Annotated in this window: 47 protein-coding genes, 1 tRNA gene, 3 rRNA genes and 1 pseudogene; 35 read left to right on the top strand and 17 right to left on the bottom strand. The window is 66.6% G+C overall.

Going from position 1 to position 52,929, the window contains the following annotated elements:
* Nucleotides 1–34: 34 nt before the first annotated feature.
* Nucleotides 35–358, bottom strand: a complete 324-nt coding sequence (locus A5701_RS01215) for a DUF732 domain-containing protein (RefSeq protein WP_067303584.1) — start codon at nt 356–358, stop codon at nt 35–37.
* A 131-nt stretch (nt 359–489) separates the two neighbouring features.
* Between A5701_RS01215 and A5701_RS01220 the strand changes: the two genes are divergently transcribed.
* Entirely contained in the window at nt 490–1,014 is a 525-nt protein-coding gene (locus A5701_RS01220) for a hypothetical protein (RefSeq protein ID WP_067747670.1), read from the top strand.
* A gap of 19 nt (nt 1,015–1,033) precedes the next feature.
* Here A5701_RS01220 and A5701_RS01225 read toward each other — a convergent pair whose 3' ends face one another.
* Nucleotides 1,034–1,732, bottom strand: coding sequence for a glycoside hydrolase (locus tag A5701_RS01225; RefSeq protein WP_067747674.1), 699 nt, complete (start codon nt 1,730–1,732; stop codon nt 1,034–1,036).
* Nucleotides 1,733–1,840: 108 nt separating this feature from the next.
* On the opposite strand from A5701_RS01225, the gene A5701_RS01230 reads away from it, so the two are divergent.
* Complete coding sequence (locus A5701_RS01230; protein WP_067747677.1) at nt 1,841–2,341, top strand: nitroreductase family deazaflavin-dependent oxidoreductase; 501 nt, start codon at nt 1,841–1,843, stop codon at nt 2,339–2,341.
* A 44-nt stretch (nt 2,342–2,385) separates the two neighbouring features.
* Here A5701_RS01230 and A5701_RS01235 read toward each other — a convergent pair whose 3' ends face one another.
* Nucleotides 2,386–3,150, bottom strand: coding sequence for a S9 family peptidase (locus A5701_RS01235; protein WP_067747679.1), 765 nt, complete (start codon nt 3,148–3,150; stop codon nt 2,386–2,388).
* Nucleotides 3,151–3,338: 188 nt separating this feature from the next.
* On the bottom strand, nt 3,339–4,118 hold the full coding sequence (locus A5701_RS01240; RefSeq protein ID WP_067747680.1) for an alpha/beta fold hydrolase: 780 nt from the start codon (nt 4,116–4,118) through the stop codon (nt 3,339–3,341).
* Between the two features lie 90 nt (nt 4,119–4,208).
* Between A5701_RS01240 and A5701_RS01245 the strand changes: the two genes are divergently transcribed.
* A complete protein-coding gene (locus tag A5701_RS01245; RefSeq protein ID WP_067747682.1) occupies nt 4,209–5,975 on the top strand; it encodes a GNAT family N-acetyltransferase in 1,767 nt (588 codons plus the stop codon).
* A 30-nt stretch (nt 5,976–6,005) separates the two neighbouring features.
* The gene (locus A5701_RS27870; protein ID WP_156669860.1) at nt 6,006–6,218 is read left to right on the top strand and encodes a hypothetical protein; all 213 of its coding nucleotides are present in this window, start codon (nt 6,006–6,008) and stop codon (nt 6,216–6,218) included.
* 11 nt (nt 6,219–6,229) lie between these two features.
* Here A5701_RS27870 and A5701_RS01250 read toward each other — a convergent pair whose 3' ends face one another.
* Genes A5701_RS01250 through A5701_RS01260 form a run of 3 tightly spaced genes read right to left on the bottom strand, consistent with a single transcriptional unit; the run spans nt 6,230 to nt 8,760 of the window.
* Nucleotides 6,230–7,297 carry a zinc-binding dehydrogenase gene (locus tag A5701_RS01250; RefSeq protein WP_067747684.1) on the bottom strand — a complete coding sequence of 356 codons (1,068 nt, stop codon included), beginning with the start codon at nt 7,295–7,297 and terminating at the stop codon, nt 6,230–6,232.
* Nucleotides 7,294–8,004: a phosphonatase-like hydrolase gene (locus tag A5701_RS01255; RefSeq protein WP_067747686.1), complete on the bottom strand. Its 711-nt coding sequence runs from the start codon at nt 8,002–8,004 to the stop codon at nt 7,294–7,296. The genes A5701_RS01250 and A5701_RS01255 overlap by 4 nt, the downstream gene beginning before the upstream one ends.
* Before the next feature lie 12 nt (nt 8,005–8,016).
* Nucleotides 8,017–8,760 carry a GntR family transcriptional regulator gene (locus tag A5701_RS01260; protein ID WP_082969650.1) on the bottom strand — a complete coding sequence of 248 codons (744 nt, stop codon included), beginning with the start codon at nt 8,758–8,760 and terminating at the stop codon, nt 8,017–8,019.
* 165 nt (nt 8,761–8,925) lie between these two features.
* Here A5701_RS01260 and A5701_RS01265 point away from each other — a divergent pair, with 165 nt between their 5' ends.
* Nucleotides 8,926–10,359 carry an MFS transporter gene (locus tag A5701_RS01265; RefSeq protein ID WP_067747690.1) on the top strand — a complete coding sequence of 478 codons (1,434 nt, stop codon included), beginning with the start codon at nt 8,926–8,928 and terminating at the stop codon, nt 10,357–10,359.
* Between the two features lie 75 nt (nt 10,360–10,434).
* Here the strand turns inward: A5701_RS01265 and A5701_RS01270 are convergent.
* A tRNA-Arg gene (locus tag A5701_RS01270) sits at nt 10,435–10,507 on the bottom strand.
* Between the two features lie 115 nt (nt 10,508–10,622).
* On the opposite strand from A5701_RS01270, the gene argS reads away from it, so the two are divergent.
* From argS to A5701_RS01375, 21 genes are all read left to right on the top strand, one after another.
* On the top strand, nt 10,623–12,275 hold the full coding sequence (gene argS, locus A5701_RS01275) for an arginine--tRNA ligase (RefSeq protein ID WP_067747692.1): 1,653 nt from the start codon (nt 10,623–10,625) through the stop codon (nt 12,273–12,275).
* On the top strand, nt 12,272–13,690 hold the full coding sequence (gene lysA, locus A5701_RS01280) for a diaminopimelate decarboxylase (RefSeq protein WP_067747694.1): 1,419 nt from the start codon (nt 12,272–12,274) through the stop codon (nt 13,688–13,690). The genes argS and lysA overlap by 4 nt, the downstream gene beginning before the upstream one ends.
* A 3-nt stretch (nt 13,691–13,693) precedes the next feature.
* Nucleotides 13,694–15,019 carry a homoserine dehydrogenase gene (locus tag A5701_RS01285; protein ID WP_067747696.1) on the top strand — a complete coding sequence of 442 codons (1,326 nt, stop codon included), beginning with the start codon at nt 13,694–13,696 and terminating at the stop codon, nt 15,017–15,019.
* The gene (gene thrC / locus A5701_RS01290) at nt 15,016–16,098 is read left to right on the top strand and encodes a threonine synthase (protein WP_067747701.1); all 1,083 of its coding nucleotides are present in this window, start codon (nt 15,016–15,018) and stop codon (nt 16,096–16,098) included. Before A5701_RS01285 ends, thrC begins: the two co-directional genes overlap by 4 nt.
* Before the next feature lie 3 nt (nt 16,099–16,101).
* Entirely contained in the window at nt 16,102–17,049 is a 948-nt protein-coding gene (thrB, locus tag A5701_RS01295) for a homoserine kinase (RefSeq protein ID WP_197499005.1), read from the top strand.
* Nucleotides 17,050–17,314: 265 nt separating this feature from the next.
* Nucleotides 17,315–19,156, top strand: coding sequence for a transcription termination factor Rho (gene rho / locus A5701_RS01300; protein WP_067747703.1), 1,842 nt, complete (start codon nt 17,315–17,317; stop codon nt 19,154–19,156).
* A gap of 204 nt (nt 19,157–19,360) precedes the next feature.
* Nucleotides 19,361–19,597: a 50S ribosomal protein L31 gene (gene rpmE / locus A5701_RS01305; protein WP_067747706.1), complete on the top strand. Its 237-nt coding sequence runs from the start codon at nt 19,361–19,363 to the stop codon at nt 19,595–19,597.
* Nucleotides 19,598–19,695: 98 nt separating this feature from the next.
* Entirely contained in the window at nt 19,696–20,769 is a 1,074-nt protein-coding gene (gene prfA, locus A5701_RS01310; RefSeq protein ID WP_067747708.1) for a peptide chain release factor 1, read from the top strand.
* Nucleotides 20,766–21,614, top strand: coding sequence for a peptide chain release factor N(5)-glutamine methyltransferase (gene prmC / locus A5701_RS01315; protein WP_067747710.1), 849 nt, complete (start codon nt 20,766–20,768; stop codon nt 21,612–21,614). The genes prfA and prmC overlap by 4 nt, the downstream gene beginning before the upstream one ends.
* Nucleotides 21,607–22,266 (top strand): L-threonylcarbamoyladenylate synthase, encoded by a 660-nt coding sequence (locus A5701_RS01320; RefSeq protein WP_067747766.1) that lies wholly within the window; start codon nt 21,607–21,609, stop codon nt 22,264–22,266. The genes prmC and A5701_RS01320 overlap by 8 nt, the downstream gene beginning before the upstream one ends.
* Before the next feature lie 28 nt (nt 22,267–22,294).
* On the top strand, nt 22,295–23,524 hold the full coding sequence (locus tag A5701_RS01325) for a glycosyltransferase family 4 protein (RefSeq protein ID WP_067747712.1): 1,230 nt from the start codon (nt 22,295–22,297) through the stop codon (nt 23,522–23,524).
* Nucleotides 23,525–23,742: 218 nt separating this feature from the next.
* Complete coding sequence (locus A5701_RS01330; protein WP_067747714.1) at nt 23,743–24,225, top strand: ATP synthase subunit I; 483 nt, start codon at nt 23,743–23,745, stop codon at nt 24,223–24,225.
* Entirely contained in the window at nt 24,218–24,973 is a 756-nt protein-coding gene (gene atpB / locus A5701_RS01335) for a F0F1 ATP synthase subunit A (protein ID WP_067281249.1), read from the top strand. The genes A5701_RS01330 and atpB overlap by 8 nt, the downstream gene beginning before the upstream one ends.
* A gap of 84 nt (nt 24,974–25,057) precedes the next feature.
* The gene (locus tag A5701_RS01340) at nt 25,058–25,306 is read left to right on the top strand and encodes a F0F1 ATP synthase subunit C (protein WP_024636915.1); all 249 of its coding nucleotides are present in this window, start codon (nt 25,058–25,060) and stop codon (nt 25,304–25,306) included.
* Nucleotides 25,307–25,315: 9 nt separating this feature from the next.
* Entirely contained in the window at nt 25,316–25,849 is a 534-nt protein-coding gene (locus A5701_RS01345) for a F0F1 ATP synthase subunit B (RefSeq protein WP_067747716.1), read from the top strand.
* Nucleotides 25,850–25,855: 6 nt separating this feature from the next.
* Nucleotides 25,856–27,196 carry a F0F1 ATP synthase subunit B/delta gene (locus A5701_RS01350; RefSeq protein ID WP_067747718.1) on the top strand — a complete coding sequence of 447 codons (1,341 nt, stop codon included), beginning with the start codon at nt 25,856–25,858 and terminating at the stop codon, nt 27,194–27,196.
* Between the two features lie 57 nt (nt 27,197–27,253).
* Nucleotides 27,254–28,936 carry a F0F1 ATP synthase subunit alpha gene (gene atpA / locus A5701_RS01355; RefSeq protein WP_067747720.1) on the top strand — a complete coding sequence of 561 codons (1,683 nt, stop codon included), beginning with the start codon at nt 27,254–27,256 and terminating at the stop codon, nt 28,934–28,936.
* A 6-nt stretch (nt 28,937–28,942) separates the two neighbouring features.
* Nucleotides 28,943–29,851, top strand: a complete 909-nt coding sequence (locus A5701_RS01360; protein WP_067747722.1) for a F0F1 ATP synthase subunit gamma — start codon at nt 28,943–28,945, stop codon at nt 29,849–29,851.
* Between the two features lie 23 nt (nt 29,852–29,874).
* On the top strand, nt 29,875–31,341 hold the full coding sequence (gene atpD, locus A5701_RS01365; RefSeq protein ID WP_067747724.1) for a F0F1 ATP synthase subunit beta: 1,467 nt from the start codon (nt 29,875–29,877) through the stop codon (nt 31,339–31,341).
* 35 nt (nt 31,342–31,376) lie between these two features.
* Nucleotides 31,377–31,742, top strand: coding sequence for a F0F1 ATP synthase subunit epsilon (locus tag A5701_RS01370; protein WP_067747732.1), 366 nt, complete (start codon nt 31,377–31,379; stop codon nt 31,740–31,742).
* A gap of 17 nt (nt 31,743–31,759) precedes the next feature.
* Nucleotides 31,760–32,203 carry a DUF2550 domain-containing protein gene (locus A5701_RS01375; RefSeq protein WP_067747734.1) on the top strand — a complete coding sequence of 148 codons (444 nt, stop codon included), beginning with the start codon at nt 31,760–31,762 and terminating at the stop codon, nt 32,201–32,203.
* Between the two features lie 14 nt (nt 32,204–32,217).
* On the opposite strand, the gene A5701_RS01380 is transcribed toward A5701_RS01375, so the two are convergent.
* Nucleotides 32,218–32,802, bottom strand: a complete 585-nt coding sequence (locus tag A5701_RS01380) for a cob(I)yrinic acid a,c-diamide adenosyltransferase (protein ID WP_067747737.1) — start codon at nt 32,800–32,802, stop codon at nt 32,218–32,220.
* Between the two features lie 170 nt (nt 32,803–32,972).
* Here A5701_RS01380 and murA point away from each other — a divergent pair, with 170 nt between their 5' ends.
* From murA to rrf, 4 genes are all read left to right on the top strand, one after another.
* Nucleotides 32,973–34,226: a UDP-N-acetylglucosamine 1-carboxyvinyltransferase gene (gene murA / locus A5701_RS01385; RefSeq protein WP_067281208.1), complete on the top strand. Its 1,254-nt coding sequence runs from the start codon at nt 32,973–32,975 to the stop codon at nt 34,224–34,226.
* 370 nt (nt 34,227–34,596) lie between these two features.
* Nucleotides 34,597–36,123: ribosomal RNA gene (locus A5701_RS01390) — 16S ribosomal RNA — on the top strand.
* Nucleotides 36,124–36,405: 282 nt separating this feature from the next.
* Nucleotides 36,406–39,504 (top strand): 23S ribosomal RNA (locus A5701_RS01395).
* A gap of 93 nt (nt 39,505–39,597) precedes the next feature.
* Nucleotides 39,598–39,710 (top strand): 5S ribosomal RNA (gene rrf / locus A5701_RS01400).
* The 16S, 23S and 5S rRNA genes sit together here, the layout of an rRNA operon.
* A gap of 59 nt (nt 39,711–39,769) precedes the next feature.
* Here rrf and A5701_RS01405 read toward each other — a convergent pair.
* From A5701_RS01405 to A5701_RS01415, 3 genes are all read right to left on the bottom strand, one after another.
* Nucleotides 39,770–40,273 (bottom strand): methylated-DNA--[protein]-cysteine S-methyltransferase, encoded by a 504-nt coding sequence (locus A5701_RS01405; RefSeq protein WP_067747740.1) that lies wholly within the window; start codon nt 40,271–40,273, stop codon nt 39,770–39,772.
* On the bottom strand, nt 40,270–41,769 hold the full coding sequence (locus A5701_RS01410) for a DNA-3-methyladenine glycosylase 2 family protein (protein ID WP_067747742.1): 1,500 nt from the start codon (nt 41,767–41,769) through the stop codon (nt 40,270–40,272). The genes A5701_RS01405 and A5701_RS01410 overlap by 4 nt, the downstream gene beginning before the upstream one ends.
* 67 nt (nt 41,770–41,836) lie before the next feature.
* The gene (locus tag A5701_RS01415; RefSeq protein ID WP_197499004.1) at nt 41,837–42,721 is read right to left on the bottom strand and encodes a LysR family transcriptional regulator; all 885 of its coding nucleotides are present in this window, start codon (nt 42,719–42,721) and stop codon (nt 41,837–41,839) included.
* 91 nt (nt 42,722–42,812) lie between these two features.
* Here A5701_RS01415 and A5701_RS01420 point away from each other — a divergent pair, with 91 nt between their 5' ends.
* Complete coding sequence (locus tag A5701_RS01420) at nt 42,813–44,060, top strand: MFS transporter (protein ID WP_067747746.1); 1,248 nt, start codon at nt 42,813–42,815, stop codon at nt 44,058–44,060.
* Nucleotides 44,061–44,076: 16 nt separating this feature from the next.
* Here A5701_RS01420 and A5701_RS01425 read toward each other — a convergent pair whose 3' ends face one another.
* Together A5701_RS01425 and A5701_RS01430 are read right to left on the bottom strand one after the other, a co-directional pair.
* Nucleotides 44,077–44,457, bottom strand: coding sequence for a hypothetical protein (locus A5701_RS01425; RefSeq protein ID WP_067747749.1), 381 nt, complete (start codon nt 44,455–44,457; stop codon nt 44,077–44,079).
* A gap of 69 nt (nt 44,458–44,526) precedes the next feature.
* Nucleotides 44,527–46,140: an adenylate/guanylate cyclase domain-containing protein gene (locus A5701_RS01430; RefSeq protein ID WP_067747751.1), complete on the bottom strand. Its 1,614-nt coding sequence runs from the start codon at nt 46,138–46,140 to the stop codon at nt 44,527–44,529.
* Between the two features lie 45 nt (nt 46,141–46,185).
* Here A5701_RS01430 and nucS point away from each other — a divergent pair, with 45 nt between their 5' ends.
* Together nucS and A5701_RS27145 are read left to right on the top strand one after the other, a co-directional pair.
* Nucleotides 46,186–46,857 (top strand): endonuclease NucS, encoded by a 672-nt coding sequence (gene nucS, locus A5701_RS01435; RefSeq protein ID WP_067747753.1) that lies wholly within the window; start codon nt 46,186–46,188, stop codon nt 46,855–46,857.
* 22 nt (nt 46,858–46,879) lie between these two features.
* The gene (locus tag A5701_RS27145) at nt 46,880–47,188 is read left to right on the top strand and encodes a hypothetical protein (RefSeq protein ID WP_082950235.1); all 309 of its coding nucleotides are present in this window, start codon (nt 46,880–46,882) and stop codon (nt 47,186–47,188) included.
* Here A5701_RS27145 and mce read toward each other — a convergent pair whose 3' ends face one another.
* Complete coding sequence (gene mce, locus A5701_RS01440; protein WP_197499003.1) at nt 47,189–47,656, bottom strand: methylmalonyl-CoA epimerase; 468 nt, start codon at nt 47,654–47,656, stop codon at nt 47,189–47,191.
* Between the two features lie 78 nt (nt 47,657–47,734).
* Between mce and A5701_RS01445 the strand changes: the two genes are divergently transcribed.
* Together A5701_RS01445 and A5701_RS01450 are read left to right on the top strand one after the other, a co-directional pair.
* Nucleotides 47,735–48,916: an acetyl-CoA C-acetyltransferase gene (locus tag A5701_RS01445; protein WP_067747757.1), complete on the top strand. Its 1,182-nt coding sequence runs from the start codon at nt 47,735–47,737 to the stop codon at nt 48,914–48,916.
* 192 nt (nt 48,917–49,108) lie between these two features.
* Nucleotides 49,109–50,032, top strand: coding sequence for a tetratricopeptide repeat protein (locus tag A5701_RS01450; RefSeq protein ID WP_067747760.1), 924 nt, complete (start codon nt 49,109–49,111; stop codon nt 50,030–50,032).
* 62 nt (nt 50,033–50,094) lie between these two features.
* On the opposite strand, the gene glgB is transcribed toward A5701_RS01450, so the two are convergent.
* Nucleotides 50,095–52,290: a 1,4-alpha-glucan branching protein GlgB gene (gene glgB, locus A5701_RS01455; RefSeq protein WP_067747762.1), complete on the bottom strand. Its 2,196-nt coding sequence runs from the start codon at nt 52,288–52,290 to the stop codon at nt 50,095–50,097.
* 1 nt (nt 52,291) lies between these two features.
* A pseudogene (locus A5701_RS01460) lies at nt 52,292–52,929 on the bottom strand (alpha-1,4-glucan--maltose-1-phosphate maltosyltransferase); the annotation flags it as partial.

Below are 52,929 nucleotides of genomic sequence, written 5' to 3' on the forward strand. Positions count from 1 at the left end.
GACCCGGCGGGTCCCCGCATCGTGGTGTCAGGTTTCAGGCCGAGGTGACGTACTGCGGGCAGTAGGCCGAAGCGGCGTCGACGGCGAACGTCTTGGAGCCCTTGGCGCTCAGGCCGGTCGCCTGGGCCACCGCGTTGATGACCTCCTTGCTCGAGTGACCCTGGTCGAGGGCGTTGCACACGGCGTGCGCGTCCTTGACCGCGACCGAGGCGCTCGGCGGGGTGATGCCATCGGCGGCCAGCTGGGCGAGGAACGCGTCGTCGACCGAGCTCGCGCCCGCGGTGCCGGCGAGGCCGAGCGCGGCCAGGCCCAGGGCGGCGGTGCCGACGACGGAGGCGGTGAAACGGCGAGTGAACATCGGGTCTCCTAGTGCTGATGTGGGTTTCTCGTGGACGCTGGGTGCGTTGATCACAGAATCAGCACGGGGGCTTAACGGGTTCTCAACGAATTCTTGGTGGGCCGTCGGGGGCGCGTCGTTGAGCCCGCACCATGGACCCGATGTCTTCCCGATGGCGGTTTCGCGGCGTCGCGGCGTTCGCCGCCGTCGCCGCGGCGGTCCAGCCCCTGCCCGCGATTCCCGTGCACGCCGCGCTGCCGTCGTGGAATGGGAAGTATTCGCTGGTCAGGTACGCCGTCAACAAGTCAGGCACCAGTGCGGCGGCGGCCCAATCCGAACCCACATTCAGCGCCGACTATGTCTTCGTCACCGCCTGCTCGTCGCGCCAGTGCGTGGCCACCGCCACCAACGGCCCCGTCCCCAAGAACCCGACCCTGCCCCAGCCCTCGCACTACACCTGGGACGGGGCTCGATGGGTCGAGCGCTTCGACTTCCAATGGGATTGCTACATGGGTGACGGCGTCCCCAAGGTGTGGGCACCCGCGCGGTCGTGGGCGTTCTACACGCCACAGCCGGACGGATCTTTGCGCGGCACCTGGCATACCGACATCAACGGCGGTCCCTGCGGCGGAAGCGTCGAAATGCCGGTGGCGGCGTTTGCCGCCGGTCCCGCATGAATGTCGTTGTCGCCCAGGATCACTGCTGCGGCGCGGGCGTCATCGAGGCGATGTAGTAAATTTCGTGCCCGGTCGGGTACCCGCCACCGTTGGTGGCGATATGAACGTGGTCGTAGTGATTGAGTGTCTCCGAACCGAGGTCGGCGGTCCAGCTTCCCCCACCAACGCCCGGGTAGATCTTCTGCCGCCAGATCACGTGGTTGATTCCCCAGCGTTTGGCGTTCGCCAGGGCGTAGCCGGCGATCTGGTTGCCCAGCTCGATGCCTTCGGGGCTGGCGTGGTTCGGGATCATGACATCGATCGCCAGCCCGTTGGGATGCCACGGCAAAGCGTCCTCCCGGTATCCGCCGATGGTGGTGATCTGCGGAAACAGCACGCTGATGGCGCGTTCCGCCCAGATCGTCTTGACCTGCAGCCTGTCCTCGGACCCGATGCCGTGGGGCAGCGCGACCTGGAATTGCTGGCCGGCGGCGGGCGGCGCGTTTGCGGTCAGCATCTCCACTTCCGCCGGTGTCGCGGTGTGCGGGGCGTTGGCCAGTGCGCTGGGCGCCGCGTCGGCCGGTCCGGCGGCCACGCTGGTGGCGGCCGCGGGCGGCGGGGCGGGCGCGGAGGGTCGCGGCTTCGCGCCCTGGGCGTAGACCATGCCGGCCGACAGGACGAGCGAGGCCACGATCGCCAGCCAACGACTCCGGCCGTTGGCTAACACATTCACGCCCACGACCAGCAGCTTAATGTCGCGGGCGACACCCGTGGGGCGTTTTCGACGGGTTATTCGGGTCGGGCGAATACGCCCCACGCCATGCTCCGTCGCGTCACAATGACACCCATGTCCGGCCAGACCTTCGCCGATGCCAACGCCTTCCACCGGGTCATGCGCCGCTTCGCCTCCACGACGGTGGGCGTGGCGCTGCTGCGCCCCACGGCGCACCACCTGGACCGGTTCATCACCAAGGTCAGCGGCGGCAGAAGCAGCTTCGCCGGCGTCGCAACCGGCATCCCCGTGGTCATGCTCACCACCACCGGCGCCAAATCCGGCGAGCCCCGCACCGTCGCCGTGTATGGGATCCCCCATCCAGATGGCCTGGCCCTCATCGCATCCAACTTCGGCGGCGCCAAGCATCCCGCCTGGTATCACAACCTGAAGGCCCACCCCGAGGCGACGGTGACCATCGGCCGCGACACCTGGCATACGACGGCGCGGCTCGCCACGCCGGGCGAGCGCGACGAGATCTGGGCGAAGGGCCTCGAGCTGTATCCCGGCTGGCGCAAGTACGAAGTGCGGGCAGGCAAGCGGCATATCGAGGCGTTCGTCCTGCCGCGGAACTGAACGACGATAGGCGCTGTCGCACAGAGTCGTTCGCGCTTCGCCGCCTAATCCGTATCGCCCAGGTACGCGTCGGCCCAGGCGCCGATGATTCGCCCGGCCCGGTGAGCCTGGCCGCGCGCGGTGAGGAAGTGATCCGAGCCCTCGAGCGAGACGAAGCTGCGCGGGTGCCGGGCCAAGCGGAAGATCTCGCTGGCGTTCTCGATGCCGACCGTGTTGTCGGTAGGCGAGTGCAGGATGAGCAGCGGCAGGCGCAAGCCCTTGATCTTGTCGCGCAGGTGGGCCCGCCGCACGTCCTCGACGAACGCCCGCTTGAGCGTCAGCGTGCGCCCGCCGACCATCCATTCGGCGCTGCCCTCGGTCAGGCAGCGGTCGACGACTGCGTCGTAATGCTTTTCGACGTGGCTCGGGTCGACCGGCGCCGCGACCGTCACCACCGACCGCACTCCCGGCGACTGCCGGGCCGCGGCGAGCACCGCGGCGCCGCCCCACGAGTGCCCGATCAGGATGTCGGCCGGCGTTCCGCGGCCGGTCATGAATTCGCACGCCCTGGCGATGTCGTCGACCTTGACGGTGAACGACCCGTCGCCCCAGTCGCCCTCGGACCCGCCGAGGCCCAGCGCGTCGAAGCGCAGCATGCCGATGCCGTCGGTGGCCAGTTGCTTGCAGATCCGCGCCGCGGCGGGCGAGTCCTTGCCGAGCGTGAAGCCATGGGCGAACACGCCCCAGCCCCGCACCGTCCCGTCGGGCACTTCGATGACGCCGGCCAGTTGCGCGCCCGTCGAGCCCTGAAATGTGACGCGTTCGCCCATGCTGACGATCTAACCCGCCCGGGCCGGCGGTCGTAAGGCCGACCTACTGCGAGAAGGTTTGTGTCCCCGGCAGGAACAATAACTGCGGAATCGAGCCACATATTCGCAGTTCAGAGGCATATTGCGGGTGTGCGTGCCGGATCGCTCACGGCCGAAACGAAAGCCGTTGTGCGACAACCGCGTACAACTCACCCCCTGCGGGCGACGTCTTGGCTCAGGATCTGGGGCCAGGTCTCGACATCGGCCGGGGTGTGCGCCACGGTGAGCGTTGACCGCGGCATCAGTGCGGCAAGCGATTCCGCTGTCGACATCGGATGCGCCGGGTCGCCGACCCAGGCCAGAATCGTCGTCGGCACATCGATTCGTGCGACCGCTTCGCGAGCGGGCAGGTCGCTGAGAGCCGCGCCCCGAAACAGTGACGGCAGCAGCGCGTCGGCCACATCGGGAACTGTTTCGGGCGCGCCGACCGTGGCCGGCGGCGGAGTCGCCCCACGCGCCGACGCGATGAATGCCCCGACTCCCTCGGTTTCGATAAATTCGGCCGCAACCCGGTAGATCTCGGCCTGCGCGGGCCGGGTTTCCCACGCGGTGGCCGGCACCATGAGCGTGAGGCCGGCGAAGCGGTCCGGCTCGCGGGCGGCCGCGTGCAGGAGTGTGCCGGCACCCATGGAGGGGCCCACTCCGTGCACCCGTTCGCCGGGAAACCATTTGTCGAGCAGCTGCAGGAGATCCTCGGCAAGGCTTTCCCATCGGTAATCCTCCGGGACCTTGCGCCCGGTCGACTTGCCATGGCCGCGTGCGTCGTACCGCAGCAGTCGGGTCCCGCTCAGGCCCCTGCCGAGGTCGAGATTGAGCACCCGGTCACGCGCGCGGCTGGAGGTAAGTCCATGCAGTTGAACTACCGGATGACCACCTTCATCGCTCAGTTCAACCGCAAGCTCCGCTCCAGGAACCACGAAAGTGGACATCACGCAACTCTTCTCACGACCGGACGGCTCGCCCCGGAGCCGACCGCGCAGACCGAGCATTCAGGCTAACCGGGGCGTTAAGGTACCGCCATGCGGCTGACCAACGTCGCGCACCTGCGGCTACCCTTTGGACGACTCTGGGGCTACGACGTCTCGGTGTCTGACCTCGGCCGCCGGCTCCCGGTGTCCTTCGACCAGCGCATACACGTTGGTGCCGGCGCACGACCCGGCTCCTGGATGGCTCTGTCCATTCGGTTGCCGGCGGGGGTCAGCCGCCAATCGTTGGCCGATGCGTGGCTGGCCGTGATCGCCCGCCACGGCACCCTGCGAACGGCATTCACACCCGGGGCGGACGGCGATCCGCAACTGCATGAGATCGATATTCACCCAGGCCAGTGGGTAGAGCACGAGATCGCTGCGGGCCAGGCGGTCAACGACGCACTGCGAGTGGTTCTCAATGCGACGTGCTCGCCCTATCAGCGGCCCTCACATCGATTGTGTGTGCTGGAGACTGCCGCCGGATTGACGGTGGTGATCGCCGCCGACCACGCCCACGTGGACATGTGGTCAATGCTGGTGATTGCGCGGGACCTGTTGTCGATGCTCGCCGACGCCCGGATCGGACGTATGCCGTCGCCGCAACCGCCGCCGGCATTTGTCGTGCACACGCAGGCATTGCTGGACCTTCCCGCGGCACCGGAACGCGTGCGCGCGCGATGGGCACAAATCATCAGCGACAGCGGTGGGGTGATGCCACGGTTTCCGCTGCCGTTGGGTGAGTCCGGGCCGCATCCAGAACGCGTTGAAGTGCGTGACGTGTTCGATGTCGATGACGGCGCCGCGTTCGCCGCGCAGGCACGCGACGACGGTGTCTCGACGCTGGCACTCGCCGTGGTCGCCATGACCGCGGTGACCCGCGAGTTGGCCGGGGCGCCGCTGCGCGCGGTCTTCCCCGTGCACAGCCGATTTGAAGACAAATGGCACGACTCGGTGGGCTGGTTCATCACCAATTCGGTCCTGGAGTCGGCGGTTGCCGAGCCCCACGCCGCGGCCACCGCCGTCAAAGAGGCCGTGCAGCTTGGTTCCTGGCCACTGGCCGACGTACTGGCTCCGTGGGGTGGAATGCCCATCGCGCCAGGCATGTTCGCGATTTCCTGGCTGGACCAAAGCAGACTTCCGGTGCGCATCGACTCGGTCGGACTCGACGCCCAGTATGTGAGCGCGAGCGTTGACACCGACGGCGTCATGCTCTGGTTCATCCAGGACGAGTCCGGGCTACATCTGCGATGCCGCTACCCGGATACCGCGGAGGCACGAACCAACGTGGGGGCGTGGCTGGACCTGTTGGTGGCGCGCCTACAGGCACTGGCGCAGTCCTCGGTTCGGGGACTGCTGCGGGTGGCGGGCCGCACATATCGTGTGCAGCGCGCGACGCGCGAACACGTGGGGGTGATCGCCCAGCTGCTCTCCGACGACGAATTCGGTCAGGAACGCGAAGCCGCCGAACTCGAACGCTACGAGGCGGCCTACGACATCGTCGTTCGCGACCGATCCAACTACCTCGGCGTCGTCATGAACGGTTCCGACATGGTCGTCGCGACCGTGCAATTGACGATCATTCCCGGTCTTTCCCGCGGCGGCGCCACCCGGCTGCAGATCGAGGGATTACGCGTCGCCAAAGCCGAACGCGCACAGGGTCTTGGTACTGCACTCGTCGAGTGGGCACACAACTACGGCCGAGCGCACGGCGCACAGCTGGCGCAGGTGACCACAGACGAGGCTCGCGAACGGGCTCGGGCGTTCTATCGCCGGCTCGGGTACCACGCCGCCCATGTCGGGCTGAAACGCACCATCTGAGTCCGGTTTATCCGCGGTCAACGTTTCAGCGTGCGTGATGGCGTAGTCCCCGATTGTCTGTGCACCAGTCATTTCCGTTTCGAGGCGGTGTACGTGCCGTCGGCGCGGGCGGCGCTGTTCTGGAATCTGGAAGGCGTCAAGACCATCCATATCTACGACAGCAGCGCGGCGGTATTTCCCAAACCGGCAGCTGCTCACCGCCAACCGGTGACCTGGCGCCGCTGGCCACCCGGCCGGCGGTGACCCCGTAAGGCCTAGGGCGCGACCGAATATCGCGGCGAGGGGCCGGGGGATCCGACGAGCAGGCTCGCGACGTCCGCGAGCGGCCGGGGCCGCGCAACCAGCTCCCCCCAGGGAAACCGATCGTGCGTCGCCCGCAGAAAGCTCAGCGCCGCACTGAGGTGCCGTGGCTCGTAATTGTGCACGCCGAAGATCGACAGCTGCCGGCGAACCACGTGTTCGGGGTCGAGCGCGATGGCGGCGTCGGGGGCGACCGAACCGGCGAGGACGGCGACGCCCTGACTGTCCAGCGCGGCCAATCCGGCCTGCAAGGCCGTCGATGAGCCGGAGAACTCCAGCAAGACGTCGCAGCTGTCCACGTCGGGTGCCGATACCGCCTCGTCGGTCGCGCCGAATTGCCTTGCCAGTTGCCTTCTTTTGGCGCTGGGATCGACCGCCGTGACCACGGAAGCGCCGGCCGAGGCCGCCGCCGCGACAGCGCTGAGTCCGAGCATGCCGACCCCTACGACGATGACCCGCCTGCCGGTCAGCGGCCCCGCGCGGTCGATCACCGCCATGACCGTGGCCGTCGCGCAGGCGGCGGGAGCGGCGACGGCGTCACTGAGGTCGTCGCCGACGACCGCGATCGCCAAGTTGCCGGGTAGGAAGACATATTCGGCATAGGAGCCGGACAACGCCCAACCCGAGTCGAGCGCTTCGTGCCCGGCCTTGCGGACGGTGCGGCATTTGGCGGTCACTCCGGCGCGGCAGCGGTCACAGGTTTGGCAGGGCAGCGTGACCGACCAGATGACGCGTTGCCCGGGGTGTAGGCGCTGGCCGTCCACGTCGCACCTGCCCGCTTGTCCGACGGCGACGATCTCACCGACGGCCTCGTGGCCGAGAATCGACGGGCACGGTTGTGCACGACGGCCGCTGACGGTGTGCCGGTCGCTGCCGCACACGGTGGCCAGGCGCACCCGGACGAGGACGTCGGCCGGTCCCAGCGGCGGCACCGCCACGCGCTCGACGGCGATCCGGTCGCCGCCCCGCCATACCGCCGCGGCGGTGGCGTCGATCCGTCGGTCGACGGCTGTGCCGGTCATGGAGCGCTCATCGCCACCGGGCGCACGCCGAGCAGACCGGGTAGATCGGCCACCGACGGCAGCAGGTGGGTGTGCCGGTGGGCACCGAGTTCGTTGGCGTCGCTGGCTCCCGAGAGGACGCCCACCACCAGCGCGGCACCGGAGTTGGTGCCGGCTTGGAGGTCGCGGGGGGTATCACCGGCAACCAGGACGCGCGCCACATCGGTCACGCCCAGCCGTTCCATGGCGCGAAAGATCATGTAGGGCGCGGGGCGCCCGGCGGCCACATCGCTGCCGCAGACGACGGTGTCCGCCACCGCGTCGTCCATCCATCCGAGCGCCGACAGCAGCGATTCGACGATGATGCGGTCGAATCCCGTTGTCAGTGCGACCTTTACGCCGCGCCCGCGTAACGTGGACAGCGCCTCCAGGACCCCCGGCAGCGGGCGCGGCGGGTGATCGGCGTAGGCCGTGCTGAGCCGGGCCTGGAAATCGTTGACCACCACTTCCAGCTCGCCCGTGCTCGGGGGCGTTCCGGAGCGGGAGGCGAGCAGTTCACGCAGCGCTTCGTGCTTCGAGGCGCCGTGCCAGCGGGTGATTTCGGCCTCCGACGGTGCTGCCCCGTGGGCTCGCGCGGTCTCGGCGAGCACGCGGTAGACCTGCTGACCGTCGTCGATCGTGGTGCCCGCCATGTCCAGGACCACGATTTCGGGCGCGAACATCGTCATGAACTCGGCTCCTCAGGGCTTGGCGTTGCGGGTCAGGGCGCAGCGCGCGTCAAGGGTGTTTTCGAGGGTGAAGCTGACCAGTCCCGGCAGGTACCGGTCGTCGTGGTATTCGAGGACTTCGCCGTCCGGGCTGCGGGTGGTTCGCTGCTGACGCAGCAACGGAACCCCCTCAGGCACACCGAGGTGCCGCGCGTCCAGCGCGTCGGCGGCCACCGCGTCGATCACATGGGAGGCCCGGGCGAACTGCACGCCCTGTGAAAGCAGGTACGCCCACAGGGATCCCGAATCGCAGTCGAAGTCGAACAGGTGCCTGCCGACGTGCTCGACGAACACCGCTCGCTCGAGCATCGCGGGCTCGTCGTCGAGGTAGCGCAGCCGCAACACCTCGACGACCGGGGCGTCGATGTCGACGTGCAGCACCGAGGCGGCGTGCTGGTCGGCCCGCCGCAGCGCCAGCTCCAGGGTCCGCTGCCCGGGCGTGCGGCCGATCGAGTGCGCCCACGCCGAATACGACAGCAGCGTGTCGAAGGGCTGTCCGGTCGCGGCGGAACAGACCACCGGCGGTTTGCCGCGCCCGCCGGCGATTACGCCCTCGGCGCGCAGGGTGGCCAGCGCCTGGCGCACCGGTCCGCGCGACGCGTTCCACTGTTGGCACAGCCGAGACTCCGACGGAAGCGGCGCACCGACGACCAATTCACCGAGCCGGATCTGTTCCCTCAGGCTGTCGGCGATGACCTCATGCAATGCGATTGCCACGACTTGACTATACATGTGTGTCCGGGGCTCCGACCTGCGAATCAGTCTGTCGGTTAAGAGAATATGAACATCTGCTGCCCAATCCGTTCCTGCGTTGACAGCTACTGAACCGCTGCCGGAGGGTCCTTGTAATGACAAGTCGGCGCCCTTGGAATCGGAGCTCCCATGACTGACGTCGCCAACAACCAGAGCGTCGGAAAGTCCATCGACGACGCCCAACTCGGCGTCTTCCACTTCAAGGCCGCGGCGACCGCCGGTGCGGGGTTCTTCACCGACTCCTACGACCTGAACGTCATCGGCTCAGTGACGCTGCTGGCCGCGCCGCAATTCCACCTCGGCAGCGGTCAGATCTCGATGCTGACAAGCTCGACGCTGCTAGCGGTCGCAGTGGGCGCAATGGTGTTCGGCCGGCTCGGCGACCTCTTCGGCCGCCGGCGCGTCTACGGGCTCGAAGCCGTGCTGATGATCATCGGAGCCCTGGTGTCGGCATTCGCCCCGAACTTCACGGTGTTGTTGGTCGGCCGGCTCATTCTCGGCGTGGGCATCGGCGGCGACTACCCGGCCAGCGGCGTCATCATGACCGAGTACGCCAACGCGCGAAATCGTGGCAAGCTCGTCGGCCTGACGTTCCTGTTCTACGTGTTCGGTCAAGTCTGTGCCTATCTCGTCAGCCTGCTGGTCCTCGCGGTCGGTGTCGACAACGGTCTGGCCTGGCGAGTGATCCTCGGGCTGGGCGTGCTGCCGTCGGTGCTGGTTCTCTACCAGCGTCGCCACATGCCGGAGTCGCCCCGTTGGACGGCCGAGCATGGCGACGAGCGGCAGGCGCGCCATGACTTCGAGAAGTTCGCCGGAGCGGGCAACGAAACGTTCACGGCAGCAACGGTTTCCAAGGCTTCGATCGGTGGGCTGCGCTTGGCGTTGACGAATCGCAAGGTGCTCATCACCCTGCTGGGCACCGCCGGAAGCTGGTTCTTCTTCAACGTCGCGGTGTACGGCAACTCGGTGAGTCAGCCGCTGTTGATCAAGACCATCAGCCCGCACGGCTCCACGTTGTCCAACATCGCGCTCAACGCCGTGCTCGTTGTCTGCTTCAGCCTGGTCGGCGCCATCGCCGGGCTCTTCGTTCTCGACCGATGGCCCCGGCGTCGACTCCAAATCGTCGGCTTCACGCTATGTGCGTCGGCCATGCTGTTGATCACCGTGGTGCCGAGCCTGAGCAGCGCCGTCCTGCCCTTCGGGATCGTCTTCGGACTCTCTCTGTTCGGCATCGCGTTCGGTCCGAACTACACCACCATGCTGTTGGCCGCCGAGTCGTACCCGACCACCTTCCGCAGCAGCCTGCACGGCCTGTCGTCGGGCGTCGCCAAGGTGGGCGCATTCGGGGGAGCGCTGGTGGTGCCGCTCGTCCTCGCGTCTTCGGGGCTACGGGCCGTGACGCTGCTGGCGTTCGGTTGCTACGTCGCGGCGATCGCGACGACATTCTTGCTGCCGGAACCCCGTGGCCGCGCGCTCGACGAGGTCAGCGACCGGTTGAGGCCCAGGCCTTCGGCGAACGCCACTTCGCGACAACGGCTCTCGCCGGAGCCGCTCACCGCATGACGTGTGAGGAGAACCGCATACCGCCTGGCTTGTGCCCACTGTGGGACCCGCTCGCAAGCGCGCTGTTCGGGGGGGTGCCCCCGGCAGGATTCGAACCTGCGGCCTTCTGCTCCGGAGGCAGACGCTCTATCCCCTGAGCTACGGGGGCGCATGGAGATCATGATGCGCCAGGTGGGCCCAGACAGACTAACGCATCGCGGTGACCGCTCGACCACCGCAATGGATTCGGGGCGCGGGCACCTCAGCCAATAGGATGGACGCTTGTGACCCCCGCTGACCTCGCTGAGCTGCTCAGGAGCACCGCTTCCGCGGTGCTGGCCGAGCGCGGGCTGGACGCTGCCGCCCTGCCGGCGACGGTCACGGTGGAGCGGCCCCGCAACCCCGAGCACGGCGACTACGCCAGCAACCTGGCGCTTCAGCTGGGCAAGAAGGTCGGCGCCAACCCCCGCGAGTTGGCCGGCTGGTTGGCCGAGGCGCTGTCACGGGCCGACGGAGTCGCCTCGGCGGAGGTGGCCGGGCCCGGCTTCATCAACCTGCGCCTCGAGGCGTCGGCGCAGGCGGTGGTCGTCAACAACGTCATCGACGCCGGCGACACCTTCGGCCATTCCGACCTGCTGGCCGGCCACAAGATCAACCTGGAGTTCGTCTCGGCCAACCCCACCGGGCCCATCCACATCGGCGGCACCCGCTGGGCCGCCGTCGGCGACGCGCTGGGCCGGTTGTTGAGCACCCAGGGCGCCGCCGTTGAGCGCGAGTACTACTTCAACGACCACGGCGCCCAGATCGACCGTTTCGCCAACTCGCTGATCGCCGCCGCCAAGGGCGAACCGACGCCCGAGGACGGCTACGCCGGCGCCTACATCAACGACATCGCCGCGCAGGTGCTGGGCAAGGCGCCCGACGCGCTGAGCCTGCCCGCCGCCGAGATGCACGAGACGTTCCGCGAGATCGGTGTCGACCTGATGTTCACTCACATCAAGGAGTCGCTGCACGAGTTCGGCACCGACTTCGACGTCTACACCCACGAAGACTCGATGCACACCAGCGGCCGCGTCGACCAGGCCATCGCCCGGCTGCGCGAGACCGGCAACATCTACGAGAAGGATGGCGCAACCTGGTTGCGCACCAGCGCCTTTGGCGACGACAAAGACCGCGTCGTGATCAAGAGCGACGGCAAGCCGGCCTACATCGCGGGTGACATCGCCTACTACCTGGACAAGCGGCAGCGCGGCTTCGACCTGTGCATCTACATGCTCGGCGCCGACCACCACGGCTACATCGCCCGGCTCAAGGCCGTGGCCGCCGCGTTCGGTGACGACCCGGCCCACGTCGAGGTGCTGATCGGGCAGATGGTCAACCTGGTCCGCGACGGCGCGCCCGTCCGGATGAGCAAGCGGGCCGGAACGGTGATCACCCTCGACGACCTGGTGGACGCGATCGGCGTCGACGCGGCGCGCTACAGCCTGATCCGCTCCTCGGTCGACACGCCGATCGACATCGACCTGGCACTGTGGTCGTCGGCGTCGAACGAAAACCCGGTCTATTACGTGCAATACGCGCACGCCCGGCTGTCGGCGCTGGCCCGCAACGCCGCGGAGCTGGGCCTGGTCCCCGACACCGGGCACCTCGAGTTGCTGAGCCACGACAAGGAGGGGACGCTGCTGCGCAGCATCGGGGACTTCCCCCGCGTGCTGAAAATGGCTGCGTCCCTGCGGGAGCCGCACCGGGTGTGCCGTTACCTGGAAGACCTGGCCGGCGACTACCACCGGTTCTACGACTCGTGCCGGGTGTTGCCGCAGGGGGACGAGCAGCCCACCGACCTGCACACCGCGCGCCTGGCGCTGTGCCAGGCCACCCGCCAGGTCATCGCCAACGGGCTGACGATCCTCGGTGTCACCGCTCCGGAGCGAATGTGAACGTGCACCCCGCCGGTCCTCGGCACGCCGAAGAAACCCGGCACCCCGATAGCGCGCCGCGGCCGCAGTCGCCGGACGAGCTGCTTCGGCTCGCGCCGAATGTGTGGCCGCGCAACATTCTTCGCGGTGACAACGGAATAGCCAGCATCGCGGGGATCCCGGTCACCCAGCTCGCCCAGGAGTACGGCACCCCGCTGTTCGTCATCGACGAGGACGACTTCCGGTCTCGCTGCCGCGAACTCGCGACGGCCTTCGGCGGCGGCCAGAACGTGTGTTACGCCGCCAAGGCCTTCCTGTGCACCGAGATCGCCCGCTGGGTCGACGAGGAAGGCCTGTCGCTCGACGTGTCCACCGGCGGCGAGCTCGCCATCGCGCTGCACGCCGACTTTCCGCCCGAGCGGATCACTTTCCACGGCAACAACAAATCCGCCGCGGAACTCACGGCGGCGGTCAAAGCCGGTGTCGGGCACGTCGTCCTGGACTCGATGACCGAAATCGAGCGCCTCGACGCGATCGCAGCCGACGCCGGCATCGTCCAGGACGTCTACGTCCGCCTCACCGTCGGGGTCGAAGCACACACGCACGAATTCATCTCCACCGCACACGAAGACCAGAAGTTCGGGTTGTCGGTGGCCAGCGGCGCGGCGATGGCCGCGGTGCGCCGGGTGTTCGCCACCGACCACCTGCGCCTGGTGGGCCTGCACAGCCACATCGGTTCGCAGATCTTCGACGTCGACGGCTTCGAGGTCGCCGCGCACCGCGTCATCGGGCTGCTGCACCAAATCGTCGACGAATTCGGCGTCGACAAGACAGGTCAGATCTCGACCGTGGATCTCGGTGGGGGGCTGGGGATTTCCTACGTGGGAACCGACGACCCGCCGCCGGTGGCCGACCTGGCGGCCAAGCTGGCGGACATCGTCGGCAACGAGTCGGCGGCCGTGGGCTTGCCCACCCCGCGACTGGTGGTCGAGCCCGGACGCGCCATCGCCGGGCCGGGCACCATCACGCTGTACGAGGTGGGCACCGTCAAGGATGTCGACGTGAGCAGCACGGCCCAGCGCCGCTATGTCAGCGTCGACGGCGGCATGAGCGACAACATCCGCACGGCCCTGTACGACGCGCAGTACGACGCCCGGCTGGTCTCACGCGCCAGCGACGCACCGGCGACGCTGGCGCGGATCGTCGGAAAGCACTGCGAGAGCGGCGACATCGTCGTCCGCGACGCGTGGGTGCCCGACGATCTGCAGCCCGGTGACCTGCTCGGGATCGCCGCGACCGGCGCGTACTGCTATTCGCTGTCGAGCCGCTACAACATGATCTGCCGTCCGGCGGTGGTGGCGGTGCGTGCGGGCCGGTCCCGCCTGATCCTGCGCCGCGAGACGGTCGACGATCTGCTGAGTCTGGAAGTGAGGTGAACGGTGCCCCGTGACGAAAAGCCAGTGGGCGTAGCGGTGCTCGGGTTGGGCAACGTCGGAAGCGAAGTTGTCCGCATCATCGAGGGCAGCGCCGACGATCTCGCGGCTCGTGTCGGCGCGCCCCTGGTGTTGCGCGGCGTCGGAGTCCGGCGGGTCGCCGCCGACCGCGGCGTTCCGATCGAGCTGCTCACCGACAACGTCGAGGAGCTCGTCTCCCGCGAAGACGTCGACATCGTCGTGGAGTTGATGGGGCCGGTGGAACCGGCGCGAAAGGCCATCCTGCGCGCGCTCGAGCACGGCAAGTCGGTCGTCACGGCGAACAAGGCGCTGCTGGCGACCTCCACCGGGGAGCTGGCGCAGGCCGCCGAAAACGCCCACGTCGACCTGTATTTCGAGGCCGCGGTCGCGGGCGCCATCCCGGTCATCCGCCCGCTCACCCAGTCGCTGGCGGGGGACACGGTGCTGCGGGTCGCCGGCATCGTGAACGGCACCACCAACTACATCCTGTCCGCGATGGACAGCACCGGCGCCGACTACGACACCGCCCTGGCCGAGGCGAGCGCACTTGGCTACGCCGAGGCCGACCCCACGGCCGACGTCGAAGGCTACGACGCCGCGGCCAAGGCCGCGATCCTGGCGTCGATCGCGTTCCACACCCGGGTGACCGCCGACGACGTCTATCGCGAGGGCATCACCAAGATCACCCCGGCCGACTTCGCCTCCGCGCGGTCGTTGGGTTGCACCATCAAGCTGCTGTCCATCTGCGAGCGCGTCACCACCGAGGACGGTCAGGAACGGGTGTCGGCCCGCGTCTACCCGGCGCTGGTGCCGCTGTCGCATCCGTTGGCCACGGTCAACGGCGCGTTCAACGCGGTCGTGGTCGAGGCCGCGGCGGCCGGGCGGCTGATGTTCTACGGTCAGGGCGCGGGCGGCGCCCCCACCGCGTCCGCGGTCACCGGTGACCTGGTGATGGCCGCCCGCAACCGGGTGCTGGGCAGCCGTGGGCCGAAGGAATCCAAGTACGCCCAACTTCCTGTCGCCCCAATGGGTTTGATCTCCACCCGCTACTACGTCAGCATGAACGTCGCCGACAAGCCGGGTGTTCTGTCCACGGTGGCGGCCGAGTTCGCCAAGCGTGAGGTGAGCATCGCCGAGGTTCGCCAGGAGGGCGTGGTGGACGAAGGCGGGCGGCGGGTGGGAGCCCGCGTCGTGGTCGTCACCCACAGCGCCACCGATGCCGCGCTCTCCGAAACCGTCGACGCGCTGGCGGATCTGGATGTCGTGCAGGGCGTCACCAGTGTGCTGCGACTGGAAGAGACCGGCCGATGAGCGTCCCGCGCACCGCCGTGCACCAGCCGTGGCCGGGGTTGATCGCCGCGTACCGGGACCGCCTGCCGATCGGCGATGACTGGACGCCGGTCACCCTCCTCGAAGGCGGCACCCCGCTGATCGCGGCGACGCGCCTTTCCGAGAAGACCGGCTGCACGGTGCATCTCAAGGTCGAGGGCCTCAATCCGACCGGCTCGTTCAAAGACCGGGGCATGACCATGGCGGTCACCGACGCACTGGCGCGCGGCCAGCAGGCCGTGTTGTGCGCGTCGACCGGCAACACCTCCGCGTCGGCGGCGGCGTACGCCGCCCGCGCCGGCATCACCTGCGCGGTGCTCATCCCGCAGGGCAAGATCGCGATGGGCAAGCTGGCACAGGCGGTCATGCACGGCGCCAAGATCATTCAGATCGACGGCAACTTCGACGACTGCCTGGAATTGGCCCGCAAGATGGCCGCGGACTTCCCGACGATCGCGTTGGTCAACTCCGTCAACCCCGTACGCATCGAGGGCCAGAAGACGGCGGCGTTCGAGATCGTCGACGCGCTGGGCGCCGCGCCGGACGTGCACGCCCTCCCGGTCGGCAACGCGGGCAACATCACCGCGTACTGGAAGGGCTACACGGAATACCACCACGACGGCGTGATCGACAAGCTGCCCCGCATGCTGGGCACCCAGGCGGCCGGGGCCGCGCCCCTGGTGCACGGCGCACCGGTCAGCCACCCGGAAACGATCGCGACCGCGATACGCATCGGTGCGCCCGCGTCGTGGGCGGCCGCGGTCAACGCGCAGCAGCAGTCCAACGGCCGGTTCCTGGCCGCCACCGACGACCAGATCCTGGCCGCGTACCACCTGGTGGCCGAGAGCGAGGGCGTGTTCGTCGAACCCGCGTCGGCGGCCAGCATCGCCGGTCTGCTCAAGGCCGTCGATGACGGTTGGGTGGCGCGCGGGTCGACGGTGGTGTGCACGGTGACCGGCAATGGCCTCAAGGACCCGGACACGGCGCTGAGGGATATGCCCACCGTGTCCCCGCTGCCCGTCGATCCGGTGCTCGTCGTCGAGAAGCTGGGGCTGGCGTAAGAAATGACGTCCCAGATGCTGCCCGCCGGGCTGGTGGCAAGCTCCGTGGTGTCGGCGTCCAGCGCCAACCTGGGTCCCGGTTTCGACAGCATCGGCCTGGCGTTGCGTCTCAGCGACGAAATCGTCGTGGAGACAACCGATTCCGGGCTGGAAGTGCTGGTCGAGGGCGAGGGCGCCGCGCAGGTGCCCCGGGGCCCCGAACACCTGGTGGTGCGCGCCATCGAATGCGGGCTGCGGGCCGCGGGCGTCCGGGCCGCGGGCCTGGTGGTCCGCTGCCGCAACGCCATCCCACACTCCCGCGGTCTTGGCTCGTCCGCGGCGGCCGTGGTCGGCGGCCTGGCGGCGGCGAACGGCCTTGTCGCGCAGTGTGATTCGAAACCGCTGAGCGACGCGCAGCTGATTCAGCTGTCCTCGGAGTTCGAGGGCCACCCGGATAACGCCGCCGCCGCCGTGCTGGGCGGTGCGGTGGTGTCCTGGATCGACGCCTCCGGTGACCGGCCACGGTATGCGGCGGTGCCGCTGCGGCTTCACCCCGACATCCGCCTGTACGCGGCCATACCCCAGCAGCGTTCCCTGACCGCGGAGACCCGGGTGCTGCTGCCCGCCCAGGTGAGTCACGACGACGCGCGGTTCAACGTCAGCCGCGCCGCCTTGCTGGTGGTAGCGCTGACCGAACGCCCGGACCTGCTGATGCCGGCCACCGAAGATGTGCTGCATCAACCCCAGCGCGCCCCGGCGATGCCCGGTTCCGCGGAATATTTGCGCCTGTTCCGGCGTCATAACGTGTCGGCGACACTTTCCGGGGCGGGTCCAGCACTGATTGCGCTCAGCACAGCGCCGGAGTTGCCCTCGGAAGTGGTGGAGTACGGGGCCGCCAATGGATTTGCCCTCACTGAGATGACCGCCGGCGAAGGAGTTCGCTGGAGCCCGGGCGTCACAGTCTCCGGTTGATCCACAGCGTGGCCGGAGGGTTTGCTTGCTTCCAACAAAGATGCGGGCTATCCTCGGTTCCGTCCAGCAATCGCAGCATCTGCATCTGCATCCATACTGCCTTGCCGCTAGGACACACCAATTCTTCTCGTGAACGAGGTTCGCCGCTTACTCCGCCGACTAAGGCGATCACCGTTGCACAGTCGATATTTGGGCGCACTCGGCGATTTGCTGAATGCAACGAAACCCCCGGATGACCTGTTCAGCGGGGGAAGAAAGGAAATCCGTGACCGATACGGACCTGTTCACGGCTGACGCGAGCACCGACAGCAATGAGGTGTCGAACACCGTGACCCCAGACACATCCGACGGCAAAATCAATGCCCCTGTTGGCTCCCTGTCCACCATGGTGCTTCCCGAACTGCGCGCGCTGGCTAACGAAGTCGGCGTCAAGGGGACGTCGGGCATGCGCAAGAACGAACTCATCGCCGCCATAAAGGAAATCAGGGGACAGTCCAACGGGACTTCCGCCCCCGCGGCCCCCGAGGAGAGCGGCAAGTCCGACACCGCCGCCCCCGAAGCGCCGGCCGGCGAGGACCACCAGAACGGTTCGACCACCGAAGCGCCCCGACGCGAACGGCGCAGCGCCTCCCGCGAGCCCGGCGCCGCCCGCGGCGGCGACGACTCCGACGGCGAACGCACACGCAATCGTGAGGGCGGGGCCGCCGGCGAGGGGGGCACCCGTCAGGGCGGCAAGCGTGACTCCCAGGGTGAGGAGCGCGGCCAGGATTCCGGCGGCGACCAGAGCGGGGATCAGCAGGGCTCGGGCGGCCAGCAAGGTCGAGGCGGCTCGAACCAGCAAAACCAGCAAGACGACGACGGCGAGGGCCGTCAGGGCCGCCGTGGGCGCCGCTTCCGCGATCGCAGACGCCGCGGTGAGCGGTCCGGCGAAGGGGGCGACACCGAGCTGCGCGAGGACGACGTCGTCCAGCCGGTCGCCGGCATCCTTGACGTGCTCGACAATTACGCGTTCGTCCGCACCTCCGGTTACCTGGCCGGTCCGCACGACGTCTACGTCTCGATGAACATGGTGCGGAAGAACGGCCTGCGCCGCGGCGACGCGGTGACCGGCGCGGTCCGCGTGCCCAAGGACGGCGAACAGCCCAACCAGCGGCAGAAGTTCAACCCGCTGGTCCGCCTGGACAGCGTCAACGGCGGTCCGGTCGAGGACGCGAAAAAGCGCCCCGACTTCAGCAAGCTGACGCCCCTGTACCCCAATCAGCGGCTCCGTCTGGAGACCACCCCGGATCGGCTGACCACCAGGGTCATCGACCTGATCATGCCGATCGGCAAGGGCCAGCGCGCCCTGATCGTGTCCCCGCCCAAGGCGGGTAAGACGACGATCCTGCAGGACATCGCCAACGCGATCACCCGCAACAACCCGGAATGCCACCTCATGGTCGTGCTTGTCGACGAGCGGCCCGAAGAGGTCACCGACATGACCCGCTCGGTCAAGGGCGAGGTCATCGCCTCCACTTTCGACCGGCCGCCGTCGGACCACACGTCGGTCGCCGAGCTGGCGATCGAACGCGCCAAGCGGCTCGTCGAGCAGGGCAAGGACGTCGTGGTGCTGCTTGACTCGATCACCCGCCTCGGCCGCGCCTACAACAACGCGTCACCCGCGTCGGGCCGGATCCTGTCCGGTGGTGTCGACTCCACCGCCCTGTACCCGCCGAAGCGATTCCTGGGTGCGGCACGAAACATCGAGGAAGGCGGATCGCTGACGATCATCGCCACCGCGATGGTCGAGACCGGCTCCACCGGTGACACGGTCATCTTCGAGGAGTTCAAGGGCACCGGTAACGCCGAGCTCAAGCTGGACCGCAAGATCTCCGAGCGACGGGTCTTCCCGGCGGTCGACGTGAACCCCTCCGGTACCCGCAAGGACGAGCTGCTGCTATCGCCGGACGAGTTCGCGATCGTGCACAAGCTGCGCCGCGTGCTGTCGGGCCTGGACTCGCACCAGGCCATCGACCTGCTGATGTCCCAGCTGCGCAAGACGAAGAACAACTACGAGTTCCTGGTGCAGGTCTCCAAGACCACGCCGGGATCGATGGACAACGACTAGCTGGCGGTGGACCGGTCGGTCACGACACATAAACCACGAACAGGACACGCCCACAGACCCCGCAATGGTTTATGTCTCGCGGCAACCGCCGGCCATAGCCGCCGCCCCGCCCCAGCCACGGGAATGCCACAGCGAACCCCGTTGTTTTGGGGGACAGTGGTTGACCTGGCATAATCGACGCTCGACAAGATCGAAGAGGACAGCATGAAATCTGACATTCACCCCGCTTACGGGGAGACCACCGTGCACTGCGGGTGCGGAAACACCTTCACCACCCGCAGCACCAAGCCCGGCGGCAACATCGTCGTCGAGGTGTGCTCGCAGTGCCACCCCTTCTACACCGGCAAGCAGAAGATTCTGGACAGCGGCGGCCGGGTGGCGCGCTTCGAGAAGCGATACGGCAAGCGCAAGGGTGCCGCGGCGGACAACACCGACAAATAGCTGCATTGCCGACGCCCGAACTGTGCACGAAGCACAGGCCGGGCGTCGGTTTGCGTTTGCGGCAATGGGATGCGGCTGAACGGGGCAGGAGGTGAGAGGTGACGCAGCCGATGCAGACGATTGACGTGCTGCTGGCCGAACACGCCGAGCTCGAGCAACGGCTGGCGGATCCCGACCTGCACAGCAATCCCGCCGAGGCGCGCAAGGCCGGTCGCCGGTTCGCCCGGTTGGCCCCGATCGTCGCCACTTATCGCAAGCTGGAGTCGGCGCGCGGCGATCTGGAGACCGCGCGGGAATTGGCCGCCGACGACGACTCTTTCGCCGACGAGGTGACCGAACTCGAGTCGCGGGTCGCCGAATTGGACACCCAATTGACCGACATGCTGGCCCCGCGCGACCCGCATGACGCCGACGACATCGTGCTCGAGGTGAAATCCGGTGAGGGCGGCGAAGAATCCGCATTGTTCGCCGCGGACCTGGCCCGGATGTACATCCGCTACGCCGAGCGACACGGCTGGAACGTCACCGTGCTGGACGAGACCACGTCGGATCTCGGCGGCTACAAGGACGCGACGCTGTCCATCGCCAGCAAGGGTGACTCCGCCGACGGGGTGTGGTCGCGAATGAAGTTCGAGGGTGGGGTGCACCGGGTGCAGCGCGTCCCGGTGACGGAATCCCAAGGCAGGGTGCACACTTCGGCGGCCGGCGTGCTGGTCTATCCCGAGCCCGAAGAAGTGGGTGAGGTCCAGATCGACGAGTCGGATCTGCGCATCGACGTGTACCGCTCGTCCGGCAAGGGCGGGCAGGGTGTGAACACCACCGACTCTGCGGTCCGCATCACGCACCTGCCCACCGGGATCGTGGTGACCTGCCAGAACGAACGCTCGCAACTGCAGAACAAGACGCGCGCGTTGCAGGTGCTGGCCGCTCGCCTGCAGGCCCTGGCCGAAGAACAGGCGCTGGCCGACGCGTCGGCCGATCGAGCCAGCCAGATTCGGACCGTGGACCGCAGCGAACGAATCCGCACCTACAACTTTCCGGAGAACCGGATCACCGACCACCGGATCGGTTACAAGGCGCACAATCTCGATCAGGTGCTCGACGGGGACCTCGACGCGATGTTCGATGCGTTGGGCGCCGCCGACAAACAATCCCGGCTGCAACAGGCATGAGTGCCGTGCGGCGCGCGATCGATTCCGCTGCGGCGACGCTCGCCGAAGCGGGGATCGCCTCCGCCCGCTGGGATGCCGAGGAGCTGGCCGCGCACGTGACGGGAACCGAGCGCGGCCGGCTGGCCCTGCTCGATTCGCCCGGCGACGACTTCTTCAGCCGCTACCGCGATGTCGTGGCCGCGCGCTCGCGGCGGGTGCCGTTGCAGCATCTCACCGGGACGGCCGCGTTCGGGCCGCTGATGCTGCAGGTCGGCCCCGGCGTCTTCATACCGCGCCCGGAAACCGAAGCCCTCTTGGCGTGGATCAGCCAACAACGCCTCCCTTCCCGGCCCGTGATCGTCGACCTGTGCACCGGATCCGGCGCGTTGGCGGTGGCGCTGGCTCAGTTGAACCCTGGGGCACGGATCATCGCCGTCGACGACTCGGAGGCCGCCCTCGAGTTCGCGCGCCGCAACGCGGCGGGCACGGCGGTCGAACTCGTGCGGGCCGACGTCACCGTGCCCCGCCTCCTGCCGGAACTGGACGGCGGTGTCGACGTGGTGGTGGCCAACCCGCCCTACGTCCCCGACGTCGCACCCGTGGAACCTGAAGTGGCCCAACATGATCCACACCACGCCGTGTTCGGCGGCCCGGACGGGATGGCGGTGATCGGCCCGATCGTCGAGCTGGCCGGGCGCTGGCTGCGTCCGGGTGGCGTCTTCGCCGTCGAACACGACGACACCACCTCGGCGGAGACCGTCGAATTGGTCCGCAGGACAGCGCTTTTCGGAGAAATCGCGAAGCGTAAAGACCTGGCCGGCCGGCCGCGATTCGTGACGGCCCGAAGGAGTGGCGCCGGTGAGTGAAGTCTTCGACTGCGCCGATCCCGACCGGCGTGCGCGCGGAATCGCCTCGGCGGCGGGCGCCATCAAGGGTGGCCGCCTGGTCGTCATGCCGACGGACACCGTGTACGGCGTCGGCGCCGATGCCTTCAACAGCGCCGCCGTGACGGCCCTGCTCTCCGCGAAGGGCCGCGGCCGGGACATGCCGGTCGGCGTGCTGGTCGGCTCCTGGCACACCATCGAGGGCCTGGTCTACACCATGCCGGGCGGGGCCCGCGAGCTGATCCGCGCGTTCTGGCCGGGCGCGCTGAGCCTGGTGGTGACGCAGGCGCCGTCGCTGCAATGGGACCTCGGCGACGCCCGCGGCACCGTGATGCTGCGGATGCCGCTGCACCCGGTGGCCATCGAGCTGTTGCGCGAGGTGGGACCCATGGCGGTATCCAGCGCGAACGTTTCCGGCCGCCCGCCTGCGGTCGACGCCGGCGAGGCCCGAGAACAGCTCGGCGACCTCGTCGACGTCTACCTCGACGCGGGACCGGCCGAGCAACAGGCCGCTTCGACGATCGTCGACCTGACCGGTGCCGCCCCGCGCATCCTGCGACCCGGTCCGGTGAGCGCCGCACGGATCGCCGAAGTGCTCGGAGTGGATCCCGAAAGCCTGACCGCCCAGGCCTGACCGGAGCGGTTCTGTCGTTGCCAGGTTGGTGCAGTACGGTCTCGACGTGTCCAGCGACCCGGCCAGCGACGTAGCCAACCTCGCCAATGGCCTGCTCGCCCTGGCTGACCGCGGCGCCGGTGTCCCGCTGCGCGAGCTTGCCCTCGTGGGGCTGACCGCCGCGATCATCACGTACTTTGCGACCGGTCCCGTGCGGGTGCTCGCCACCCGGCTCGGGGCCGTCGCCTATCCGCGGGAACGCGACGTGCACGTGACCCCGACCCCGCGCATGGGCGGGCTGGCGATGTTCCTCGGTGTCATCTCGGCCGTCTTCCTGGCGTCGCAGCTTCCTGCGCTGACCCGCGGCTTCGTCTATTCGACGGGCATGCCGGCGGTGCTGGTGGCCGGCGCGGTGATCATGGGCATCGGGCTCATCGACGACCGCTGGGGCCTGGACGCCCTGACGAAGTTCGCCGGCCAGATCACCGCAGCCAGCGTGCTGGTCACCATGGGCGTGGCCTGGAGCGTCCTCTACATCCCGATCGGCGGAGTCGGCACCATCGTGCTGGACCAGGCGTCGTCGATCCTGCTCACGTTGGCGCTGACGGTGTCCATCGTGAACGCGATGAACTTCGTCGACGGGCTGGACGGACTGGCGGCGGGGCTCGGGCTGATCACCGCGCTGGCGATCTGCATGTTCTCGGTCGGCCTGCTGCGCGACCACGGCGGTGATGTTCTCTTCTATCCGCCCGCCGTGATCTCCGTGGTGCTCGCGGGGGCCTGTCTGGGATTCCTGCCGCACAACTTTCACCGCGCCAAGATCTTCATGGGTGATTCCGGTTCGATGCTGATCGGCCTGATGCTCGCCGCCGCCTCGACCACCGCCGCCGGCCCCGTCTCACAGAACGCCTACGGAGCGCGCGACGTGTTCGCCCTGTTGTCACCTTTCCTGCTGGTGGTCGCGGTCATGTTCGTGCCGATGCTGGATTTGCTGCTGGCGATCGTGCGCCGTACCCGCGCGGGCCGCAGCGCGTTCAGCCCCGACAAGATGCACCTGCACCACCGCCTGCTGCAGATCGGCCATTCCCACCGCCGCGTGGTGCTGCTGATCTACCTCTGGGTGGGCATTGTCGCGTTCGGAGCGGCCAGCACGATTTTCTTCAATCCGCGCGACACCGCCGCGGTGATGCTGGGCGCCATCGTGGTCGCCGGCATCGCGACCGCGATCCCGTTGATGCGCCGGCGGGAAGAGTACGAAGACGACGACTACGACAGCTAGTAGTAGTGGGGTTCGCCGTATGGTACGGTGCAGGTAGAAGCCCAAAAAGCCGCACAGATTGCCGGTCCGTCGGACGCCGTTTCGATCGGGTCGGCTGAGGACTCGCGTCGGGTGATACCCCTTGGGTGGATCCACTGTGACGTGCGATACGCTCGGCGGGCCACCGATCAGTCGGTCGGGGGACTCCCGCTCTACCAACTTGGGATTGAGGTGCTGCAGTGACGACACCAGCGCAGGACGCGCCGTTGGTGTTCCCCTCTGTTGCGTTCCGACCGGTCCGCCTGTTGGTGCTCAGCATCGCCGTCACCGCGGCGGCCGTCGTCGCCGCCGGACTGACCGGTCACCTCATGGTCGGGGTGTTCTTCGGCGTCGGGTTGCTGCTTGGTTTGCTCAATGCCCTTCTGGTGCGTCGTTCCGTCGCGTCGATCACCGCCAAAGAGCATCCGATGAAAAGCACGATGGCGCTGAATTCGGCCACCCGGCTGGCCGTCATCACCGTCATCGGGCTGGTCATCGCCTACATCTTCCGGCCCGCGGGCCTGGGCGTCGTGTTCGGCTTGGCGCTGTTCCAGATCTTGCTGGTGGCATCGACGGCTCTTCCGGTCTGGAAGAAGCTGCGCGCCGGCGACTGGGCAGACGACGCGGGCGGCGCGCTGGCGGGATCGGAAGGAACGGAAGGAAAGAACGGCACCGATGACTGAGACGACGTTCCTGGCCGCCGCGATCGAGGTTGGCGAGCACAACCAAGCCAAGTGGCTCGGGTTGACCGTCAACACCGACACGATCCTGTCGACCGCGATCGCCGCGGTGATCGTCCTGGCGCTTGCCTTCTTCCTGCGCGCGAAGATCACGTCGACCGGCGTCCCCAGCGGTGTGCAGTTGTTCTGGGAAGCCATCACCGTCCAGATGCGCGATCAGATCGAGAGTGCGGTCGGGATGCGGATCGCGCCATTCGTATTGCCTTTGGCCGTCACCATTTTCGTGTTCATTCTGATCTCCAACTGGCTGTCGGTGCTTCCGCTGCAATACACCGACAAGTCCGGGCACACCACCGAGTTGCTGAAGTCCGCGGCCGCAGACATCAATTACGTTCTGGCCCTGGCGCTGTTCGTGTTCGTCTGCTACCACGTGGCGGGCATCTGGCGCCGCGGCATCGTCGGCCACCCGCTCGCCGTGCTCAAGGGCCACGTGGCGTTCCTGGCGCCGATCAACCTGGTCGAAGAGCTCGCCAAACCGATCTCGTTGTCGCTCCGACTTTTCGGCAACATCTTCGCCGGCGGCATCCTGGTCGCGCTGATCGCGCTCTTCCCCCCGTACATCATGTGGGCGCCCAACGCGATCTGGAAGGCTTTCGACCTCTTCGTCGGGGCGATCCAGGCGTTCATCTTCTCGATCTTGACGATCCTCTACTTCAGCCAAGCCATGGAGATCGAGGAGCATCATGACTGAGACCATCATGTATTGCTTTGTCCCACACACCATTACAGAGGCCTGGTAGACCACTACCAGCTATCAAGGAGGATAAGAATGGCTCTGGACCCCCAAGTCGCTGCCGCTGCGCTCATCGGCGGTGGACTCATCATGGGCGGTGGCGCGATCGGCGCCGGTATCGGTGACGGTATTGCCGGTAACGCGCTGGTCTCCGGCATCGCCCGCCAGCCCGAGGCGCAAGGTCGGCTGTTCACGCCGTTCTTCATCACCGTTGGTCTGGTCGAGGCCGCGTACTTCATCAACCTGGCCTTCATGGCGCTGTTCGTCTTCGCCACACCCGTCGGCACCTAATTCGCTGTGATGGGTGACGCGAGTCTGAGCGTTCTGGCATCCAGCCAGGTGATGGCCGAGGGAGGCAACAACTTCCTCGTTCCCAACGGCACGTTCTTCTTTGTGCTGGCCATCTTCCTGATCGTGCTGGCCGTCATCGGCACCTTCGTGGTGCCGCCGGTCATGCGGGTGTTGCGCGAGCGCGACAACATGGTTGCCAAGACGGCCGCCGACAACAAGAAGGCGACCGAGCAGTTCGACGCCGCCAAGGCTGACTATGAGGAAGCCCTGACGGAGGCCCGGGTCCAGGCGTCGTCGTTGCGCGACAACGCCCGCGCCGAAGGCCGTAAGGTGGTCGAAGACGCGCGCGCCCGTGCCGAGCAGCAGGTGATGTCGACGTTGCAAATGGCATCCGAGCAATTGAAGCGGGAAAGAGACGCCGTGGAACTGGATTTGCGCGCCAACGTGGCGGGCATGTCGGCGAAGCTGGCCAGCCGGATCCTCGGCGTCGAGGTGGCCCCGGCCACCACGGCCGCGTCCGCAACCGGGAAATCTGGACGGTAATCGCGCATGTCGACTTTCATCGGGCAGTTGATCGGATTCGCGGCCATCGTGCTTCTGGTCGTGCGGTACGTCGTGCCGCCGGTGCGTCGTCTGATGGCTGCTCGCCAGGAGGCCGTGCGCCAGCAGCTGAAAGACTCTGCGGCAGCGGCGGATCGGCTGAAAGAGTCGACCACGGCCCATAGCAACGCCGTGGAATCCGCCAAGTCCGAAGCCGAACGGCTCGTCGAAGAAGCCCAAACCGACGCCGGGCGCATCGCCGAGCAGTTCCGGATCCAGGCCGACTCGGAATCCGAACGCATCACCACGCAGGGCGGCCGCCAGGTCGAACTGCTGCGGACACAGCTCAGCCGCCAGCTCCGCCTGGAACTCGGCCACGAGGCGGTACGCCAGGCGGGCGAGTTGGTGCGGAACTATGTCGCGGACCCGGAACAGCAGTCCGGCACCGTCGATCGGTTCCTGGACGACCTCGAAGCGATGGCCCCGGCGCCCGCCGAGGTCGAGTACCCACTGTTGGCAAAGATGCGCTCCGCCAGTCGGGTGGCAGTGGCCGGCCTGGCGGAGCGGTTCGGCGACATCGCCAAAAACCTTGACAACAAAGCGCTTTCTACCCTCTCGTCGGAGCTTGTTTCGGTCGCCGAAATGCTGGACCGGGAGATCGTCGTCACCCGGTACTTGACCGTGCCCGCCGAGGACGCGGCCCCCCGCGTCCGGCTGATCGAGCGGCTGGTCTCCGGCAAGGTTTCCGACGCCACGCTCGACGTCCTGCGTCTGGCCGTGTCGGAACGCTGGTCGGCCAACTCCGATCTGGGCGACGCGATCGAGCACATCTCGCGGCAGGCGTTGCTCGAAGTCGCCGAACGGGAGAACAAGGTCGACGACGTCGAAGACCAGCTCTTCCGGTTCGCCCGCATCCTGGACGCGCAGCCGCGACTCGCCATCCTGTTTGGCGACTACGGCGTGCCCGTGGAAGGCCGGATCGACCTGCTGCGCAAGGTGCTTGACAGCGCCAGCGGCAGGGTCGACCCGATCGTCGTGGCGCTGCTGACCCAGACCGTCCAACTGCTGCGGGGCGAGTCGGCCGAGGAGGCCATCCAGTTCTTGGCGAAAGTCGCGGTGGCACGCCGCGGCGAGATCGTCGCGCAGGTCAGTGCGGCCGCCGAACTCAGCGACGCCCAGCGGTCTCGCCTCACCGACGTGCTCGGCCGCATCTACGGCCATCCGGTGACGGTGCAGCTGCAGACCTCCGAGGAGCTGCTGGGCGGCCTGCTCATCTCCGTGGCGGACGAAGTGATTGACGGGACACTCGCTTCGCGCCTCGCCGCTGCCCAGGCCCAATTGCCCGACTGACCCAACCACTCCCCATAACCACACGCGAACCACGATCAAGTAGGAAGACGAAAAGCCATGGCCGAGTTGACAATCTCCGCTGATGACATCCAGAGCGCCATCGAGGAGTACGTAGGCTCTTTCACCTCCGACACCTCCCGCGAAGAGGTCGGCACCGTCGTCGAGGCCGGGGACGGCATCGCGCACGTCGAAGGCCTGCCCTCCGTCATGACCCAGGAACTGCTCGAGTTCCCGGGTGGGGTCCTGGGCGTCGCGCTGAACCTCGACGAGCACAGCGTCGGCGCGGTGATCCTGGGTGACTTCGAGAAAATCGAAGAGGGCCAACAGGTCAAGCGCACCGGCGAGGTGCTGTCCGTTCCCGTCGGCGACGCCTTCCTGGGGCGCGTCGTCAACCCACTCGGTCACCCCATCGACGGTCGCGGAGACATCGACACCGACATTCGCCGCGCGCTGGAGATCCAGGCGCCGTCGGTGGTGCAGCGGCAAAGCGTGAGCGAGCCGCTGCAGACCGGCATCAAGGCCATCGACGCGATGACCCCGATCGGTCGCGGCCAGCGGCAGCTGATCATCGGCGACCGCAAGACCGGCAAGACCGCCGTCTGCGTCGACACCATCCTCAACCAGCGCGAGAACTGGGAGAGCGGCGACGAGAAGAAGCAGGTCCGCTGCGTGTACGTGGCGATCGGCCAGAAGGGCACCACGATCGCCTCGGTCCGGCGGGCGCTCGAAGAGGGCGGCGCGATGGACTACACCACCATCGTCGCGGCCCCGGCTTCCGACTCCGCCGGCTTCAAATGGCTTGCGCCGTACACCGGTTCGGCGATCGCCCAGCACTGGATGTACGACGGCAAGCACGTGCTGATCGTGTTCGACGACCTGAGCAAGCAGGCGGAGGCGTACCGCGCGATCTCGCTGCTGCTGCGCCGTCCGCCGGGCCGCGAGGCCTACCCCGGTGACGTGTTCTACCTGCACTCGCGCCTGCTGGAGCGCTGCGCGAAGCTTTCCGATGACCTCGGGGGCGGCTCGCTTACCGGTCTGCCGATCATCGAGACGAAGGCCAACGACATCTCGGCCTACATCCCGACCAACGTCATCTCGATCACCGACGGGCAGTGCTTCCTGGAATCCGATCTGTTCAACCAGGGTGTGCGTCCCGCCATCAACGTCGGTGTGTCGGTGTCCCGCGTGGGTGGTGCGGCTCAGATCAAGGCCATGAAAGAGGTCGCCGGCTCGCTGCGTCTGGACCTGTCGCAGTACCGCGAGCTGGAATCGTTCGCGGCCTTCGCCTCGGACCTGGACGCGACGTCGAAGGCGCAGCTCGAGCGCGGCGAACGGCTGGTCGAGCTGCTCAAGCAGCCGCAGTACCAGCCGATGCCCGTTGAGGAGCAGGTGGTTTCGATCTTCCTGGGTACCGGCGGTCACCTGGACTCGGTGCCCGTGGAGGACGTCAGGCGCTTCGAAACCGAACTGCTGGACCACATGCGGGCCTCGGAAGAGAACTTCCTGGCCGGCGTCCGCGACAGCGGCAAGCTCTCCGAAGAGGGCGAGAACCAGCTGACCGAGATCATCAACAACTTCAAGAAGGGCTTCGCGGCCACCGGCGGCGGCTCGGTGGTGCCCGACGAGCACGTCGAGCCCCTGGACGAAGAAGACCTCGAAAAGGAGTCGGTCCAGGTCAAGAAGGAGAAGCCGAAGGACAAGAAGGACGCCAAGAGCGGCTCCGGCAAGGACAAGAAGTAGCTAACAATGGCTGCCACACTTCGCGAACTACGCGGCCGGATTCGCTCGGCGGGGTCGATCAAGAAGATCACCAAGGCCCAGGAGATGATCGCGACGTCGCGCATCGGCAAGGCGCAGGCCCGGCTCGAAGCGGCCAGGCCCTACGCCTTTCAGATCACCTCGATGCTGACCACGCTGTCGTCCGAAGCCGCCCTGGACCACCCGTTGTTGGTCGAACGGGAAGAACCCAAGCGGGCCGGCGTCCTGGTGGTGTCCTCCGATCGTGGGCTGTGCGGCGCCTACAACTCGAGCATCTTCCGCCGGTCCGAGGAGCTGTTCTCCCTGTTGAGGGAGGAAGGCAAGACCCCGGTCGTATACACGGTTGGCCGGAAGGCGCAGAACTACTTCAAGTTCCGCAACTGGGACATCACCGACTCGTGGACCGGCTTCTCCGAGCAACCCAAGTACGAGAACGCCGCGGAGATCGCCGAAACCCTGGTCGAGACGTTCATGAAGGGCGCCGGTGACGACGAGTCGGCCGACGATCAGGGCGTCGACGAACTGCACATCGTCTACTCGGAATTCAAATCGATGATGTCGCAGGCCGCGGTGGCCCACCGCATCGCTCCGCTGGTCGTCGAGTACGTCGAGGACACCGAGGAACTGCACACGTTGTACTCGTTCGAGCCGGACGCGACAACGCTTTTCGAGTCGCTGCTGCCGCGGTACGTGACGACCCGCGTCTACGCCGCGCTGCTCGAATCGGCGGCGTCGGAGCTCGCGTCGCGCCAGCGGGCGATGAAGTCCGCGACCGACAACGCGGATGACCTGATCAAGGAACTGACGCTGATGGCGAACCGCGAGCGGCAGGCTCAGATCACCCAAGAGATCAGCGAAATCGTCGGTGGTGCAAACGCACTCGCCGACGCTCAGTAGCACACGAGGAAGAGAAGAAGAATATGGCTGCTACTACTGGAACCGCAGAGAAGACCGACAAGTCCACCAAGTCCGAGACCAGCGGCCGCGTGGTGCGGATCACCGGCCCCGTGGTCGACGTCGAGTTCCCGCGTGGATCCGTACCGGAACTGTTCAACGCCCTCAACGCGGAGATCACGTTCGAGGAACTCAAGAAGACGCTCACGTTGGAGGTCGCACAGCACCTCGGCGACAACCTGGTCCGCACGATCTCGTTGCAGCCCACCGACGGGCTGGTCCGTGGCGTCGAGGTGACCGACAGCGGTAAGCCGATCTCGGTGCCGGTCGGCCAGGACGTCAAGGGCCACGTCTTCAATGCGCTGGGCGACTGCCTGGACAAGCCGGGATACGGCGAGGACTTCGAGCACTGGTCGATCCACCGCAAGCCGCCGGCCTTCGAGGAGCTCGAGCCCCGCACCGAGATGCTCGAGACCGGGTTGAAGGTCGTCGACCTGCTCACCCCGTACGTGCGTGGCGGCAAGATCGCGCTGTTCGGCGGTGCCGGCGTGGGCAAGACCGTGCTGATCCAGGAGATGATCAACCGTATCGCCCGGAACTTCGGTGGTACTTCGGTTTTCGCCGGCGTCGGCGAGCGCACCCGCGAGGGCAACGACCTGTGGGTCGAGCTCAAAGAGGCCGACGTGCTCAAGGACACCGCGCTGGTGTTCGGTCAGATGGACGAGCCGCCCGGCACCCGTATGCGGGTGGCCCTGTCGGCGCTGACGATGGCCGAGTGGTTCCGCGACGAGGCCGGCCAGGACGTGCTGCTGTTCATCGACAACATCTTCCGGTTCACCCAGGCCGGATCCGAGGTCTCCACGCTGCTCGGCCGGATGCCGTCCGCGGTGGGTTACCAGCCCACGCTCGCCGATGAAATGGGTGAGCTGCAGGAGCGCATCACCTCGACGCGGGGCCGCTCGATCACCTCGATGCAGGCCGTCTACGTGCCCGCCGACGACTACACCGACCCCGCGCCGGCAACCACGTTCGCCCACCTGGACGCGACCACCGAGCTGTCGCGTTCGGTGTTCTCCAAGGGCATCTTCCCGGCGGTGGACCCGCTGGCGTCGAGCTCGACCATCCTGGACCCGAGTGTGGTCGGCGACGAGCACTACCGCGTCGCTCAGGAAGTCATCCGAATCCTGCAGCGGTACAAGGACCTTCAGGACATCATCGCCATCCTCGGTATCGACGAGTTGTCCGAAGAGGACAAGCAGCTGGTGCAGCGCGCGCGGCGCATCGAGCGGTTCCTCTCGCAGAACATGATGGCGGCCGAGCAGTTCACCGGCCAGCCGGGTTCCACCGTGCCGCTGAAGGAGACCATCGAGGCGTTCGACCGACTGTCCAAGGGCGACTTCGACCACATCCCCGAACAGGCCTTCTTCCTGATCGGCGGCCTGGACGACCTGGCCAAGAAGGCCGAAGGCTTCGGCGCCAAGTTGGACTCCTGAGGACCGAGCGCTAAGGCTCTGAAAGGCTCTGTGGCATGGCCGAATTGAACGTCGAGATAGTCGCCGTCGACCGCAAGATCTGGTCGGGTGAGGCAACGTTCTTGTTCACCCGCACCACCGTCGGCGAGATCGGCATCCTGCCCCGGCACATCCCGGTCGTGGCCCAGTTGGTCGACGACGCGATGGTGCGCGTCGAGCGCGAAGGCGAAGACGATCTGCGGGTCGCCATCGAAGGCGGGTTCCTGTCGGTCACCGAGGAGACGGTGACCGTGTTGGCCGAGTCCGCCGCGTTCGAGTCCGAGATCGACGAAAGCGCCGCCAGGGAGGATTCGGAGTCCGACGACCCCCGGATCGCGGCGCGGGGGCGCGGCAGGTTGCGCGCCGTCGGCGCGATCGACTAGCCGCCTCGGACAAGACGATGAGCGCGCCCATGGTCGGCATGGTCGTGCTCGTTGTCGTCCTGGCGGGCGCGGTTGTCGCGCTGAGCTATCGGTTGTGGAAGCTGCGCCAGGGCGGCACCGCGGGGATCATGCGCGACATTCCCGCGGTCGGGGGCCACGGCTGGCGGCACGGCGTGATTCGTTACCGCGGCGGTGAGGCCGCGTTCTACCGGCTCTCCAGCCTGCGGCTGTGGCCGGACCGGCGGCTCAGCCGCAGGGGAGTGGAGATCGTGGCGCGGCGCGCACCGCGCGGGGACGAGTTCGACATCATGACCGACGAGATCGTCGTGGTGGAGCTGCGTGACACGACGCAGGACCGCAGGACCGGCTACGAGATCGCCCTGGACAAGGGCGCTTTGACGGCGTTCCTGTCGTGGCTGGAGTCCCGCCCGTCGCCGCGCGCCCGTCGTCGCAGCGTCTAGGGTTTGGCGCCAAGCTAACTCGCGCTGGGCGCGCCGCCACCGGGTTTCCAGAGCACGTCGCCGTTGGGGTTCGCCGCGCGCGCGAGGATGAAAAGTAGATCCGAAAGGCGGTTCAGGTACTTCGCCGGCAGGACGTTGACCTGCTGCGGCGCGGCGTCGATGGCCGCCCACGCCGACCGTTCCGCGCGACGGACGATCGTGCGGGCGACGTGCAGCAGCGCCGAAAGCGGCGAACCACCAGGCAGCACAAAGGAATTCAGCGCCGGCAGCTTCTCGTTATATTTGTCACACCAGCCCTCGAGCCGGTCGATGTAGGGCTGGGTGACCCGAAGCGGGGGATGCTCGGGGTTCTGCACCACCGGCGTCGACAGGTCCGCGCCGGCGTCGAACAGGTCGTTCTGGATCTGCCGCAGCACGCCTGCGATTTCCTCGTCGGGCTCACCCAGGGCGATCGCCACCCCGATCGCCGAGTTCGCCTCGTCACAATCCGCGTAGGCGACCAGGCGGGGATCGTTCTTGGAGACCCGCGAAAAGTCGCTCAACCCCGTCGTGCCGTCGTCACCGGTCCGGGTATAGATGCGGGTCAGGTGTATCGCCATGAGCAAGACGGTACTGCGGTGCGCGGCGGCGCCGTGGCTCGGCTCACGCCTTGACTCGCCCCTCGCCGCTTCGCGGCTAGGGGTGCCCCCACCTCGCTCCGCCGCGCGGAGCGCATCATCGTCACGCGGGCTGACTGACAACCCGATACCGCTTCACTAGACTGACGCGGGTGGCAGAGCGATTCGTGGTGACCGGCGGCAACCGGTTGTCCGGCGAAGTCGCAGTGGGGGGCGCCAAGAACAGCGTGCTCAAGCTGATGGCTGCGGCGCTGTTGGCCGAAGGCACCAGCACCATCACCAACTGCCCCGACATCCTCGATGTGCCGTTGATGGCCGAGGTGTTGCGCGGCCTGGGCGCCACCGTCGAGCTCGACGGCGACGTCGCCCGGATCACCTCACCCGACGAGCCGAAGTACGACGCGGACTTTGCCGCGGTGCGACAGTTCCGGGCGTCGGTCTGCGTGCTCGGGCCGCTGGTCGGCCGCTGCAAGCGGGCCCGGGTCGCGCTGCCGGGTGGTGACGCGATCGGGTCCAGGCCGCTGGACATGCATCAGGCGGGGCTGCGCCAGCTGGGCGCCCAATGCAACATCGAGCACGGCTGCGTCGTCGCCCAGGCCGACACGTTGCGCGGTGCGGAGATCCAGCTCGAGTTCCCGTCGGTGGGCGCCACCGAAAACATCCTGATGGCCGCCGTGCTGGCCGAGGGCGTCACGACGATTCACAACGCCGCGCGCGAACCCGACGTCGTGGACCTGTGCACGATGTTGAATCAGATGGGCGCGCAGGTCGAAGGTGCCGGTTCGCCGACGATGACCATCACCGGCGTCCCGCGGCTACACCCCACCGAGCATCGCGTGATCGGGGACCGCATCGTCGCCGCCACCTGGGGTATCGCCGCCGCCATGACCAGGGGCGACATCTCGGTGACGGGCGTCGACCCGGCCCACCTTCAGGTGGTGCTGCACAAGCTGCACGACGCCGGCGCGACGGTCACCCAAACGGACAACAGCTTTCGGATCACCCAGTACGAGCGGCCCAAGGCCGTCAACGTCGCGACCCTGCCGTTCCCCGGATTTCCCACCGACCTGCAGCCGATGGCGATCGCGCTGGCGTCGATCGCCGACGGGACGTCGATGATCACGGAAAACGTCTTCGAGGCGCGTTTCCGTTTCGTCGAAGAAATGATCCGGCTGGGTGCCGACGCGCGCACGGACGGCCACCACGCGGTCGTGCGAGGCCTGCCGCAATTGTCCAGCGCCCCGGTGTGGTGTTCCGATATCCGCGCCGGCGCCGGCCTGGTGTTGGCGGGGCTCGTCGCCGACGGTGACACCGAGGTTCACGACGTCTTCCACATCGATCGCGGCTACCCGTTGTTCGTCGAAAACCTGGCGATTTTGGGAGCGGAGATCGAGCGGGTAGAGTAACCAAAGTCAGTGCCCCGCAGGGGCGGTCGCCACACCAGGCGACCGACACCCCGGGCGCTTGACTCCCTCGCTGGATTGGTACTAGCCTGGCATGGCTGCTCCCGAAACGGTCTTCCGAAGACCAAAACTGGGAGTTGACTCCACTGCCGGACTTGTATTAAGCTGGCAGGGTTGCCCCAAAACGGGCGAAACAAGTGTTGTTTGAGAACTCAATAGTGTGTTTGGTCTTTTTATTTGTTGTTGTTTTTTTGGCCATACCTAGCACTCCCCGTGTGTGGGTATGGCAATTTTTGATGCCAGTTATTTGGTGTCTTTTTGTTAGGTCAGATTTTCTCTGATTTGAAATTCACCTCGTTCTGCGAGGAGATTTTGTTTGGAGAGTTTGATCCTGGCTCAGGACGAACGCTGGCGGCGTGCTTAACACATGCAAGTCGAACGGAAAGGCCTCTTCGGAGGTACTCGAGTGGCGAACGGGTGAGTAACACGTGGGCAATCTGCCCTGCACTTCGGGATAAGCCTGGGAAACTGGGTCTAATACCGGATAGGACCACTTGGCGCATGCCTTGTGGTGGAAAGCTTTGCGGTGTGGGATGGGCCCGCGGCCTATCAGCTTGTTGGTGGGGTGATGGCCTACCAAGGCGACGACGGGTAGCCGGCCTGAGAGGGTGTCCGGCCACACTGGGACTGAGATACGGCCCAGACTCCTACGGGAGGCAGCAGTGGGGAATATTGCACAATGGGCGCAAGCCTGATGCAGCGACGCCGCGTGGGGGATGACGGCCTTCGGGTTGTAAACCTCTTTCACCATCGACGAAGGCTCACTTTGTGAGTTGACGGTAGGTGGAGAAGAAGCACCGGCCAACTACGTGCCAGCAGCCGCGGTAATACGTAGGGTGCGAGCGTTGTCCGGAATTACTGGGCGTAAAGAGCTCGTAGGTGGTTTGTCGCGTTGTTCGTGAAATCTCACGGCTTAACTGTGAGCGTGCGGGCGATACGGGCAGACTAGAGTACTGCAGGGGAGACTGGAATTCCTGGTGTAGCGGTGGAATGCGCAGATATCAGGAGGAACACCGGTGGCGAAGGCGGGTCTCTGGGCAGTAACTGACGCTGAGGAGCGAAAGCGTGGGGAGCGAACAGGATTAGATACCCTGGTAGTCCACGCCGTAAACGGTGGGTACTAGGTGTGGGTTTCCTTCCTTGGGATCCGTGCCGTAGCTAACGCATTAAGTACCCCGCCTGGGGAGTACGGCCGCAAGGCTAAAACTCAAAGGAATTGACGGGGGCCCGCACAAGCGGCGGAGCATGTGGATTAATTCGATGCAACGCGAAGAACCTTACCTGGGTTTGACATGCACAGGACGCGTCTAGAGATAGGCGTTCCCTTGTGGCCTGTGTGCAGGTGGTGCATGGCTGTCGTCAGCTCGTGTCGTGAGATGTTGGGTTAAGTCCCGCAACGAGCGCAACCCTTGTCTCATGTTGCCAGCGGGTAATGCCGGGGACTCGTGAGAGACTGCCGGGGTCAACTCGGAGGAAGGTGGGGATGACGTCAAGTCATCATGCCCCTTATGTCCAGGGCTTCACACATGCTACAATGGCCGGTACAAAGGGCTGCGATGCCGCAAGGTTAAGCGAATCCTTTTAAAGCCGGTCTCAGTTCGGATCGGGGTCTGCAACTCGACCCCGTGAAGTCGGAGTCGCTAGTAATCGCAGATCAGCAACGCTGCGGTGAATACGTTCCCGGGCCTTGTACACACCGCCCGTCACGTCATGAAAGTCGGTAACACCCGAAGCCAGTGGCCTAACCCTTGGGAGGGAGCTGTCGAAGGTGGGATCGGCGATTGGGACGAAGTCGTAACAAGGTAGCCGTACCGGAAGGTGCGGCTGGATCACCTCCTTTCTAAGGAGCACCACGAAAAGCACTCCAATTGGTGGGGTGCGAGCCGTGAGGGGTTCTCGCCTGTAGTGGGCGGGGGCCGGGTGCACAACAGCAAATGATTGCCAGACACACTATTGGGCCCTGAGACAACACTCGGCCAGTCCGTGTGGTGTCCCTCCATCTTGGTGGTGGGGTGTGGTGTTTGAGTATTGGATAGTGGTTGCGAGCATCTAGACGGATGCGTTGCCGGCAACGGTGGCGTGTTCGTCAAAATGTGTAATTTCTTTTAAAACTCTTGTGTGTAAGTAAGTGTCTAAGGGCGCATGGTGGATGCCTTGGCATCGAGAGCCGATGAAGGACGTGGGAGGCTGCGATATGCCTCGGGGAGCTGTCAACCGAGCATTGATCCGAGGATTTCCGAATGGGGAAACCCAGCACGAGTCATGTCGTGTTACCCGTATCTGAATATATAGGGTGCGGGAGGTAACGCGGGGAAGTGAAACATCTCAGTACCCGTAGGAGAAGAAAACAATTGTGATTCCGTCAGTAGTGGCGAGCGAACGCGGAACAGGCTAAACCGCATGCATGGATAACCGGGTAGGGGTTGTGTGTGCGGGGTTGTGGGATTGATATGTCTCAGCTCTACCTGGCTGAGGGGTAGTCAGAAAGTGTCGTGGTTAGCGGAAGTGGCCTGGGACGGCCCGCCGTAGACGGTGAAAGCCCGGTACGCGAAAACCCGGCACCTGCCTTATATTAACACCCGAGTAGCAGCGGGCCCGTGGAATCTGCTGTGAATCTGCCGGGACCACCCGGTAAGCCTAAATACTTCTCGATGACCGATAGCGGATTAGTACCGTGAGGGAATGGTGAAAAGTACCCCGGGAGGGGAGTGAAAGAGTACCTGAAACCGTGTGCCTACAATCCGTCAGAGCCTCCTTGTGGGGTGATGGCGTGCCTTTTGAAGAATGAGCCTGCGAGTCAGGGACACGTCGCGAGGTTAACCCGTGCGGGGTAGCCGCAGCGAAAGCGAGTCTGAATAGGGCGCATCCCCTTTGGGGTGTAGTGGCGTGTTCTGGACCCGAAGCGGAGTGATCTACCCATGGCCAGGGTGAAGCGCGGGTAAGACCGCGTGGAGGCCCGAACCCACTTAGGTTGAAGACTGAGGGGATGAGCTGTGGGTAGGGGTGAAAGGCCAATCAAACTCCGTGATAGCTGGTTCTCCCCGAAATGCATTTAGGTGCAGCGTTACGTGTTTCACCACGGAGGTAGAGCTACTGGATGGCCGATGGGCCCTACTAGGTTACTGACGTCAGCCAAACTCCGAATGCCGTGGTGTATAGCGTGGCAGTGAGACGGCGGGGGATAAGCTCCGTACGTCGAGAGGGAAACAGCCCAGATCGCCGGCTAAGGCCCCTAAGCGTGTGCTAAGTGGAAAAGGATGTGCAGTCGCAGAGACAACCAGGAGGTTGGCTTAGAAGCAGCCACCCTTGAAAGAGTGCGTAATAGCTCACTGGTCAAGTGATTGTGCGCCGATAATGTAGCGGGGCTCAAGCACACCGCCGAAGCCGCGGCAACCGCAAGGTTGGGTAGGGGAGCGTCCCCCATGCAGCGAAGCCACCGGGTAACCGTGTGGTGGAGTTTGGGGGAGTGAGAATGCAGGCATGAGTAGCGATAAGGCAAGTGAGAACCTTGCCCGCCGTAAGACCAAGGGTTCCTGGGCCAGGCCAGTCCGCCCAGGGTGAGTCGGGACCTAAGGCGAGGCCGACAGGCGTAGTCGATGGACAACGGGTTGATATTCCCGTACCCGTGTGTGGGCGTCCCTGACGAATCAGCGGTACTAACCACCCAAATGGTGGTCTATCAATCCCTTCGGGGTGCGAGGATCGCCGGCTGCGTGGGACCTTCGCTGGTAGTAGTCAAGCAATGGGGTGACGCAGGAAGGTAGCCGTACCAGTCAGTGGTAATACTGGGGCAAGCCTGTAGGGAGAGCGATAGGCAAATCCGTCGCTCATTAATCCTGAGAGGTGATGCATAGCCGGTTGAGGTGAATTCGGTGATCCTCTGCTGCCAAGAAAAGCCTCTAGCGAGCACACACACGGCCCGTACCCCAAACCGACACAGGTGGTCAGGTAGAGCATACCAAGGCGTACGAGATAACTATGGTTAAGGAACTCGGCAAAATGCCCCCGTAACTTCGGGAGAAGGGGGGCCGGAATACCGTGAACACCCTTGCGGTGGGAGCGGGATTCGGCCGCAGAAACCAGTGGGTAGCGACTGTTTACTAAAAACACAGGTCCGTGCGAAGTCGCAAGACGATGTATACGGACTGACGCCTGCCCGGTGCTGGAAGGTTAAGAGGACCCGTTAACCGTAAGGTGAAGCGGAGAATTTAAGCCCCAGTAAACGGCGGTGGTAACTATAACCATCCTAAGGTAGCGAAATTCCTTGTCGGGTAAGTTCCGACCTGCACGAATGGCGTAACGACTTCCCAACTGTCTCAACCATAGACTCGGCGAAATTGCACTACGAGTAAAGATGCTCGTTACGCGCGGCAGGACGAAAAGACCCCGGGACCTTCACTACAACTTGGTATTGGTGTTCGGTACGGTTTGTGTAGGATAGGTGGGAGACTATGAAGCAGTTACGCCAGTAATTGTGGAGTCGTTGTTGAAATACCACTCTGATCGTATTGGACACCTAACGTCGAACCCTTATCGGGTTCACGGACAGTGCCTGGCGGGTAGTTTAACTGGGGCGGTTGCCTCCTAAAATGTAACGGAGGCGCCCAAAGGTTCCCTCAACCTGGACGGCAATCAGGTGTTGAGTGTAAGTGCACAAGGGAGCTTGACTGCGAGACTTACAAGTCAAGCAGGGACGAAAGTCGGGACTAGTGATCCGGCACCCCCGAGTGGAAGGGGTGTCGCTCAACGGATAAAAGGTACCCCGGGGATAACAGGCTGATCTTCCCCAAGAGTCCATATCGACGGGATGGTTTGGCACCTCGATGTCGGCTCGTCGCATCCTGGGGCTGGAGCAGGTCCCAAGGGTTGGGCTGTTCGCCCATTAAAGCGGCACGCGAGCTGGGTTTAGAACGTCGTGAGACAGTTCGGTCTCTATCCGCCGCGCGCGTCAGAAACTTGAGGAAACCTGTCCCTAGTACGAGAGGACCGGGACGGACGAACCTCTGGTATACCAGTTGTCCCACCAGGGGCACCGCTGGATAGCCACGTTCGGACAGGATAACCGCTGAAAGCATCTAAGCGGGAAACCTTCTCCAAGATCAGGTTTCTCACCCTTTTAGAGGGATAAGGCCCCCCGCAGACCACGGGATCGATAGGCCAGACCTGGAAGCTCAGTAATGAGTGCAGGGAACTGGCACTAACCGGCCGAAAACTTACCAACACACAATCGCAACCACTAGTTCAGTCCCAGCGGCTATTGTCGTCGGGCGCTCTGAACACCACACCCCCCACCGAAACCAAATTTAAATAGAGTTACGGCGGCCACAGCGACAGGGAAACGCCCGGTCCCATTCCGAACCCGGAAGCTAAGCCTGTCAGCGCCGATGATACTGCCCCTCCGGGTGGAAAAGTAGGACACCGCCGAACATACACAAAAACACCCCCGGCAACGGGGGTGTTTTTGCATTTCTCGGTACGGCGCATTCCTAGTCGAACAATGTCAAGGCCGCATTCACCGACGCGCGTTTCTTCTCCAATGCGAGCAGCGTTCGCTTGCGGTCGAGCCCGCCGCCGTAGCCGGTCAGGCTCCCATTGGCGCCGATGACACGGTGACAAGGGACGACGATCGCGATGGGATTGTGGCCGTTCGCCAATCCCACGGCGCGCGCGGAGCCCGGGGCGCCGATCTGTTCCGCGATCTCTCCGTAGGACCTGGTTTCGCCGTAAGGAATTGTCTGAAGGGCCTTCCACACGCGCCGCTGGAATTCGGAGCCGCGCAACTCGAAGTCGAAATCGAACTCGGTGAGTTCGCCGGCGAAATATGCGTTCAGTTGGTCGGTGGCCTCGTTGAACGCCGTGGCGTTCGGTGCCCAGCCGGTTCGGCTGGGCTCGTAAGTCTGGTCGACCATCCGAAGCATCGTCAGAACCGAGTCCTGACCGGCGAGGGTCAGCGGCCCGATCGGGCTGTCGATGGTGCGGTACTCGATCATGCTGTCTCCTTCTGGGGCTCCTGTGGTGGCCATTGGTTAACCGGATGCTCGAGGGTGGTCCAGAGGTACTGGGTGGCGTAGGAGCGCCAGGGGCGCCACCGGGCGCCGTGCCCGATCAGGGCCCGTTCGTCGGTCGGTAAGCCCAATTGCCTGGCGGCCATCCGAAGCCCAAGGTCGGTGGCGGGGAAGGCATCCGGGTCACCGAGCCCACGCATCGCGATCACCTCCGCGGTCCATGGGCCGACTCCGGGCACCTCCAGCAATTGTCTGCGGGCGGCCTCCCAGTCGCTGCCGCTGTCGAGGACGATACTGCCGTCGGTGAGGGCGGCGACCAATGCGCTCAGGGTCCGTCGCCGGGTCTTGGGGACCGCCAAGTGGATGGGGTCGATCTCCGCGAGTTGCTCCACGGACGGGAAGGTGTGGGTCAGCCCGCCGTCGGGGTCGGCGATCGGCCGGCCGTAGGCCGCGACCAGGCGGCCGGCGTGGGTTCTGGCCGCCTTGGTCGACACCTGCTGGCCCAGGACTGCGCGCACGGCGAGCTCGGCCGCGTCCACGGTGCGTGGAATGCGTTGTCCGGGGGCCTTTCCCACGACCGGACGCAGGTGCGGGTCGCCGGACAGTGCGTCGTCCACCGCCTCGGGATCGGCGTCGAGATCCAGCAGTCGCCTGCAGCGGGCGATCGCCGTCGTCAGGTCGCGAAAGTCGTCGAGCACCAGCACGCAGCGGACGTGATCGACGGCCGGTGTCAGGGTGGTGACGGCGCTGCCGAACGGGAGACGCAGGCTCCGTCGATATGCGCCGCCGCGGATCTCCTCACAACCGGGCACGGTGCCGGCGGCCAGGTGGCCGAAGACGCCCTCGTAGGCGAACGGGGTGCGGACCGGCAGTCGCAGGCACACGGCCCCCGGCGAAGCGGTGCCGGTCCCGGCCCGCCCCGCCGCCCGCCGGCGCAGCTCCCTCGGGGTGCTCTCGAAGACAGAGCGCACCGTGTCGTTGAACTGCCGGATGCTGGAGAACCCCGACGCGAACGCGATGTCGCCGAATGGCAGGTCCGTGGTCTCGACAAGCAGCCGGGCCGTCTGCGCCCGCTGGGCGCGGGCCAGCGCGAGCGGGCCGGCGCCGACCTCGGCCTGCAACAGCCTCTCCAGCTGGCGGGTGGTGTAGCCGAGGTGCGCCGCCAGGCCGCCGACGCCTTCGCGGTCCACGGTGCCGTCGGCGATGAGACGCATCGTCCGGGCGACGACGTCGCCCCGGACATTCCATTCCGGTGACCCGGGCGAAGCGTCGGGCCGGCACCGCTTACACGCCCGGAATCCGGCCCGCTGGGCGGCGGCCGCGGTCGGGTAGAAGCGCACGTTGCGGGCGAACGGCGGCCGAACCGGGCAACTGGGCCGGCAATAGATGCGGGTGGTCAGCACCGCCGTGACGAACCAGCCGTCGAACCGGGCGTCCTTGGACTGGACGGCGCGGTAGCAGCGTTCGAAGTCGTCGTGCACGCTTCTAAGACTTACACCCGCCCGGTGACAAAACTGGCGGAAAAGCGACATGGCAGTGGGAGCCCACCTAGGGGCCGTCGTGCCGCACGGCCGCGGCGGCGGCGATGAAGTCGCGGGCCGGGCGGGACAGCGGCCGGCCCGAGTCCCAGATCATCCCCACGTCGCGGTACGCGTCGGCGTCGGCCAGTGGCAGCACGCTCAACCCCGCCGCGGATTCGCTGCCGTCGATGGGCATCAGGCCGACACCCAGCCCGGCGGCCACCAGGCCCGCGGTCGTGGTGAGGTTCGCCGCCTCCAGCACGATCCGCGGCTGGAATTGTGCCGCGGCGCAGAGCTCGTCGAGCAGCCGTCGCATGCCGAACCCGGGGTGCATGGCCACGACGGGCTCGTCCGCGAGATCGGTCATGGACACCGCGGCATCGCCCTCGAATCGGTGACCACGTGGCACGGCGACACCGAGCCGCTGCCGAAACAGGCTGCGCCAGGCGAGAGTTGGCCGCCGTGGCCGCGGGGACACCACCCCGACGTCGACGCGCCCGGCCAGCACCAGCTCGCCGATCGATTCGGCGGCGCCCTCCTCGAGCGCGAAGGCCACGCGGGGTGAGGATTCCTTGAACCGGGCGATCAGGCGCGGCACCACCGTCGCCCCGAACGAGCCGAGGAAGCCCACCCGGATCTCGCTGACGGCCGGGTTGGCCAGGTCGTCAATCGCGCGCCTGGCCGAGTCGAGCTCCAGCTGCGCGCGTCGGGCATGCTCGTAGAAGATCCGGCCATACGTGTTGAGTGACAGGCGTTTGCCGCGACGATCGAACAGCGCCACGCCCAGCCGCCGTTCCAGACGCGCGAGCATCCGGGTGAGCGTCGGCTGGGCCACGCGAAGCTGTTCGGCGGCCGCCGTGACGTGTTCCAGCTCCGCAAGTGTGACGAACCACTCGTAGTCGTCGCCCGCCACGCGCACCATCCTCGACTTATGTCTTTGGAGCATATTAAACCTGCGAATAATTCATTTCCTTCGCTTTGCGTCGGCGCGCAGGATTGAGGGCATGCCCCAAGGCCCCTCCACCGCCGTAGCGCACCGAGCCGGAACCCGCGGGTACCGGCGGCTGACCGCGGCGCTCTGCGGTGCAGGTCTGGCCAGCTTCGCCGCGATGTACTGCACCCAGGCGCTGCTGCCAGCGCTTTCGGCGTCGTATCGGATCGGTCCGGCCGCGGCGGCGCTCACGGTATCGCTGACCACGGGGATGCTGGCCGTCTGCATCATTCCCGCCAGCGTCCTGTCCGAGCGCTACGGCCGCATCACCGTGATGTTGACCTCGGGGTTGGCGTCCAGCGTGATCGCGCTCCTGCTGCCGTTCAGTCCGACGCTCGGCGTGCTGCTCGTCGGCCGCGCCGCGCAGGGCGCCGCGCTGGCCGGGATACCCGCCGTCGCGATGGCGTTCCTCGCCGAGGAGGTGCACGCCTCGTCGCTCGGGTCGGCGATGGGCCGCTACATCGCCGGAACGACGGTCGGCGGGCTGGCCGGACGCCTCGTCCCGTCGTTGGTCATCGAGGCGAGCGATTGGCGGGTCGCACTGCTGGTGTGCTCCCTGACGACACTGGCCGGCACGGTGGTCTTCGCCGCCCTGGTGCCGCGGTCTCAGTTCTTCGACCCGAAGGAGACGAGCGTGCGGGCCAGCATCCGGAACCTCGCCGCGCATCTGCGAAACCCGTTGCTGCTGAAGCTGTTCGCGGTGGGGTTCGTGTTGATGGGTGGATTCGTGACCGTGTACAACTACCTTGGCTACCGATTGACCGGGCGGCCGTTCGGCCTGGCGCCGTCAGCAGTCGGCCTGCTGTTCCTGCTGTACCTGGTCGGCACCTGGACGTCGGTGGCGGCCGGGCGGCTCGCCGACCGCAGGGGACGCCCACTCGTGCTGCGGGCCGCCCTGCCGGTCACGCTGACGGGCCTGCTGCTCACCGTGCCGCACGCCCTGCCCGCGATCGTGGTGGGGGTCGGCGTCTTCACGGGTGGTTTCTTCGCCGCGCACACCGTGGCCAGCGGCTGGGTGGGCGCGGTGGCACAACGCGACCGCGCGGAGGCGTCGGCGCTGTATTTGTTCAGCTACTACTTGGGCGGGTCAGTGGCCGGTGCGATCGGCGGCGTCGTGTACGCGGTCGGCGGCTGGCCGGCGACGGTCGGTTTCGTCGGCGGGCTGCTGGTGGCCGGCTCATGCCTGGTGGCGCTGTTGGTGCGGGAGGGCGACCCCCGCACCAACAACCACCTCGTTGCGGCCTTGGCGGCCGCTGACTGATGCGCCCGGTAGGCGGCTAGGGGCCGGGAGGGGTCCCGACGCAGACGCCGCCGGCGCAGGCCCCCGCGCCGCCGGGTCCGGCGGACGCACCGGCGCCCGGCACACCCGCGCTCGCGCCACCGGGGCCCGCGCCGGCGCCCGAGCCACCCGGGCCGGCCGTCGTGGCGCCCCCGGGTCCGGTCTCGGGACCGCCGCCCGGGCCGGCCGGAGTCGTCGCCGCCGGTGCCGTCGTGGTGACGCTGGCGGGCGTGGTGACGGAGGTGGTGACGGTCGAGGTCGAAGTCGTCGGGTTCTTGTTGTCTTTGCCCGAGCCGCAGCCCGCGGTCAACGAACTCAAGGCGATCGCCGCGGCGATCCCCGCGGCGAGGGAAGCACGCCGCGCAGTTCCACTAGCCATGTCAACACCAATCTCTGAAAGGGGCGATGTCCTTAGTCCCCTTACCCACTCGGGTCGGAAATCAATCCATCAGGCCGGCGGGTCGGCGGGCGTGGCGAGCCGGGTGGGCTGCTCATACCCGCGAAGAGTCACGGTTTCGCCCAAAGTCCAACGGCCGCGCTCGTTCTCGCTCGCGCCTTCGAGGGCATCGGCCGTCGCCAGCAGTCGACCCGGGTACGACTTGGCGAGTTCGCAGAGGCGGGCCGCCTCGTTGACCGGACCGCCGATTACGGTGTACTCGAAGCGTTCCCGGGCGCCGACGTTGCCGGCCACCACCTGCCCGGCCGCCACGCCGATACCGGCTTGGCACTGCGGCATTTCGTCGACGAGCCGCTCGGCGATGGCGCGCGCCGCGGCCAGCGCCTGGTCTTCCGGGCGGTCCAGATGGTTCGGGGCCCCGAAGATGGCCAGGGTCGCGTCCCCCTCGAACTTGTTGACCAGACCGCAGTGTCGGTCCACTTCCTCGACAACGATGCCGAAGAATTGATTGAGCACCGAAACGACTTCCGCCGGAGGCCGGCTGGTCACCAGTTGGGTGGAACCGACGATGTCGATGAATACGACTGCTACATGGCGTTCTTCGCCGCCCAGCTTCGGTCGCTCGCGTTCGGCGGCCAGGGCGACCTCGCGTCCGACGTGCCGGCCGAACAGGTCGCGAACCCGTTCGCGTTCGCGCAGCCCGTCCACCATCGCGTTGAAACCGCGTTGCAGCTCACCGAGTTCGGTGCCGTCGAAAACGACGAGGTCGCCCCGCAGATCGCCGCGCTCGACCCGGCGCAACGCCGTGCGGACCACGCGCACCGGAGTTGCGGTGAGCCAGGCCAGAATCCACATCAACAGGCAACCGAAGATGAGCGTGGCGATCGAGACGATCAGCACACCGACGGCGAATTGCGTTTCGGTCAGATTGCGCATCAAGGCTTGAAAGCCCGCCAGGAAGCCGATGCCGAGAACGGGCAGGCCCGAGCCGAGGAACCAGACCACCATGGTCCGGCCCATGATCCCCGAGGCGAATCGACGCGGTGGTGGCCCCGCTTCGAGCGCCTGAGCCGCCGCCGGGCGCAGCGCGAACTCTGCCAGCAGATAACTGCCGGTGGCCACCAAGATCCCGCAGATGCCCACCGCGATGAGGAAGCGCGGGATGAAGAGCGTGTTGACTAGGCCATAGAGCGTGGTCAGCACCACCGCCCCGACACCCCACAGGATGAGATCGAAGCGGGCGATTCGCCATGGGGCCAGGAACGTGTTTCGTTCGTCTTCCCGGTTCGGCGCGCGCTCCTCGATCGCCCAGCGGAGCGATACGACGGTCCTGCGGGTGATCCAGTAGGTGCCCACCGCCAGCGCCAGCGCGATGTAGGCCGGTGATGCCGCGAAGGTTATCCACCATGGCGCGTCAAACACACTCGGTTGCGGGATGGCGACGGTCACCAGGAGCAGGGCGACGCCGATGCCGATCAGGTTGGCGCCCAGCACCAGTACAGTCAGGATGACCTGGATGCGGACGCGGCGACGTGCCTGGCTTTCTGACACCCGCCCCAACAGCAGGGAGCCGTACGCCGGGGTCTCCGGTAGCCGGCCGCTCTGACGCGTGACCGTCTCGAGCACCCGCCCGATGCGTTTCGCCAAGCTCTGCGTGGCCGACATGGTGGCGCCAGCCTAATTTGTCGGCCACGCTCTAAGGTGAGTCGGGTGCGTCTAGTGATCGCCCAGTGCACTGTGGACTACGTCGGCCGGCTCACCGCGCATCTTCCCTCGGCCCGCAGGCTGCTGCTGTTCAAGGCCGACGGATCGGTCAGCGTGCATGCCGATGACCGCGCCTACAAACCGCTGAACTGGATGAGCCCGCCGTGCTGGCTGACCGAGGAGCCGGGTGAGCAGGCCCCCGTGTGGGTGGTGCAGAACAAGGCCGGCGAACAGCTGCGGATCACCGTCGAGGATGTCGAGCACGACTCCAGCCACGACCTGGGCGTCGATCCCGGGCTGGTCAAGGACGGGGTCGAAGCCCATCTGCAGGCGTTGCTCGCCGAGCATGTGCACCTGCTCGGCGAGGGGTACACGCTGGTTCGTCGCGAATACATGACCGCCATCGGGCCCGTCGACCTGCTCTGCCGTGACGAACAGGGCGGTTCGGTGGCGGTGGAGATCAAGCGGCGCGGCGAGATCGACGGGGTCGAACAGCTCACCAGATACCTCGAGCTGCTCAACCGCGACAGCGTGCTCGCGCCGGTGAAGGGCGTGTTCGCGGCCCAGCAGATCAAGCCACAGGCGCGCACACTGGCCATCGACCGTGGGATCCGTTGTATCACACTGGATTACGACAAGATGCGCGGGATGGACAGCGACGAATACCGGCTGTTCTGAGCCTCCCGGCTAGGCTGGCGGCATGGCCCGGCGCCGCACACCGCCACGTCAGCGGTGGCAGTCATCGCCGCCCCCGCCTGCCCGCCGGGTGGAGGTCGGGCCCGACGGCCACGAGTACGAAGTCCGTCCGGTCGCGGCCGCCCGTGCGGTCAAGACCTACCGTTGCCCGGGCTGCGATCACGAAATTCGGGTCGGCACCGCACATCTGGTGGTGTGGCCAACCGATCCGACCCTCGGTGGAGGCCCAGGACTCGTCGAAGATCGGCGGCATTGGCACACCCCGTGCTGGAGCCACCGCGCCACGCGGGGCCCAACCCGGAAGTGGTCTTGATCAGGCGGCCGGTTCGACCAGCTCGATGAGGACGCCGCCGGCGTCCTTGGGGTGGATGAAGTTGATCCGCGAGTTTGCCGTGCCGCGGCGCGGGGCCTCGTAGACGAGCCGGATGCCCTGCGAGCGCAGGTGCTCGATCACGCTGTCGAGGTCGCTCACCCGAACCGCCATCTGCTGGATCCCGGGCCCGCGCTTGTCGAGGAACTTGGCGATGGTCGAGGAGTCGTCGATCGGGGCCATCAGCTGGATCTGCGCCGTACCGGTGGGCGCGCCGCGCACGGCCAGCATGGCTTCGCGGATTCCCTGGTCCTCGTTGACTTCCTCGTGCACCAGGATCATGCCGAGGTGGTCGCGGTACCACGCGATTGCCGCGTCCAAGTCGGCGACTGCGATGCCGACGTGATCGATCGCCGTCACCAGCTCGGTGGCCAGGACCTGACGGGCGTCAACTTGATCGGTCGTCATCACATAAAGGTAACCTGGCGGCAAAGACTGCGCTTCTCCGGGAGGCCGGATCGGCCGTCCACGGACCTTTGGGAGGTTGTTATGACGACGTCGGTGATCGTTGCTGGAGCGCGCACGCCGATCGGCAAATTGATGGGTTCGCTGAAGGATTTTTCGGCCAGCGATCTGGGTGCCATCGCGATCGCCGGCGCGCTGGACAAGGCCAACGTGCCCGCGTCGGCTGTCGAGTACGTGATCATGGGCCAGGTGCTGACGGCCGGCGCCGGCCAGATGCCCGCGCGGCAGGCGGCCGTAGCGGCCGGCATCGGCTGGGACGTCCCGGCGCTGACCATCAACAAGATGTGCCTGTCCGGCATCGATGCCATCGCGCTGGCTGACCAGCTGATTCGAGCCGGTGAGTTCGACGTCGTGGTGGCCGGTGGGCAGGAGTCGATGACCAAGGCGCCGCATTTGCTGATGGACAGCAGGGCGGGCTACAAGTACGGCGACGTCACCGTCCTCGACCACATGGCCTACGACGGCCTGCACGACGTCTTCACCGACCAGCCGATGGGCGCGCTCACCGAGCAGCGCAACGACGTCGACAAGTTCACCCGCGCCGAGCAGGACGAGTTCGCTGCGCGGTCGCATCAGAAGGCGGCGGCGGCGTGGAAGGACGGCGTCTTCGCCGACGAGGTCGTTCCCGTCAACATCCCGCAGCGCAAGGGTGATCCGCTGCAGTTCACCGAGGACGAGGGGATTCGCGCCAACACCACCGCCGAGTCGCTGGCCGGCCTCAAACCGGCCTTTCGCAAGGATGGCACCATCACCGCCGGGTCCGCGTCGCAGATCTCCGACGGGGCCGCGGCCGTGGTGGTGATGAACAAGGCCAAGGCGGAGGAACTGGGGCTGACCTGGCTGGTGGAGATCGGTGCACACGGCGTCGTCGCCGGGCCGGACTCCACCTTGCAATCGCAGCCGGCCAACGCGATCAAGAAGGCGCTCAGCCGCGAGGGCATCACCGTCGACCAGCTCGACGTGGTCGAGATCAACGAGGCGTTCTCCGCCGTCGCGCTGGCCTCCACCCGCGAACTCGGCGTGGATCCCGAGATCGTGAACGTCAACGGCGGCGCGATCGCCGTGGGGCACCCCATCGGGATGTCGGGCGCGCGGATCACGCTGCATGCCGCCCTGGAACTGGCCCGCCGCGGCTCCGGCTACGGCGTCGCGGCCCTGTGCGGCGCGGGCGGGCAGGGTGACGCACTGATCCTGCGGGCAAAGTAAGCGGGCCGAGAAGCCGGAGCGCCGACGCCCTGGGCGACGTTGCTGGACCGACGCGGGTGGGAAGTTTTGTGATCTTCGTCATATCGTCCCCCGCGGCCGTCTCCGGGCGCGATTTTCGGGCCGCGGCACCGGGCCCACGCGTCCGCGCGACCGGGTGGATGGGGCACCGATGCGCATGACAAACTTGACGGCGTGACGCGTCCGCGACCCTCGATCGGCCCCGCGATGGCCGGCGCTGTCGACCTATCCGGCCTCAAGCAGCGGGCCCAGCAGCAACCGCCCGGCGGTGGGACCGGCGGCGGCACAACGCCGGCCGCCGAGGGCGGCCCCGGAGGCACCGCGATCACCGAGGCCAATTTCGAGGCCGAGGTCCTGCTGCGGTCCGAGGAAGTGCCCGTCGTGGTGCTGCTGTGGTCCCCGCGCAGCGACGCGTGCGTCCAGCTGCTGGACACGCTGTCCGGCATGGCCGCCCAGGACAACGGACAGTGGTCGCTGGCGACGGTCAACGTCGACGTGGCGCCCAGGGTTGCCCAGATATTCGGTGTCGACGCGGTGCCTACCGTCGTGGCTTTGGCCGCCGGGCAGCCGATCTCGAGCTTCCAGGGCATGCAGCCGCCGGATCAATTGCGCGGCTGGCTGGACCAGATCCTTTCGGCGACGGCCGGGAAGCTCAGGGGCCCAGGCGGTTCCGCCGCTGCCGACGAAGTCGACCCCGAGTTGGCGGCCGCCCGCGAGCAGCTGGAGGCCGGCAATTTCGAGGGCGCCCGAGCGGCGTATCAAGCAATTTTGGACGCCAATCCGGGCAGCGCCGAGGCCAAGGGCGCGATCCGGCAGATCGACTTCCTGATGCGCGCGACCGCGCATTCACCGGACGCGGTGGCCGCCGCCGATGCGGCACCGGCCGATATCGAAGCGGCCTTCGCGGCTGCCGATGTCCAAATCCTCAACCAGGACGCGAGCGCGGCGTTCGAGCGCCTGATTGCTCTGGTGCGCAGCACATCCGGGGACGAGCGCACTCGGGTGCGCACCCGGCTGATCGAGCTGTTCGAGCTCTTCGATCCCGCCGATCCCGAGGTCGTCGCCGGGCGGCGGAACCTCGCCAACGCGCTCTACTGAGGTCGCCGGCCGCGGCCGTCGGGTGGTTGCGGCGAAAGCGGCTCGTGCTGAGCGGCCCCGGTCTACTCGGGCTCGAGCCAGAGGGCCGAGTTGGGCGGCAGCACCAGCACCGCGGAGGCGGGACGCCCATGCCACGGGTCGTCGGTGGCGTCCACCCCGCCCATGTTGCCGATGCCCGTCCCGTTGTAGTCGGTGGCGTCGGTGTTGAGCACCTCGCGCCAGCGCCCTGCGGACGGCAGCCCGAGCCGGTAGCCGCTGTGCTCATTGCCCGCGAAGTTGAAGATGCACGCCATGACGGATCCGTCACTGCCATAACGCAGGAAGCTGAGCACGTTGTTGGCCGAGTCGTTGGCGTCGATCCAGGAGTATCCGTCGGGGATGGTGTCCTGGCTCCACAGCGCCGGGTGGCTGCGGTAGATGGCGTTGATGTCACGCACCAGACGCGCGACGCCGTTCGAGAAGCCCTGCTCGTCGAGCTGCCACCAGTCCAGACCGCGCTCCTCGGACCATTCGGCGCGCTGGCCGAATTCCTGTCCCATGAACAGCAATTGCTTGCCGGGATGCGCCCACTGATAGGCGAGCAGGCTGCGCAGCCCGGCGGCCTTGACGTGGTTGTTGCCCGGCATCCGGCCCCACAGGGTGCCCTTGCCGTGCACGACCTCGTCGTGGCTGATCGGCAGCACGTAGTTCTCGCTGAACGCGTACAGCATCGAGAACGTCATCTCGTGGTGGTGGTAGTTGCGATAAATCGGGTCGCGGCTGATGTAGTCGAGCGTGTCGTGCATCCAGCCCATGTTCCACTTCATCGAAAAGCCCAGGCCGCCAAGGTTTGTCGGGCGCGTGACGCCGGGCCACGACGTCGACTCCTCGGCGATGGTGACGATGCCGGGCGCGCTCTTGTGCACCGTGGCGTTCATCTCCTGCAGGAACTGAACGGCCTCGAGGTTCTCCCGCCCGCCGTAGATGTTGGGCGTCCAGCCGCCCTCGGGGCGTGAATAGTCCAGGTACAGCATGGAAGCCACCGCGTCCACCCGCAGGCCGTCGACGTGGTACTCCTCGAGCCAGTACAGAGCGTTCGCCACCAGGAAGTTGCGCACCTCGGCGCGTCCGAAGTCGAAGACGTATGTGCCCCAGTCAAGTTGCTCGCCACGCTTGGGGTCGGCGTGCTCGTAGAGCGGGGTGCCGTCGAACCGTCCCAGCGCCCACGCGTCCTTCGGGAAGTGCGCAGGCACCCAGTCCACGATCACGCCGATGCCGGCGTGGTGCAGCGCGTCGACCAGTGCCCGGAATTCGTCGGGCGTGCCGAAACGGGACGTCGGCGCGTAGTAGGACGTGACCTGGTAGCCCCAGGATCCGGCGAAGGGATGCTCGGCGACGGGAAGCAGCTCCACATGGGTGAAGCCGTGCTCCACCACGTAGTTGGTCAGCTCCTCGGCGAGCTGCCGGTAGCCGAGGCCGGGGCGCCACGAACCGAGGTGCACCTCATAGGTGCTCATCGGCTCGAACACCGGATTGCGTTGGGCGCGCTGTTCCATCCACTCGGCGTCCTGCCAGGTGTACTTGCTGCGCGTGACACGGGAGGCGGTGTGCGGCGGAACCTCGGTGGCGAAGGCCATCGGGTCGGCCCGCTCGGTCACGACCCCGTCGGCGCCGTGCACGCGAAACTTGTACAGACCGTCGGGGGGGAAGTCGGGCCAGAACAGCTCCCACACTCCCGACGAGCCCAGCGACCGCATCGGAGCGTCGCTGCCGGTCCAGCCGTTGAACTCGCCGATCAGGCTGACGCCCTTGGCATTGGGCGCCCACACCGCGAACGACACGCCGTTGACCACGCCGTCTGCCGTGGTGAACGAGCGGGGATGCGCCCCAAGGACTTCCCAGAGCCGCTCGTGTCGACCCTCGCCGAACAGGAAGAGGTCGACCTCGCCCAGCGTGGGCAGGAAGCGGTACGCGTCGGCGACCGTGTAAGGGTCGGCGCCCTCGTATTTGATCTGCAGCCGGTAGTCGATCAGGCCGGTGAACGGCAGCACCGTGCCGAACAACCCGGATTCGATGTGCTCCAACGGAAACCGGTCGTCGCCGACGAGTGCGACCACCTCGGCCGCATGCGGCCGGAACGCCCGGATGACGGTGTGGTCGGCATACTCGTGGGCGCCCAGAATGCCGTGCGGGTTGTGCTGCGTGCCGGCCAGGAGGCGGCCCAGGTCGGCCGGGTCGGGGGCCAGGTGCGTCCTGGCCAGTTGGTCGGCTTGGCTCATCTCACAATCCCTCCGGTCCGTTAGGTGGCCTGCGGAGCAGCTTCATTCGCGCGTCCTGCGGGATGAGTGGCATGTTGATCACATGCGCGACCGCTCGCGCAGGGTCGATGCGAACGTAGTTTGCTTGCCCCCATTGGAATTCTTGGCCGGTGATTTCGTCGCGCACCCAAAATCGTTCGTAGGGCTCCATACCCAAAGCCGCCATGTCCAAAAACAGCGTGGCCTCTTCGGCCCCGAACGCGTTGAGCGTCACCACCACCAACACGCAGTCGCCGGTCGCCGGGTCGAACTTGCTGTAGGCCAGCAATGCGTCGTTGTCCACCGCGTGGAAATGAATGGTGCGCAGCTGCTGCAGCGCCGGATGCAGCCGGCGAATCGAGTTGAGCAGGGTGATGAACGGCTCCAGCGAGCGTCCCTCGGCCAGCGCACCCGCGAAATCGCGGGGCCGCAGTTCGTATTTCTCCGAGTCCAGGTACTCCTCGCTGCCCTCCCGCACCGCGCGGTGTTCGAACAGCTCGTATCCGGAATACACGCCCCACGCCGGACCCATCGTCGCCGCCAGCACCGCGCGGATCGCGAACATGCCGGGGCCGTTGTGCTGCAGGCTCGCATGCAGGATGTCGGGTGTGTTGACGAACA

The sequence above is a fragment of the Mycobacterium sp. E3305 genome, from assembly GCF_001666785.1.
Taxonomy (GTDB): domain Bacteria; phylum Actinomycetota; class Actinomycetes; order Mycobacteriales; family Mycobacteriaceae; genus Mycobacterium.

Excerpts from the sequence above, each read along its gene's own strand:
- A5701_RS01215 (WP_067303584.1), bottom strand. The coding sequence starts at position 358 with ATGTTCACTCGCCGTTTCACCGCCTCCGTCGTCGGCACCGCCGCCCTG.
- A5701_RS01220 (WP_067747670.1), top strand. The coding sequence starts at position 490 with ATGGACCCGATGTCTTCCCGATGGCGGTTTCGCGGCGTCGCGGCGTTC.
- A5701_RS01230 (WP_067747677.1), top strand. The coding sequence starts at position 1,841 with ATGTCCGGCCAGACCTTCGCCGATGCCAACGCCTTCCACCGGGTCATG.
- A5701_RS01235 (WP_067747679.1), bottom strand. The coding sequence starts at position 3,150 with ATGGGCGAACGCGTCACATTTCAGGGCTCGACGGGCGCGCAACTGGCC.
- A5701_RS01240 (WP_067747680.1), bottom strand. The coding sequence starts at position 4,118 with ATGTCCACTTTCGTGGTTCCTGGAGCGGAGCTTGCGGTTGAACTGAGC.
- A5701_RS01245 (WP_067747682.1), top strand. The coding sequence starts at position 4,209 with ATGCGGCTGACCAACGTCGCGCACCTGCGGCTACCCTTTGGACGACTC.
- A5701_RS01250 (WP_067747684.1), bottom strand. The coding sequence starts at position 7,297 with ATGACCGGCACAGCCGTCGACCGACGGATCGACGCCACCGCCGCGGCG.
- A5701_RS01255 (WP_067747686.1), bottom strand. The coding sequence starts at position 8,004 with ATGACGATGTTCGCGCCCGAAATCGTGGTCCTGGACATGGCGGGCACC.
- A5701_RS01265 (WP_067747690.1), top strand. The coding sequence starts at position 8,926 with ATGACTGACGTCGCCAACAACCAGAGCGTCGGAAAGTCCATCGACGAC.
- thrC (WP_067747701.1), top strand. The coding sequence starts at position 15,016 with ATGAGCGTCCCGCGCACCGCCGTGCACCAGCCGTGGCCGGGGTTGATC.
- thrB (WP_197499005.1), top strand. The coding sequence starts at position 16,102 with ATGACGTCCCAGATGCTGCCCGCCGGGCTGGTGGCAAGCTCCGTGGTG.
- rpmE (WP_067747706.1), top strand. The coding sequence starts at position 19,361 with ATGAAATCTGACATTCACCCCGCTTACGGGGAGACCACCGTGCACTGC.
- prmC (WP_067747710.1), top strand. The coding sequence starts at position 20,766 with ATGAGTGCCGTGCGGCGCGCGATCGATTCCGCTGCGGCGACGCTCGCC.
- atpB (WP_067281249.1), top strand. The coding sequence starts at position 24,218 with ATGACTGAGACGACGTTCCTGGCCGCCGCGATCGAGGTTGGCGAGCAC.
- A5701_RS01345 (WP_067747716.1), top strand. The coding sequence starts at position 25,316 with ATGGGTGACGCGAGTCTGAGCGTTCTGGCATCCAGCCAGGTGATGGCC.
- A5701_RS01350 (WP_067747718.1), top strand. The coding sequence starts at position 25,856 with ATGTCGACTTTCATCGGGCAGTTGATCGGATTCGCGGCCATCGTGCTT.
- atpA (WP_067747720.1), top strand. The coding sequence starts at position 27,254 with ATGGCCGAGTTGACAATCTCCGCTGATGACATCCAGAGCGCCATCGAG.
- A5701_RS01360 (WP_067747722.1), top strand. The coding sequence starts at position 28,943 with ATGGCTGCCACACTTCGCGAACTACGCGGCCGGATTCGCTCGGCGGGG.
- atpD (WP_067747724.1), top strand. The coding sequence starts at position 29,875 with ATGGCTGCTACTACTGGAACCGCAGAGAAGACCGACAAGTCCACCAAG.
- A5701_RS01370 (WP_067747732.1), top strand. The coding sequence starts at position 31,377 with ATGGCCGAATTGAACGTCGAGATAGTCGCCGTCGACCGCAAGATCTGG.
- A5701_RS01375 (WP_067747734.1), top strand. The coding sequence starts at position 31,760 with ATGAGCGCGCCCATGGTCGGCATGGTCGTGCTCGTTGTCGTCCTGGCG.
- A5701_RS01380 (WP_067747737.1), bottom strand. The coding sequence starts at position 32,802 with ATGGCGATACACCTGACCCGCATCTATACCCGGACCGGTGACGACGGC.
- A5701_RS01405 (WP_067747740.1), bottom strand. The coding sequence starts at position 40,273 with ATGATCGAGTACCGCACCATCGACAGCCCGATCGGGCCGCTGACCCTC.
- A5701_RS01420 (WP_067747746.1), top strand. The coding sequence starts at position 42,813 with ATGCCCCAAGGCCCCTCCACCGCCGTAGCGCACCGAGCCGGAACCCGC.
- A5701_RS01425 (WP_067747749.1), bottom strand. The coding sequence starts at position 44,457 with ATGGCTAGTGGAACTGCGCGGCGTGCTTCCCTCGCCGCGGGGATCGCC.
- A5701_RS01430 (WP_067747751.1), bottom strand. The coding sequence starts at position 46,140 with ATGTCGGCCACGCAGAGCTTGGCGAAACGCATCGGGCGGGTGCTCGAG.
- A5701_RS27145 (WP_082950235.1), top strand. The coding sequence starts at position 46,880 with ATGGCCCGGCGCCGCACACCGCCACGTCAGCGGTGGCAGTCATCGCCG.
- A5701_RS01445 (WP_067747757.1), top strand. The coding sequence starts at position 47,735 with ATGACGACGTCGGTGATCGTTGCTGGAGCGCGCACGCCGATCGGCAAA.
- glgB (WP_067747762.1), bottom strand. The coding sequence starts at position 52,290 with ATGAGCCAAGCCGACCAACTGGCCAGGACGCACCTGGCCCCCGACCCG.